Genomic DNA, 56,721 nt, shown 5'->3' with positions numbered 1-56,721 from the left:
GGACTGGAACAGCGAGCCCTGGTCGAGCTGCTCGCAGTAGCCGCCCGGACGCTTGTAGACCTCGGGGGCATCGGGAGCGCAGAGCGGATTGGTGCTCGAGTCGGCAAGCACCGGAGTGGCAGCGGGGAATGCTGCCGAGGTAGCGAGCAGCAGGGCAACGGCAAGAATCTTCTTCAAGTTCTCTCTCCTGAACGGATTTGCCAGCGGACTGGCAGGAGGCGGGCAAGTCGTCCGCCGATGTGGAGAGGCTTAGTGAGACCGGCGTGAATTGAAGCCGAACCCGGCATTCAACTTCGGTTCAGAATCATAATACGACTTATGACTTTTTGACTGGACTCGAGACAAGCGAAAAGGGCCCTTCCAGACGGACGGGCCCTTGATCTTGTCGCGCTTTCGAACGGGAGAAATCTGCAACCGTTCCTGAAAGCGCTCTATGCGGCAGCGATCTGGATAGTGATCTTGCAGGCATCGCGGGCGGGCTGCGCCGGCGCGGTGCGGCAGAGCAGTCGGGCGGGTTCGTCGCCGACGCTGCGGTAGGCGAACCAGGCTTTGGCGGGGATACGGACGAACGATCCGGCGCCGACATAGCCGGCCGCGCCATTGACCATCAGTTCCAGCATGCCCTCCTGCACCACGAGCACCGTCTCGGCCGCGTCGTGTTGATGCGGGCCAATCTGTGCCTGCGGCGGCAGCGTGTGCGACTGCGCCTGATACTGGAAACCGGCACCGCAGGGATTGGCGACGTGAACGACGCGATCACCGGCGATGAAGAATGCATGCCTCGACATAGCGAGTCCCCCCAAGGGACATGTGTCCGAAACGTGCTGCCACTACTAAGATAGGGCAGATGAATGGCATTTGAATAGGCGGAAAGAAGAAGCGGCCGCTGAGCCGCTCCTCCAGAGTGTTCAGGCTGCCGCAAGCGGCAGCATCGGCGGCTCGTTGCAGTACTCGGCGATGAGCACTGGCTTGGCCGAAGCGCCGAGGACGAAGCTGGTCGGAACATATGGCGCGCAGCCGTCTTCAAGTTCGATCAACGACTTGTTCTGGGTGATAGTGTCGCAGTAGCCGCCCGGGCGCTTGTAGCCTTCCGGGGCGTCGGGACCACACAGCGGGCTCTTGCTGGCGTCGAAGGCGAACGACGGGGTGGCGACCGGGAAGGCAACAATGGATGCAGCCAGCAGAGCCAGCGCGAAAGTCTTCTGCATTCTATTCTCCTGTCAGACGAGCATTCCACCCAAGGGCGGAACGTGAAGCGGAGCATGTCGTCCGCTTCGATGGCCGGTCTGATAGGAGGCAGGCTTTGAACGGATTCCGAACCTGTGGTTCAGGCGGGGTTCAGCGAATGACCGGGTCGCGGAACTGCACTCCGAGCTCCTTGACGGAGCGCCAGATGACGATGCAGGCCTGTGGGCGAACCTTCTCGACCACGAGGTCGAAGGTGCGTGGAATGCGGGTGACGGATGCCACCTCGAGCTTGGCGCCGGTCTCGGACAGGTTGCGGATGATGCAACGGATCCGGGTGCGGCCGCCATCGAAGACGATCGTCGCCTCGATCATGGTGTTGCGACGCGGCGAAAGCCGTTTCTCGAGACGGATATCCAAGCTCAAACCCCCAAAGCCCAGGCGGGACAATGCCGATGCGGTGTTGGAGAAATACTTACGGAATGGATAAAGTTGCGCTGCGACTTGCCTATTGCATTCCGGCCAGCTGCAGCCCTTGCAGATAGCGCGCCAGCAATGACGGATACATGAAGCGCAGTCCATCGCCGATCGAGGCGAGGCTGACATCCGGGTGTGCGCGCTGGAAACGCTCCAGTGCGTCGCGGGCCGCCGCCAGGTCGCCTTGATGTGCAAAGTACACTGCGAGATCGCGATGCGGCCAGGTGAGGCCGGGGCGCTCCGACATGGCGCGCTGCGCCCAGTCGATCGCCTGCTGCGGCCGGCCGGCGGCGAAATTGGCGAGCCCCATTCCCAGGTGCACGTTGAAGGCGAACGGATCCATCGGCGAGAGCCGCGCTGAGCGCTCGAAGGCCGCGAGGCCTTCCTCGGGGTTGCCGAGATAGACGTGGCCCCAGCCGCGGCGCATCCAGGCCCAGGCGTGGTTCGGGTCCAGCTCCAGTGCCCGATCGGCGAAAGTCGCCGCCTGCCGCACGTCGCCGCCGAGCATCATCATGGCGGAGGCGAGAGCCGTCAGCGCGGTTGGATCGTCAGCGACGTGCTGCGAGGCCGTTTCGACCAGGGCACCGGCGGTGCGGCGCTCGGCGGCGAAATCGGCTGTCCAGTTATAGGCGACCTGCTGGCCGTGCGCCCAGGCCGCCAGCGCGGCGGCAAGGCCGTAGTGCGGTTCGAGTGCCAGGGCCCGGGTCAGCAGGGCAATGGCCTCACGGTTGTCGTCGGGGCTGTGCGACCAGAGGTGGGGCAGGGAGCGCATCACCAGGTCATAGGCGGCAAGCGTCTCCGGCCGCTTCTTGCGCGCCCGCTCGACCTCGGCGCGACGAATGGAGGGTTGCATGGCGCTGGCAACTTCCGCGGCCATGCGATCCTGCAGGTCGAACAGGTCGGCGACGGCGCCGTCGACCTTGTTGGACCAGATGTGGCTGCCCGCCTCGGTCTCGACCAGCTGCGCCGTGATGCGGACTCGCTCGCCGACACGGCGCACCGAGCCTTCGACGACGTAGCGCACGCCGAGATCACGACCGATCTGGCGGATGTCGACGCCGGCGCGGCCCTTGTAGGTGAAGGCCGAGTTGCGGGCGATGACGAAGAAGTCCTTCACCCGGCTGAGCGTCGCGGTGATTTCCTCGACCACGGCGTCGGCGAAATAGCTTTGATCGGCCTCGCCCGAGAGGTTGTCGAACGGCAGGACGACCACCGAAGGCCGGTTGCTCGGCGGCGGCGGCGGGGGCGACTCGGGTTGTTGCGGGCGCGTCAGGCCGGAGGGATGCCAGGCGTAGATGCGGACGGTCTTGGAGATGTTCTTGAGCTCGGTCGGGCCCATGTCGACGAACGGCAACTCGATGGTGCCGTCGAGATACTGGTACATCCACTTGGTGATGCACATGCCGCCGGCGGGCGAGTGGCCCTGGACGCGCACCGCGAGATTGATGCCCGAGCCGTAGAGGTCGTTGCCAGCCACCAGCACGTCGGCGAGCACGATGCCGGCGCGCACCTGGAACATCTCGCCGCCGGGGGCATGGATCTTGCGCTCATGGATCTGCCGCTGCAGGTCGGCGGTCCATTGCACGGCGGCGACGACGCTGTTGAACTCGGCCAAGAGGCCATCGCCCATGGTCTTGAAGACCTTGCCGCCGGCGGCGCCGATGGTGCGCGAGATCAGCCGATCGTAGACCCGCTGCACGAGGCGCAGGGTTTGACGTTCACTGCGCTCGACAAGGCGGGAATATCCCACGATGTCCAGCGATACGATCGGGACCAATCGGCGGTCGGGTTGAGCCATGCTGTATGCTTCTGCTGCAAGCTCTCGCTCTATAGCACTGTGAAATGTAACGGAGATAGCGGGCGTGCGTTCTGCTTCAGAACAATTCGCGCATGGCAGTCTTGCTCAGGGCCAGACGTTCGCACTCTGCCCGCGTCAGGCAGCGGGTTGGCAGGCCGCGGCGCGATCGAGCAAAAGGATGCGCTCGCGCTCGTTGCGGGTGAGCCCTGCGGCACGTTCGAACTCCAGTCGGGCCTCCGCCAGCCGGCCGAGCTTGACCAGGAAGTCGCCGCGGACGCTGGGCAGCAGGTGGTAGCTCCTGAGCGCCAGGTCATCGGCAATGGTGTCGAGGATGGCGAGGCCGGCGGCGGGGCCGAAGGCCATGCTGTGGGCGACGGCGCGGTTGAGCTCGATCACCGGGCTCGGGGTCATCTCGGCCAGCATGTCGTAGAGCGCCGCAATACGCCGCCAGTCGGTCTCGTCCGCTTTGCGGGCACGGGCGTGGCAGGCGGCGATGGCGGCCTGCAGCACGTAGGGGCCGGCGCCGACCAGGCTCTCGGCCTTGTCGAGGGCGGCTAGGCCGCGGCGGATCAGCATCTGGTCCCACAAGGCGCGGTTCTGCTCGAGCAGCAGCACGGGCTCGCCATTGGCCCCGGTACGGGCGCGGAGGCGGGACGCCTGAATCTCCATCAGCGCGACGAGGCCATGGACCTCGGCGTCGTCGGGCGCGAGGCTGGCGAGGATGCGACCAAGCCGCATCGCCTCCTCGCAGAGCTGCGGGCGGGTCCAGTCGTCGCCGGCTGTGGCCGAATAGCCCTCGTTGAAGATCAGGTAGAGCACCTCGAGCACCGAGGCCATGCGCCCGGTGCGCTCCTCGGCCCTCGGGACCTCGAACGGCATGCCGGCCTCGGCGAGGCTCTTTTTGGCGCGCACGATACGCTGGGCGATGGTCGGCTCGGCGGCGAGAAAGGCGCGGGCGATCTCGTCGGTGGTGAGCCCGCCGAGGAGGCGCAGCGTCAGGGCCACGCGTGCTTCGGGCGAGAGCACCGGGTGGCAGGAGGTGAAGATCAGCTTGAGCAGGTCGTCGCCGACATCGTCGTCTAGTGGGGTGTCGAGATCGGGCGCAGTGGATTCGATCTCGCGGAGGTCGTAGCCGAGCTCGTCGAGCTTGCGCGCCGCCATCTTGTTGCGCCGGAAATAGTCGATGGCGCGGCGCTTAGCGGTCTGCATCAGCCAGGCGCCCGGGTTGCGCGGCACGCCGCTCTCCGGCCAGTGATTGAGCGCAACGATCAGCGAATCCTGCGCCAGTTCCTCGGCGAGGCCGACGTCGCGCACGATTCGGGTCAAACCAGCGATCAGCTTGGCCTGCTCGATGCGGAACACCGCCTCGATGGCGCGATGGGTTTCTCTTTCGGTCATGGCGGCGGATCAGACCAAATCCGATCCGCCGGAGCAAGGTGCTCATCCCCGGGGTGAGCCACTTGCTCATCCCGGGGTGAGCCACTTGCTCATCCCGGGGTGAGCCACTTGCTCATCCCCGACCGGCGCACGGCGCTTACTCAGGGCTGCGAAGCGCTGCGGGCCGCGTCCTTGCTGGCCATGGCTTCGGTGTAGGCCTCGCCGAAATCCTCTTCGGTGAAGAGCTGGCGGATCTCGATTTCGACATTGCCGTGGCCGTCGAGCCTGGGCCAGGTCTTGACCCACTCGATCGCCGCCTCGCGCGACGGCACTTCGATCAGGGTGTAGCCGGCGATCAGTTCCTTGGCCTCGGCGAAGGGGCCGTCGATAACGGTGGGCCTGCCGTTGTTGAACTTCACCTTGGCGCCGCGGGAGCTCGGCATCAGACCGGAGCCGGCGATGACGATGCCGGCCTTGGCCGCGTCCTCGTGGAACTGCGTCATATCGGCGATGAGGTCCGCCCCCGGCATCACTCCGGCCTCGGTCTCGGCGTCTGCCTTGCGGATGATCATGAACTTCATGTCGATATCCTCGTTCAGTTGGTGATGGGCTTCTGGGTGGCGTCGCGCCACGCCTGTTCCTTGGCGACGGCTTCTTGCGGCACGATCTCGGCGAAGTCGGCAGCCTCGAAGACGCGGCGGAGCTCGATGGTTTCACCATCCTCGAAGGGGATCCGCTTGACCCATTCGACGGCCTCGTCGCGCGATTTGACGCTGATGACCCAGAACCCAGCGATCAATTCCTTGGTCTCGGCAAAGGGACCGTCCTTGACCACGAGCGTACCGCTTTCCGAAGTGACGCGGGCGCCCTGGCTCGAGGGATGCAGGCCCTCGGCGGCCAGCAGCACGCCGGCGTTGATGAGCGCCTCGTTGAAGCGGCCCATCGCCTCGAAGCTCTCGGGCGGCGGCATGATGCCGGCTTCGCTGTCGGTGGTGGCTTTGACGATGATCATGAAGCGCATCTTCGGTCTCCTGGTGTCGGCGGACGTCGCGTTGGAAGGGCGCGAGTTCATCCTGCTGCATTGGCACGACGAGCGACCGATCGGGAGATCGACACGGGTTGTGAAGATTCTTCGAGATGGCCTCAATAGACCGCGGTGAGGACCTCGATCTCCTTGGCCGCGCCGGGCTGGACCTGGAACTCGCGGTTGTAGACCTGGTCGCCGCGCTTGGCGAAGACCAGGTAGTCGCCTTCACCCAGCACGGTCGAGGGGAAGGCGCCGATATTGGAGAAAACGGTCTGGCCGTCAGCGGTCTTTACCGTCCAATCGATATCGGCGATGGCCTCGCCGCCGGCCTCGCTGACCAGCTTGAACGAGATCTGCGCGGCGCGATGGTAGAGCGTGGCGTCGGTCAGTTGACCGGGCTCGACGCGGAGATCGGCGCGCACCACGGCATTCACGTCGCCGAAATACGAGACGATGTGATAGGTGCCGGCGTTGAGGGTGACGATGTCGTTAGGGCTGAGGTTCTGCGCCACCAGCGTCCGATCGGCCTCGGTGCTGCCGCTGGTATAGATATCGAAGCGGAGCAGGTTGATCGGGATCGCCACATCGCCCGTCACCGCTGCGTTGAGGCGCATGGCGCCGGCATCGAGGATCAGGGATTTCGAGTTCTGCCCCTCGGCGACGGTGAGCGTGTCGGTGGTCTGGGCCCGGCCATAGGCGACGTGCACGACATAGCTACCGGGCGGCAGTTCGAGGTGGGCGGTGGCATCGTCGGATTTCTGCGCCAGCACCAGGTCGCCCGAGGCATCGGTGCGGGTCTCGAAGACGCGCCAGGTGACGCCGTCGGGCAGCGAATTTCCGTCCTCGGTGATCTTGGCCATCAGCGTCACAGGTTGCGGCGTGGTGTCGGCCACCACCGCTTCGGCAGCGGCGGCAGCCGGCCCCGGATCGACGGCAGGGGTGTCCGCCGCCTCGGTGCTTGCCACCTCGGAGGGGGTGTTGGCCAGTTGCTCGACGGCTTGCTGTGGCATGCGGTCGGCACGACGGGGCAGGGGAACCGGCGGATCCTCGGCGATCGCCAGCATCGGCGCGAGCATCGCCGCGATCCCGAGAATGCCGAGCCAATACCTGAGCTTCACCTACGACCTCGCAAACGACGCCCCGCAGCGCCTCGCTTCAAAATGCCTCGCGTGCCTACGCTTGGATTGGGGAAAAGCTGTGTCATAAGGGCCGGACGCTCGCAAGGACCAGACCATGCCCATCAACGCTGCAGTGCGCGACTACCTCAAAACCCGCCGTTCCGTCGGTATCGGCTTCCTCAAGGATCCCGGCCCGACACCGGACGAGCTGCGTGAGATTCTGACCATCGGCACGCGCGTTCCCGACCACGGCAAGTTCGTGCCGTGGCGGCTGATTCTGATCGAGGGCGACGACCGCATCAAAGCCGGCGAGAAGCTTGCCGAGATCGCCAAGCGCAAGCGTCCCGAGCTCGACGAGGCTGGGCTCGATATCGAACGGCGACAGTTCCTGCCGGCTCCGGTGACCATCGGCGTGCTGCTGTCGCCCAAGCCCAACCCCAAGGCGCCGGAGATGGAGCAGCTGCTGTCGGCCGGCAATGTCTGCTTCAACCTCTCGCACGCAGCCTTTGCCATGGGCTTTGCCGCCAGCTGGACCAACCGCTGGTATGGTTTCGACACCGAGGCGCAGACCATGCTCGGGGCGCGCGGCGGCGAGCGTTTTGTCGGTTTCATCCATATCGGCACCCCGACCACGGTGATCGAAGACCGCGACCGGCCGAACCTCGATGAAGTGGTGACGAGGTGGCAGGGCTAACCATTCGTTAACCAGTCGCGGGCGATTGGTTAACCGAACGTTAGCAACGGACCCTTCGAGTCGATGGGCGTGAAGCCGATATCGGTGCCGCAGCCGCTTGCCTATGCCATGGACACGGCAGGGGCGAAGAGCGATGTCGACTTCGACTACCTGCTGCGGACGGCGATCCGCGAAAGCAGCCTCAATCCCGAAGCCAAGGCCCGGACGTCGAGTGCGACCGGGCTGTTCCAGTTCCTCGACAGCACCTGGCTGCAGGTGATGAAGGAGGAGGGGCCGCGGCTCGGCTACGGCCAGTACGCTGACGCCATCAAGGTCGACTCGGACGGCGATTACTACATCGCTGACAAGGCGCTGCGGCAGGAAGTTCTCAAACTGCGTGAGGATCCGCAAATCGCCTCGGACATGGCGGCGGCGTTCACCCGGAGCAATGGGGCGTATCTGTTCGAGAAGTTCGGCCGCATGCCGAGCCCGGGCGAACTCTACATCGCGCATTTCCTCGGCGCGCAGGGGGCGGAGAAGCTGTTCGACGCCGGCCTCAAGGATCCCGACCAGATCGCCGCCAAGCTGTTCCCCAAGCAGGCCAAGGCCAACCGGTCGATCTTCTACGAGGGCGGTGAGGCGCGGACGATTCGCGAGGTCTACCGGGCGCTGGTCGACAAGCACGACGGCGCGGTCGATCCGCGCTTCGCCGCGCAGCAGTTGGCCGTCGACCCAGCGGCGCCGGCGGGCAAATGGGAATCGGCCCCGATCCCATCGCGGTTCTCGCCGGATGACATGTCGTTCACCTCGCTGTTCTCCAGCGACGGTGAGGTACAGGCACGGACGCTGCTGAGCCCTGCGTCGGAAGCGCAGGGAAGCGCGCTGTTCACCCAGCTTTACGGGCAGGACGGCGCGCTGCCCAAGCCGCCGAAATTATGGTGAACCGTTCCTTAAGCCTTCCCCGATAGCGTCTTTCTCAGCGCCGAGAGCCGGATTGCGCTTCGTGGAATCGCACCCCAGCTCCGAGTCTTTGTTTTCTCGCGAGATCGAACCGGAAAAGTCTCAGACTTTTCCTGATCTCGCTCAGCGGAGAGCCTGATGGTTGCGTACCAGGATTTCGTCGCGCTGAGCCAATCGCGCGACAGTGAGGAGCGGGGGCAGGCGGCCCACCTCGCTGCCATGGCCTATCTCAACCACTATGGCCCTGCCGATGAACACGCCGCCCTCTATGCGGCGCTGATCGGCTTCCTTGACGATCCGTCGGTGCGGGTGCGCGGCGCGCTCGCCTATGGGCTGCTGCACGCGGTGGAAGCGCCGCGGCCGATCCTCTTGGCGCTGCTGCAGGATAGCCCGGTGATCGCGCGCGCGGTGGTGCAGTATTCGCCGGCGCTGGTCGATGCCGACCTGATGGCGCTGATCCGCGGCGCCGACGAGGCCATGCTGATGGCGACGGCGACGCGCGAGCGGCTCAGCCAGCGGGTCGCCGAGGCCTTGGTGGCCAGAGGCGGACGACCGTTACTGGCCAAGCTGCTGGATCGACCGGATGTGCCGTTCTCTCCAATGATGCTGCGCCAGGTGGCGGACCGCGAGGGCACCGACGACGCCGAGCTGCGTGGGTTGCTGCTGGCGCGCGATGACCTGCCGGCTGATGCGCGGCTCGTTCTCGTTCAGGCCGTCGCGGTGGCGCTGCGCAGCACACGCATGGTCAGCGGAGCGGTGGCGCCGCATCGGCTGGAGCGGCTGCTGCGCGATGCGACCGATACGGCGCTGACGGCGATCGGCGAGCAGGAAGCGGCGGCGGGCAGGGCCCCCTATGCGGCAGAGCTGGTGGAAGCGGAGTTCGTCTCTACCCGGGTGATGCTGCACGCCATCGTCCAGGGGCACGTGCTGTTCTTCGCCGACTGCGTGGCGCAGCTGTCGGAGACCCCGCGCGAGAAAGTGTTCACGCTGCTCGAGCATGGCAGCCGGTCGGCGCTCAACGCGCTGTTCTCACGCTGCGGCCTCGGTGAAGCGGTACGCAACATGCTGGCGCGGCTGATCTTTCACGCCCGTGCGGCCGACCTCGCGGACGACCTCGCGGCGCGGCATTTCGTGGTGACGGCGCTGACCGAAGAACTGATCGTCGAGCATGACGGGGTAATCCCTCCTGAGCTCGAGGAGGCGTTTGCCTATCTCAGCGAACAGAATGTCATCCTCGCCCGACGGGCGGCACGCGGGGTGATGTCGGCCTTCGCCGGAATGACGCAAGCCGAGATGGCGCTGCCGCAGCTCGAGGCAGAAGAGCGCCTGGCGCTGCCTGCGGCCTAGTAGCGGAACTGTTCGCTCAGCACGCGCTCGTCGAGACCGGTGCCCGGATCGAACAGCAGCGTTACCTTCTGGTTATGGTTCTCGCGCACCGTCACCTCGATCACCCGCTGGAATTCGACATTGTCGGCCACCGCGCTCACCGGCCGCTTTTCGGCCTCGCGCGTGCGGAAGGTAACAACCGCGCGGTTGTTGAGGATGGCGCCACGCCAGCGGCGCGGGCGGAAGGGCGAGATCGGCGTCAGCGCGAGGAGCGGCGAGTCGATCGGCAGGATCGGACCATGAGCCGAGAGGTTGTAGGCGGTCGAGCCGGCCGGCGTCGCCAGCAGCACGCCGTCGCAGATCAGTTCCTCGAGCCGCGGCTGGCCGTCGACGAGGATTTCGACCTTCACCGCCTGATAGGTCATGCGGAACAGCGACACTTCGTTGAGCGCCAGTGCCCGGTGCTCGGAGCCGTCGGCCAGCCGGACGTTCATTTCGAGCGGGTAGATGTGCGTCGGCTTGGCAGCGGCGAGGCGCGCAGCGAGGCCATCGGCGGAAAACTCGTTCATCAGGAAGCCGACCGAGCCGAAGTTCATGCCGTAGACCGGCACGTTCTTGCCCATCTTGCGATGCAACGTCTGCAGCATCAGACCATCGCCACCCAGGGCGACGACGGTGCTGGCGTTATCGAAGCCGCTATCGCCATAGCGCTCGCGCAGCAGGTCGGCAGCGCGATCCGCCTCCGGCGTGCCGCTCGAAACGAAGCTTACGCCTTCGATACGTTCCGTCACGGCTGGCCCCTCGCTTCTGAGCCCGCTGCCTAGCATGCACAGGTGAGGGGGGGAAGAACGGGTTGATTGGGCCCTTCGTCTCAACTACATGAGCGGCAACGGATTGAGGATAGAAATGCGCGCCGAAATCACCAAGGTCATCGCCGAAATCGAGCAGGTCGTAAGCCTGCTGAGGAGGCATCTTTGACTGGGATACAGCTGAAGCCCGCCTCGACGATCTGACCGCACGGACCGAGCATCCAGACTTCTGGGCCGACCCTGAGAAGGCCCGGCCGATCATGCAGCAGCGTGACGAGCTGGACGTGCAGGTGAAGGCGGTGAAGGCCTTCGAGGCCTCCATTCGCGACAACACCGAGCTCATAGAAATGGGCGAGGCCGAGAACGACGCCGATGTGGTCAAGGAGGCCGAGCAGGCGCTGCAGGAGACGCTGAAGGAAGCCCGTTCGGCGCAGGTCGAGACGCTGCTCTCCGGCGAGGCGGATGCCAACGACTGCTACCTCGAAATCCACTCCGGCGCCGGTGGCACCGAGAGCCAGGACTGGGCCAATATCCTGTTGCGCATGTACACGCGCTGGGCGGAGCGGCGGAAGTTCAAGGTCGAGACGATGGAAATCCACGACGGCGAAGAAGCCGGGATCAAATCGGCGACGATCAAGGTCACCGGCCACAATGCCTATGGCTGGCTGAAGACCGAGAGCGGCGTGCATCGCCTCGTCCGCATCTCGCCCTATGACAGCGCCGCGCGCCGGCACACCAGCTTTTCGAGCGCCTGGGTCTACCCGGTGGTCGACGACACCATCAACATCGAGATCAACGAAAGCGACCTCAAGGTCGATACCTATCGTTCGTCCGGCGCCGGTGGCCAGCACGTCAATACCACCGACTCGGCGATCCGCATCACGCACATCCCGTCAGGCATCATCGTCGCCTGCCAGCAGGAGCGCAGCCAGCACAAGAACCGCGCCACCGCCATGGCGATGCTGAAGGCGCGGCTCTACGAGGCCGAGTTGCAGAAGCGCGAGGAAGCGGCGAACGCGGAATCGGCGGCCAAGACCGATGTTGGCTGGGGGCACCAGATCCGCAGCTACGTGCTGCAGCCGTACCAGATGGTGAAGGACCTGCGCACCGGCCACGAAACCTCGAACACCTCAGCGGTGCTCGATGGCGATCTCGACGACTTCATGGAAGCCTCGCTGGCGGCGCGCGTCACCGGCTACGCCGACAAGGTCGCCGACGCCGATTAACGAAGTTGGCCGGCGGCATTGCCACCGGCCAACGACCATCCGAAGACCCGAAATCGAGATGAGCGCCCAGGGCCACCTTGGCGCAGGCATACTGTTACCGGTAACGTCTTGCGCACGCATGATGCATTTGAACTAATGCAATGTGCCGTGAGTTACGTCACTCAATAGGCATCTGCCTTGGGGAAGCCGCCGATGGAGGACGACGACCTGGTCGACAGGATTTACGAGGCCGGGGCTGTTCCCGACCTGTGGCCCAGCGTGCTCGAAAGACTGGGCGATCTCGCCAAGGTGGCGGGTACGGTGCTGTTCGCGATCCGCGGTGAGGCGGCGCACTGGACGGCTTCGCCGAGCTTGCACGAGATGTCGCGAGGCTACTTCGAAGGCGGCTACCCGGGGCATGACGATCGTACGGCGCGTCTCCTCGCCTACGATCATCCCGGCTTCGTCACCGACCTCGATGTGTTCAGCCGCGAGGAGTGGGAAGCCGATCCGATCCGCCGGGAGTTCTTCGTGCCGCGCGGCTTTGGCTGGGGTGTCGCGACCGGCATCAAGGTGCCGACCGGCGACCTGCTGATCTTTCACGGTGAACGCCGGCTCGAAGATGGACCGGTGGAACGCGAAGTGGTGGAGCGCCTCGACCTGCTGCGACCGCACCTGGCGCGGGCGGCGCTGATGTCGGCTCGTATCGCCTTTGAGCGCGCCCAGGGCGCCGTGGCGGCACTCGAGATGGTCGGGATTCCCGCGGCAGTTCTCGGCCCGCGTGGTGCGGCCATCGCCACCAACAGCCTGCTCGAAGCGCTGACGCCTTCGGTGGTGCAGTCGCGCCCGACGCGACTGGGCCTCACCAATCCGCGGGCCGACGAAATGCTGACGACGGCCCTTGAGGCTGCGGAGGCCGGGCTGCATACCGGGCCGGTGCGCTCGATCCCCGTTCCGGCTGCGGACGGCAGTGCGGCAATGGTGGCCCACATCCTGCCCATCCGTGCGTCGGCCCGCGAGGTGTTCACCGGGGCGGCGGCCGTATTGTTGATGACGCCGGTGACCCTGCGCGAATTGCCGGACGCCGCGGTGATCCAAGGGCTGTTCGACCTGACGCCGGCCGAGGCGAGGATCGCCCGCGCGCTCGGCGGCGGCATGACCATCGGCCAGATCGCCTCGAGCACCGGCGCCAGCGCCGCGACCGTGCGCAACCAGGTGCAGGCGGTGTTCGGCAAGACCGGAATGCACCGGCAGGCCGATCTGGTCGGCCTGCTGCAGGGGCTGGTGCCGACGGCTAGCGTCCCGGTCCCACCGTCGCGATTGCCGCCGCGTAAGTGATGCCGCCGCCGAAGGCGACGAGGCCGAGCCGGTCGCCGGGCTTGGTGGTCGGCAGGGCATCCATCAGCGCCAGCGGGATGGTCGAGGAACTGGTGTTGCCGAGGTTACGGATGATCGAGTGCGCCGGGCGGCCCGAGCGGCGGGCAATGGCGTCGATGATGCGCTGGTTGGCCTGGTGCGGCACCATCAGGTCGATGTCGTCCATGCTGATGCCTTCGGCGGCGCAGGCCGAGGTGAGCGTCGCCGACATGGCGCGGACGGCATCGGCGAACACCTCGCGGCCGTTCATCTTGATGTAGCCTTCGCCGGCGCGCGGCACGCTCAGCAACTCGCCGGATTCCGGAGCGCCGGCGATGGTCGGCTGGGCGAAGGTGAACAGCGTCGGCTGGTCGTGACCCGGACCCTGCACCAGCGAGGCGGTGGCAGCATCGGCGAACAGCACCGCGGTGTTGAAGTCGTTCTGGTCGAGCAGCGGCGACAGGACCTCCGAGGTCACCACCAGAACGCGGGCGCTTGGGTTGCTGGTGACATAGTCGCGAGCCTGCGCCAGGGCGTAGAGGTAGCCGGAGCAGGCGGCGTTGATGTCGTAGGCCGGCAGGCTGGCTCGACCAGCAGTGCTGACCGCGTCGGCGACGCGGCAGGCCAGCGACGGGGTGATCACGTCAGGCGTACCGGTGGCCGCGATCACCAGGTCGATGTCGCTGATTTCGAGCTGCTGCTCGTCGAGCAGTTTCTGCGTGGCGGAGACGGCGAGCGAAAACACCGTCTCGCCAGGCTGCACCCAGCGACGGCTCTCGATGCCGGTCAGCTTGACGATGTCGCCGGCGTCGCGGGTCTGCCAGTTGCCCTTGAGGTCGGCGTTGTGCACCTTGCGCCCGCCGGTCACGCCGGCAATGCCGGCAACGCCCACCGGAACGTCGGCGCGGCCTATGGCGGCAGGCGCGGCCTGCGGCGCACCACGGCGCTTCAGGATGGCTTTGTCGATGCGCTCGGCGGTGACGGTCGCCTGTTGCCGCGCCACCGAGGCGTCGGCCTCGACGAACATCAGCGGCGCGCCCACGGCGATCTTCTGCTTGGGTTCGACCGCGATCGACAGCACCTTGCCGGTGACGGTCGCCTGCACGTCGACAGCGGCCTTGGTGGCCTCGACGACCGCAACCAGATCGCCGGTCTTGATCATGTCGCCTGGCTTCACCAGGAGCTCCACGACCTCGACCTCGTCGTCGGCGGGGCCGGAACCGATGGCGGCGATCGCGGCCGGGCCCGTGTCTGCCTTGGGTGCTTCCCACGCGAGATCGAACTCGAGCAGCGCGGCGGCCGCTTCCATGATCCGGCGGTAGGAGGGCAGGGTGTCGATCTGCCGCTCGAACTGGAACGGCACATGGATGTCGTCGCGCGTGACGCGCCTGGCGCTGACCGGAATGCCGGCCTTTTCCATCACTGTCGCCATCACTTCGGCGCCGAAGCCGGCAGTGTGGTTGTCTTCGTGGACGACCAGCAGGCGCCTGGTGCGGCGTACCGAGCGGAGCACCGCGTCCTCGTCCCAGGGGGAGATCGAGCGCAGGTCGATGACGTCGAGCTCGGCGCCGGCGCCGGACAGGGTCTCGGCGGCGAGCAGCGACTGGGTCAGCGGGTTCCCCCAGGTAACCAGCGTCAGCTCGTTGCCTTGGCGCACGGCGCGCGCCTTGCCGGGCAGCACGAATTGCTTCGCGGTATCGTCGGAGGTGCGGCGGTCCGACAGGTTCAGGCCGCTCTTGGGATAGAGGAACACCGTCGGCCGCTTGCTCTGGAAGGCGGCGTTGAGCAGCCCGGCGGCGTCGCCGGCGCTCGACGGCATCACCACATCGATGCCGGGCACATGGGCGAGGATCGATTCAAACGTCTGGGCGTGGAACGGGCCGAGGCCGGCTTTGTAGCCACCACAGCTCACCATGAGGATCACTGGCGCCTGCCAACTGCCGTCGGTGCGCCAGTACATCGAGCCGAGCTCGGAGATGATCTGGTTGAAGCCAAGCGGCAGGAAGTCGGCAAACTGGATGAACGCCACCGGCCGCTGGCCGGTCAGGGCGCGGCCGATCGAGGTGCCGATGATGGTCGACTCGGAAAGCGGAGCGTTGCGAACCCGGCCCGGAAAGGCGGTCGACAGGCCCTTGGTGACGCCGAACACGTCGCCCTTCGGGTCTTCGATGTCCTGACCGAGCAGATGCACGTCGCGATTGGCGGCGAGCTGATCGCGCAGCACTCGGTTGAGGGCCTCGCGCATGGTCAGGTTCGACGCTTTGGCGTCGCCGCGATATTCCTTGGCGTGCGCAAATTCGGCCGGGTAGGGCGCCTTGGCCTCGCCGGCGGTCTGCGGCACGGCTTCGTCGCGCGCCTCGGCGACGGCAGCCGCCACTTCGGCGATCAGGCTGGTTTCGAGCTGCGCCAGGGCCGCGTCGCCCATCTGCGACTCGCGCAGCGACTGGCGGATGGCTTCGAGCGGATCGCGGCTCTTGCCGGATTTCAGCTCGTCGGCGGCGCGATAGAGCGCCTGGTCGTCGGCATTGGTGTGATCCGACAGCCGTTCGAGCTCCATCAGCAGCAGCGCGGGGCCGCGGGTGGCGCGGGTATGGGTCACCGCGGATTCGAAGGCGGTGCGGGTGGCGGCCAGATCGACGCCGTCGACGCGGCGGATCGGCAGGCCGAGGAAGCTGTCGGCGGGGCCGGTGGGCAGATCGAAGAAAGTCTGGCCTGGAGTCTTGGTCGAGATCGCCCAGTTATTGTTCTGGATGACGAACACCACCGGGGCGCCGGTGCGCACGGCTTCACCGACCGCCTCGAGGAACTCGCCCTGCTGAGTCGTGCCGTCGCCGACGCAGCAGATCACCACCGGAGAATCGGGGTGGAACTTCACTGCCTGGGCGTTACCCACGGCGTGCAGCGCGTTGTTGCCGACCGGCCCGACCATCGAGGCGACATTCAGCTCGCGGGCCGAATAATGCGCGCTCATCTGGCGGCCGGCGGAATGCGACGGGCCGGTCGCGAGCAGGCTGCGGAAGAATTCGACCAGCGGCAGGCCGCGCGCCAGAAGCAGCGCCTTGTCGCGATAGTGCAGGTGCAGCCAATCCTGCTGGCCGAGATAATCGGCAATCAGTGCGGTCGACTCGTGCCCGGCGCCCGAGACATGAAAATGTGCAAGACCCTGCTTGACCAGGTCTTGTTCCACGCGGTCGATCTCACGGGCGAGAAACATCGCCCGGTGCAGCCGCAGCATCGTTGGAATGTCTGAGGTCATCAGCATTGTGGCGGGAACCTAAACCCGTCCCCGGCGAAAAACCAGAGCAACTAGCTGGTCTTGGGCGAATGCATGGCTGATTTGCCGAACGCGTTGCGGCGTTGCAATTTCCTGAAGGCGCTCTACGCCCCGAGGAAGCGCGCCAGGCGCTTGCCGGCGGCGAGATACTTGCCGGGATCGACCGCCACATCCTTGCGGCGCACCTCGAAATGCAGGTGCGGACCGGTGGAGCGGCCGGTGGAACCGACCTTGGCGATCGGCGTGCCGGTGTTCACCACCTGGCCTTCCTTGACGAGGAAAGCGCTGAGATGGCCGTAGCGGGTGACGAGGCCGGTGAGGTGCGTGACCTCGACCAGATTGCCGTAGCCGGACTTCTCGCCGACGAAGGTGACCTTGCCGTAGCCGGCGCTGAGTACGGTGGTGCCTTTGGGAGCGGGGAAATCGAGGCCGGCATGGAAGGCGCGGCCGCCGGTGAAGGGGTCTTTGCGGTTGCCGAAGGTCGAGCTGATGCGGTTCAGCGAATCCATCGGCTTGTGGATCGGAGCCAGGTCGATGGCGCCGCGCGCTGCCTTGAAGCGGGCCAGGGCGAGGTAGACGTCGTTGGCGTCGTCGACAATGCCGCTGGCATCGCCGCCCTCGACCGGAGGCTGGTACGGGCCTCCGACGGCGTCGGTCAGCCCGTCCGGCATGTTCGGCTTGATCCCCAGGCCGCCGAGCACATCGAGGATGGTGTCGGTCGATTCGGTAGCCGAAACCGACAGCGCGGCCAGCGCCATGCGGCTGTCGTCCATCATCCGGGTCATCGAAGCGCCGACCTCGGCGAGATCGCCGGTTGCAGCGACCGGAGCGATCGCGGCCAGTGGGGTGGCATCGTCGTCGACCGGTTGGGTTGCCGCGGTTTCGATGCCGAGCTCGGCGGCCTTGGCGGCGAGCTGTTTCACCAGTTGATGCTGCTCGAGCAGCACTTCCTGCTGCTGGGTCAGTTCCTGCAACTGCAGGTTGATATCGCCGGCCTGAGCAAACTGCCGCGAATGCAGGCGATCCACCTCGACCCGCAACTGGGCGATGCGATCCTCATAGGCGGAAACGACCACATCGTTCTGGCCGTTGAGCAGCGCGGCGATGTCGGGGGCCATCAGGAAGCCGACGAGGGTCAGGACGTTGGTGCCGAACAGCGCCGCGAAAGCCAGGTAGAATAGGCCGGGCCGGATGCCGGGCTCCCGTTTCGCCTTGTGCGGGGGAGCGCCGAACACCTTGGAGACCGGCTGGGCGGCCGGCCGAACGCCACTCGATTTCGCACGCACCGCCAGAACTCCGGGACGCCACTTCACTGCTCCCGATCATGATCTGTTAGGGTTAACAAACGCGAAAAGCCCGGCTACGTGGGGCACTCAGGCCTTGCGCCTGGTTGGCGCACGCTTGGGTTTGGTGGGTGGGATGCCAGCCTCGGCGACCAGCGCGCGCGTCGCAGCGAGCACTTTTTCGGCATGCCCCTTGATGCGGGTGGCATGGAAGACTTCGGCGACGTTGCCATCGGGGCCGACCAGCACGGTAATGCGCTTCACCCCCATATACTCGACTCCCCAGAGCTTCTTGAGCTGCCAGATGCCATAGGCCTCGATGGCCTTGCGCTCGGGGTCGGCGGCGAGGATGACGCCGAGATTGTATTTGTCCCGGAAGGAGCAGTGCTTTTCGACCGTGTCGGGCGAAATGCCGACGACGAGGGCGCCGAGCCGCCGGAACTCGGGCATCTGGTCGGTGAACTCGATGTTTTCGAGGGTGCAGCCCTCGGTATCATCCTGCGGATAGAAGTAGAGCACCACCGGGTGTCCAAGATGATCCGACAGGCGGAACTTCTCGTAGCTGTCGGTGACAAGTTCGAAGTCTGGGGCAGGGGTGCCGGGAAGAGGAAGGGTCATGTGGTCCGGATCGGTAGACGGGAAAACGCCGGAAAAGCCGCGCATCCAATGGGTGTTAGTGCCATATTGCAGCCGGTATCATCTGGCAGTGAACCGCTGCTCGGTTTGATTCTAGGATAGGGCGGCAAAGCGAGCGGCCTCAAGTCGGAAAGCAGTGAAACCTACTCCAGCCCCTGGCTCCCAACTCCGCAAGCGCTCGGCATGGCGCATCCTGGGTAGGATCGCAGCGGCGGCAGTCGCTGCGCCTGTTGTTCTGCTCGTCGTCATGTACGCCGTGCTGCTGGTTACCCCGATCCCGCTGCCGTTCGTCAGTTCGCAGGTTCGCAACCTGGTGCTTGGTTCGATGCCGGCGGGCAGCAAGCTCGAGCTGGGCGACATGGCGCTGGCGCTCGAAGGCTTCGTCTGGCCGGTGATCCAGTTCAAGCCGGTCACCTTCACCGACGTGAAGACCGGCGGCACGGTGAGCATCGATGCGCTCGAGGTCGGCTTCTCGCCGCTGAGGGCGCTGGTCGGGCAGCCGGGCGCCACCGTGACCATCGTCGGTCCGCACCTGCAGGTGAACCAGGACCTGTTCGGGCCGCGCCTCGCCAAGTTCGAGTATGTGGATGAGCCCGATGGCGGCCGTACGGTGCGGATCATCGAGGGGCAGGATCAGTTCCCCGAAGTAAACCTGTCGCCCGGCGGCGTCGACGTGAAGGGCCAGGTGCCGGAGGCCAGCCTTGGCATCCGCTCCGACAACGACTGGCTCGTCTATAACCTCGAGGCTGCCGCCAAGGGCATTGCCGGCATCGTGCAGCAGGCCAAGCTGGGGAATTTCTCCCGGCTGGTGGTCAAGCGCGGCGCGCTCGACATGAATGACGCGCTCTATGGCGTGCTCAGACACTTCACCGAGATCAACATCGACATCGCGCCGAACGCCGATGGCAAGTCCGCCTCGGGCAACTTCTCCGCGGGTATCGGCGGATCGGTGATGAACGGCATCCTCGAGTGGGTCGAGACCGACGATGGCGGAGCTCGCCTCAAGGCCTCGATCACCAACCTCGACCCAGGCGCCTTTGCCCCCTTCGTGGGCGAACAGGAGACGGCGATCTCCGTGGTCGGCACGGCATCGGTGTCGATCGATGTCGGCTTTACCGACACGCAGAAGATCACCGACGGGCTGTTCCACGTCGACCTGACGGGCATGGACGTGCGGGTCAACGGTCAGTTCTTCCCGATCGCCACCTCGATCGCCGAGGTCGTGTGGGATCCCTCGATCGGCCAGTTCACCATGGGCGAGATGCAGGTGAGCATCGCCGGCAGCACGGGCTATGTCAGCGGCGTGTTCAAGCTCGGCCTCGACCCGCTTTATGGACCGATCGTTGGCATGAAGGTGGCGGCGCGCGACGTCGCCATCGCCAACGAACAGGGGACGCCGGAGGCGCCGTTCTCCGAGGTGAACTTCCAGGGCTGGTCGGCTCCGCTCTACGGCGCCACCGGCATTGACCAGTTCGAGGCCAAGAAGGCCGACGGCAGCAAGCTGGTTTCGACGGGGCGCATCGACATGGTGCGGCGCGGCACCGGCTTCGAGATGAACATCGCCGGCGACGGGCTGTCGGCCGACGACCTCAAGCGCTTGTGGCCCGCCTTCCTCGCCAGCGAGTCGCGCGACTGGTTCGTCAAGAACGTGGTCGGCGGTCGGATCAAGAAATCGACCATGCGCTACGACTTCCCGGTTGGCTCGCTCGGCGAGCCCGGGGAAAACAAGCCGATGCCCAAGAACGCCATGTCGATCGATATCGTCGGCGTCGGCGTCAAGATCAAAGCGCTCGATACGATGGATCCGATCACCATCGAAGGCGAGATGAAGCTGAGCCTCAAGGACGCCGACATCCAGATTTCCGGTGACGGTGCGACGATCCCGACGTCCAAGGGCAATATCTCGATTGCCAATGCCGGCTTCATCATCGGCTCGAACAGCGACACCGAGGCGGTGTACGAGATCTCCGGTGACTTGTCCGGCGGCATCCCGGCGCTGATCGACTGGGTGAAGACCAACCAGCCGCAGGCGCTGCAGCAGGCGGCGCTGCCGATCGATCTCGACATCCTCAAGGGCCAGGTTTCGCTGGGTCTGGTGGCGACCTTCGTCACGGACAAGAAGACCAACAAGCCGCGGACCATGGACTATGTGGTCAACGGCACACTGCAGGATCTCGAGACCGCCTCGCCGATCCAGGGGCATAGCGTCGGCAAGGGGCAGTTGCAGTTCCGCCTGACCCAGGCCGGGTTCAATGTAAGCGGTACGACCGAGCTCGACGGGGTGCCCGCCGCGATCTCCGCCATGGGGACGCTCGACCCCAAGAAGCCGGACGTAGTGCTGACAGCCAAGGTGGATTCCGACGCGTTCAAGAAGTTCGGCGTCGACACCTCGGCTTTCCTCAACGGGCCGCTGACCATTTCGGTGAAGCCGCTCAGCGATGGCAGCATGCAGCTTGCGGCGGACCTGCAGGACGCGAGCCTCAGCGTCAAGGACCTCGGCATCAGCAAGGCGGCGGGGGTCAAAGGAACGGCCGCGGCACAGATCAAGCTGGCGGGTGATGCTGTCACCATCAACGACCTCGACCTTGGTTTCGGCGATGTGAAACTTCAGGGTGGCCTGGATTTCGATCTAAAGGAGGGCCTGCAGTCGGCCGAGTTCACCTCGTTTGCGCTCAGTCCCGGCGACGAGGCGCAGATTTCGCTGACGCCGATCCGCAACGGCTACCAGGTGCGGCTGCGCGGCGATCAGCTCGACCTCAAGCCGATGCTGCAGCGCTTCTTCAGTCTCAGCGGCGATTCGACCGGGGGTCCGCAGGCGACGGCGGTCAACAACCAGACCATCGCGGTCGATCTCGAACTGAAGCGGGCGCTGGGTTTTTACAAGACTACGGCGTTCAACGTGAACCTCGACCTGGTGCTGCGCGGGGCGGACCTGCAGCGCGTCAATCTTCAGGCAAATCTCGGCGGCAACCGCAGCGTCTCGGTGACCACCAACCCGACGCCGGACGGCAAGGTGATGTCGGTGGCGTTCAACGACCTGGGCACGCTTTTGCGGCTGATGAACGTCTACCCCAATGTCGAGGGCGGCGCCGGCAGCCTGGTGGTCCAGACGGTCAATGACCAGAAGATCGATGTCGGGCAGTTCTCACTGCGCAACTTCGCTTTCGTCAACGAGGGCAACGTGGCGCAAATTCTCGGCAACCACTCTCAGTCCAAGCAGATGATCGCGCGCTCCAACAAGCTCGAGTTCAAGAGCGCCGAGGCGGAATTCGTGCGGCGCAGCGATCGGGTGGAGATCACCGACGCGGTGCTGGCCGGCGCCACGGTGGGTGGCACGGCGCGCGGTTTCATCTACACCGACAAGCGGCAGTACGACATTACCGGCACCTATGTGCCGCTGTTCGGGCTCAACAACGCGTTTTCGAAGCTGCTGGGGCCGTTGGCGGGGCGTGATGGTGAGGGCCTGTTCGGGGTAACCTTCGCGGTGCGCGGGCCACTGGACAAGCCGGATTTCAAGATCAACCCGATGTCGGCACTGGTCCCCGGGGCGTTCCGCCGGATGTTCGAATACCGGGCCAAGGAAATTCCGCGCGTCGAGTGATGCGGCGACAGATCGAGTGGCCGTCCGGGACAGGTTGATTTCGATCAAAGTATAGGTTGGCGCAACAGCTTACGATCTCCACATAATGGTTTGGAGGTACGTTAAATGTACGCACATATTCTCGTCGCTACGGATGGCTCGGAACTCGCTTCGCGCGCTTTGGACCATGCGCTCGGTCTCGCCAAGGCGCTCGGCTCGGCGGTGACCATCGTCACGGTCACTGAGCCCACGGCCGTGCTCGGTGGCGGCTACGCCACTGTGGCAGGAACGGCTTTCGATCCGATTCCGGAACTGCTCGAGGCGCAGGAAACGGCCGCCAAGGAACTGCTCAGCAAGGCTGAAAAAGCGGCCGCCGCTGCCGGCGTCACCGCCAAGACCGTGTACGTCAATGACAGCTTTCCGGCGGACGGCATCATCTCGACCGCCAACTCGGTGGGCGCCGACCTGATCGTGATGGGGTCGCATGGGCGCCGCGGGCTTGGCCGGCTGCTGCTCGGCAGCCAGACCAACAATGTGCTGGCGCACACCAGCATCCCGGTGCTGGTGACGCGCTGAGGCCCAGGCTTGGGTAGGGCATCCAAACTTACCTCACCCACCGGCAGTCACCCCAGCGAAAGCTGGACCCAGTTCACCGGTGGCTCGAGTTGCGAAATGGGTCCCAGCTTTCGCTGGGATGACACCGAGTGTTGGGCAATTGCCGTGGGTCGGCTCGAACGTCGTCGCAGCCGGGCGGACGTTGGCGCGCACAGCACCGTCCCACTCCCGGTGTCACCTCGGCGAAGGGGTGACACCGTGGAGGTGGAAAGGTCGGGGGCCAGTTAAGGCAGCGTTCAAACCGGCTTCAGCAGGGCGTGCTTCTTCTTGCCGACCGAAAGCTTGATCACGCCTTCCGGCAGCAAGGCGGCCGTACCCAGGGTGGCGCGGTCGTCGGTTGCCGGCTCGTCGTTGACGCGAACCGCGCCCGACTGGATATGCCGGCGCGCCTCGCCGTTGGACGCGGCAAGACCGGCCGTGACCAGCGCGGCAAGCAGCCCGATGCCGGCGCTCAAGTCGGACTTCGAGACCTCGGCGGTCGGCAGCGACAGGTCGAGCGCTCCGGCCTCGAAGGTGGCCGCAGCAGTCGACGCCGACTGCTCCGCCGCCTCGCGGCCATGGACGATCGCGGTGACTTCCGTCGCCAGCACCTTCTTGGCTTCGTTCAGTTCCGAGCCGCCGAGCGCCGCCAGCTTTTCGATCTCGGCGAGCGGCAGGCGGGTGAAGATCTTGAGGAACTTGCCGACGTCGGCGTCCTCGGTGTTCCGGAAATACTGCCAGAAATCGTAGGGGCTGAAGAGCTCGCCGTTGAGCCAGACGGCGCCGGAGGCCGACTTGCCCATCTTCTCGCCCGACGCCTTGGTGAGCAGGGGGGTAGTCAGCGCATAGAGCTGCGGGCCGCCCATGCGGTGGCTGAGGTCGACGCCGTTGATGATGTTGCCCCACTGGTCGGAGCCGCCCATCTGCAGCACCGTGCCGTAGCGCCGGTTGAGCTCGGTGAAATCGTAGCCCTGCATGATCATGTAGTTGAACTCGAGGAAGCTCAACGATTGGTCGCGATCGAGGCGCAGCTTCACCGAGTCGAAGCTCAGCATGCGGTTGACCGAAAAGTGGCGGCCGACATCGCGCAGGAATTCGACATAGTTGAGCTTCAGCAGCCAGTCGGCATTGTCCACCATGATGGCGTCGGTCGGGCCGTCGCCATAGCGCAGGATGCGCGAGTAGACCTTCTTGATGCTCTCGATATTGGTCTTGATCTTTTCGACGCTGAGCAGGCTCCGCTGATCGTCGCGGAAGCTCGGATCGCCCACCATCGAAGTGCCGCCGCCCATCAGGCTGATGGGGCGATGACCGGTTTCCTGCAGCCAGTAGAGCATCGTCACCGTGATCAGGTTGCCGATGTGGATGCTGGTCGCCGTGGCGTCGTAGCCGACGTAACCGGTGATGCGTTCCTTGGCCGCAAGGGCATCGAGGCCCTCGGGATCGGAGATCTGGTGGATGAAGCCTCGCTGATCGAGGACGTTCAGGAAATCGGACTTGAACTTGGCGGCCATCGGCTTGCCCTATGTAATCGACCGGCTCGTCATGGGGTACGTTACCCCCATGAGGACCTCATCCCGAGCCTTCCGAAGGAGGAGGTCCGGGGCGTATGGCTAGCGCCCCTTGCCCGCCGCGATTTCCGCGCGGCGCCGGTCAAGATAGTCGGCGCAGCGTTCGGTGAGTTCGTCGATCTTGCCTTCGTAGAAGTGGTTGGCGCCCTCGACCTGCTGCTGCTCGATGGTGATGCCCTTCTGGGTCTTCAGCTTGTCGACCAGCTTCTGCACCGATTGCGGCGGCGCCACGCGGTCCTTGTCACCGTGAATGATCAGGCCCGAAGACGGGCAGGGGGCGAGGAAGGAAAAGTCATAGAGGTTTTCCGGCGGGCTCACCGAGATGAAGCCCTCGACCTCGGGGCGGCGCATCAGCAACTGCATGCCGATCCAGGCGCCAAACGAGAAGCCGGCGATCCAGCAGCCGCGCGACTCGCGGTTGAGCGACTGCAGCCAGTCGAGCGCCGCGGCGGCGTCGGAGAGCTCACCGATGCCGTGATCGAACAGGCCCTGGCTGCGGCCGACGCCGCGCGAGTTGAAGCGCAGCACCGAAAAACCGCGCTGGGCGAACATGTAGAACAGGTTGTAGACGATTTGGTTGTTCATCGTGCCGCCGAACTGCGGATGCGGATGAAGCACGATCGCGATGGGAGCGTTCGGATCCTTGCCCTGCTGGTAGCGCCCCTCGAGGCGGCCTTCGGGTCCGTTGAAGATGACTTCTGGCATAAGGTCGTTTCCTTGACCGTTCTTGGCCCTGCCGAACCTCTATGCGCTGGGCTCATGCCTCGCGCGCGGGCCGGTCTCTCGGCTTGACGAATGCTGCGCCGCTGCCTAAAACATGGGCCGAAAACTCCAGTTTCGAATAATTCTAAACTGGGTTTTCGAAGGCGGCAATTGGTGGTCCAACCGCTTCCGGTTGCTGGTGAGCGCTCCTTGTAGAGAAAGTGAGCGCCCGATTTCAAGATTTGTTTCAGGCACGTGCGGCGCCCAGGCGTCGCAGGCGGCCTTTCGAAGCGGAAGAGGCAGGTCTCGGTTCTATGGCGCGACAGGCGATCTATCTCGATCACAATGCGTCGGCGCCGTTGCTGCCGGAGGCCCGCGCTGCCCATATCGGTGCGCTCGACCTCGTCGGCAACCCCTCGTCCGTTCATGCCCAGGGCAGGGCGCTGCGCGCCGTGATCGACAAGGCCCGCACCCAGGTGGCGCGGCTCGCCGGAGCCGAGCGCGACCAGGTGGTGTTCACCGGCTCGGCGACCGAGGCGATCACCCAGGCGATCGTCGGTGGCGCCAAGGCGTTCAATGTCGACGCCATCGTCGTGTCGGAAGGCGAGCACGCGGCGGTGCTCAAGGCCGCGGAGGCGACTGGGCTGCCGATCAAGAAGGTCGGCCTCGATACCGACGGGGTGATCAAGATCGAGGAGATCGCGTCGGCGCTGGCCGCGGCGGACCTCGTGGGGATGCGGCTGCTGGTGGCGGTGCATCTGGTCAACAACGAGACCGGCGTGATCCAGCCGGTCGATCGCATCGAAGTGCTGGTGGGCCCCAGCCCGCACTACCTTTTTGTCGATGCGGTGCAAGGCTTTGGCAAGGTGGGGCTCGAATTTGCCTCGCGCGCACCCGATATGATGGCGGTAAGCGGCCACAAGATCGGCGGTCCGGCCGGCATCGGCGCGTTGCTGATGAAGGGCCACGCCGACCAGGTTCGACTGATCCCCGGCGGGGGGCAGGAGAGCGGGCGGCGCGGCGGCACGGAGTCGGCGGCGGCGATTGCCGGGTTCGGTGCAGCAGCGGAGGTTTTCGCCGAGCGGTTCTACCAGGCCAATGTCAGCGAGCTGGTGCGGACGGCCGAAGACGGTATGCGGTTGATTGCGCCCGACCTCGTGGTCTTCGGCGAGCAGGTCGACCGGATCGGCAACGTGACCAATTTCGCGGTGCCGGGGCTGAAAAATGCGGTGGCGATGATGGGGCTGGATCTTGCCGGTCTCGCCGTTTCATCGGGTTCCGCCTGCTCGTCGGGCAAGGTTGGCCCGAGCCATGTGCTCGCCGCCATGGGTGTGCCGGCAGAGCTCGGCGAGTGTGCAATGCGTGTGAGCTTCGGCTGGTCCTCTTCAATCGAGGACGTCGAGGCTTATCTGAAGGGTTTTGGCGAAGTCGTCGGGCGTCATCGCGCTCGCCACGGCGTCGCAGCATAGGAAGAAGACGATGGCCCGTTACGACATCCCGACTTTGAAGGAAGAGATCGAGGACGATACCGTTGAGAAGGTACTCGCGCTCGATGTCGAGAAATACAAGTACGGGTTCGAAACTCAGCTCGAAGTCGACAAGGCTCCCAAGGGCCTGAACGAGGACACGATCCGCTTCATTTCGGCCAAGAAGGACGAGCCGGAGTGGATGCTGGAGTGGCGGCTGGATGCCTATAAGCGCTGGCTGACCATGGACGAGCCGACCTGGGCCAAGGTGCACTACCCCAAGATCGACTTCCAGGACATGTACTATTACGCGGCGCCCAGGAGCTCGAACCGGCCCAAGAGCCTCGACGAGATCGATCCGGCGCTGCTCGAAATGTACGAGAAGCTCGGCGTGCCGCTGAAGGAGCGCGAGCTGCTCGCCGGCATCGAGCAGCCCAAGGTTGCCGTGGACGCGGTGATCGATTCCGTCTCGGTCGGCACGACGTTCCGGGCCGAGCTCGAGAAGATGGGCATCATCTTCTGCTCGATCTCGGAAGCCATCCGTGAGTATCCGGACCTGGTCAAGCAGTACCTCGGCTCGGTGGTCCCGGTGTCCGACAACTACTATGCCACGCTGAACTCGGCAGTCTTCACCGACGGGTCGTTCTGCTACATCCCCAAGGGCGTCCGCTGCCCGATGGAGCTCTCGACCTATTTCCGTATCAACGAGGCCAAGACCGGCCAGTTCGAGCGCACGCTGCTGATCGCCGACGAAGGCGCCTACGTCTCGTACCTCGAGGGCTGCACGGCGCCGGCGCGCGCCGAGCATCAGCTGCATGCAGCGGTGGTCGAGCTCGTCGCCCTCAAGGACGCCGAGATCAAGTACTCGACGGTGCAGAACTGGTTCCCGGGCGACAAGGACGGCAAGGGCGGCGTCTACAACTTCGTCACCAAGCGTGGCGATTGCCGCGGCGACAATTCCAAGATCAGCTGGACCCAGGTCGAGACCGGTTCGGCGATCACCTGGAAGTACCCCTCGTGCATCCTCCGCGGTGACAACTCGTCGGGCGAGTTCTATTCGATCGCCATTTCGAACGGCTACCAGCAGGTCGATAGCGGCACCAAGATGCTGCACCTGGGCAAGAACACCACCTCCCGGATCATCTCCAAGGGCATCGCGGCGGGCTATTCGGACAACACTTATCGCGGGCAGGTCTCGGCGCACGCCAAGGCCAAGGGCGCCCGCAACTTCACCCAGTGCGACAGCCTGTTGATCGGCGACAAGTGCGGCGCGCATACCGTGCCCTATATCGAGAGCCGGAACGCCACGGCCGTGTTCGAGCACGAGGCGACGACCAGCAAGATCTCCGACGACCAGATGTTCTACTGCATGCAGCGCGGCCTCTCCGAAGAGGAAGCGGTGGCGCTGATCGTCAACGGGTTCGTCCGCGACGTGCTGCAGCACCTGCCGATGGAGTTCATGGTCGAAACGCAGAAGCTGATCTCGATCTCGCTCGAGGGCAGCGTCGGCTGATGACCAAGCGTACCGAACCTTGGGGAGTTTCTGAGGGCGCGACCAAGCGGTATTGGTTCGCGTACTTTCGGCAGCTGACATCCGAGGATTTCGGTATCAAACCATCGAAGATAGCGACACAGAATCTGGTCAGAGATCGCTTCCTTCCCGTCAGTTTCGCGTGGCGCTTCCGGCTGGCAAGGCCCGTGGCGCTCGAGGGGTGGCTGGTGATCCTTGGTGCGATTGTAGCTATGGCTGCTGGAGGGGTGGTTGCCGCCGTCGTCGGCAATACAGTGGAGGCCCCAGACTTGGCGCTGCTCGCGCTACTTGGATGGCTTGGTCTCGTCTGCATCGTGTTCTTTGTGGTGCTTGATCGCACCAGCGATCCCGACAAGGCCGCAGAAGACTACAAATCCGGGCAGGAGCACGGCGATTCCGTCGCACGCAAGGGCGAGGACGCGTGATGAGCGCACCCCACAACATCGTCAACGTTGCCGACCTTGAGCTGAACTGGCTCAAGGTGGGCAACCGCTTTGAGGTGGGGCTCAACGACATCGACGCGGCGATCGGTACCGATCAGATCGGCGCGACGCTGCATGTGGTGCCGGCCGGCAAGACCGCCTGGCCGTTCCACCGGCATCACGGCAATGACGAGTTGTTCTTCATCATCTCGGGCACCGGCACCTATCGCGTCGGCGAGCAGCGACTGCCGATCAAGGCGGGCGACTGCATCGGCGCTCCTGCCGGCGGCGAAGCGCACCAGATCATCAACAGCAGCGACGCGGAGCTGCGCTACATCGCCTTCGCCAATCACGGCCGGGCCGATGTGACTGAGTACCCCGACAGCGGACGGATCGCCGTCGACATCGCGCATGGCAACGACAAGCAGCCGATGTCGATCTTCAGCACCGCCGGCAAGCTGACGCCGTTCGGCTATTGGGACGGCGAAGACATCGGGGGCGATAAATGAGCCGCCCCATCGTCAATATCGCCGACCTTCAGCTCGAGAGCTGGAGCAAGGGCACGAAATACGCTTCGACCGATGCCTCGTTCGGCCGCCAGATCGGCATGACGGGCATGGGCATCAGCTACAACGAAGTGCCGCCCGGCAAGACCGGCTGCCCCTTTCATAACCACCACGTCGAGGACGAGTTGTTCATCGTGCTCGAGGGTGAGGGGACCTATCGGTTCGGCGCCGAGAGCTACCCGATCAAGGCCGGCGACGTGCTTGGCGCACCCGCGGGCGGTCGCGAGGTGGCGCACCAGATCATCAATACCGGGGCAGTGACGCTCCGCTACTACGGGGTTTCGACCAAGGCGCAGAGCGAAGTGGTCGAATACCCGGACTCGAACAAGTTTGCTGCTTTCAGCCGGCAGAGCGATGGGAAAAAGCCCTTCGACATTATCGGCCAGGCTGATGCCTCCCTCGACTACTGGGACGGCGAAGACATCGGAGAACACCAATGACCACCCCCATGCTCGAAATCCGCGACCTGCACGTGCGCATCGAGGAACGCGAAATCCTCAAAGGCGTGAACCTGATCGTCCCGAAAGGCGAGGTGCATGCGATCATGGGGCGCAACGGCTCGGGCAAATCGACGCTGAGCTATGTGCTGGCCGGCAAGGAAGATTACGAGATCACCGGCGGCGAAGTGCTGCTCGATGGCGTCAACATCCTCGAGATGGAGCCGTCGGAGCGCGCCACGGCGGGCCTGTTCCTCGCCTTCCAGTACCCGATCGAGATCCCCGGCGTCGCCACCATGACCTTCCTCAAGGCGGCGCTGAACGCCAAGCGCAAGGCCAACGGCGAGGGCGAGCTGTCGACGCCGGACTTCATGAAGGCGGTCAAGGAAGCCGGCAAGGCGCTGCATATCGACAGCGACATGCTGAAGCGCGCGCTCAACGTCGGGTTCTCCGGTGGCGAGAAGAAGCGTGCCGAAATCCTGCAGATGGCGCTCCTGAAGCCCAAGATGTGCATCCTCGACGAGACCGATTCAGGCCTCGACATCGATGCGCTGAAGGTGGTGTCGGAGGGCGTCAACGCGCTCCGCGATGCCGACCGCTCGATGCTGGTGATCACCCACTACCAGCGGCTGCTGAACCACATCGTGCCGGACGTGGTGCACGTGTTCTCGGACGGTCGCGTGGTCGAGAGCGGCGGCAAGGAGCTGGCGCTGGAACTGGAAGCCAAGGGCTATGCCGGCTTCGACGAAGCGGCGGCATAAGGACCGATGACCATGCATGTCCCCGTCCGGCTCGGGCCGGCTGAACTGAAGCTCATCGACCAGCTGACGGCCGCCGGTGCGGTTGCGGAAGCCGAGCGCCTGACCGGCGCCGGCCTGCCGACGCGGCGCGTCGAAGCGTACCACTACACCGACCTGAAGCAGCTGCTGCGGGCGGTTCCGGAACTGGCTGCTGCCGCGACCGAAGCCAGCGCTCCGGCGCTGCGCGTCGCCGGCGCCTACCAACTGATGATCGCCAATGGCGTGGTGCAGGAGACCGGCACGGCGCCGGCTGGCGTCATCGTCGGCAAGGCGGCAGGCGGCGTGCTCACGACACGTGACGATGTGGTTACGCGTCTCAACATGGCGCTGACCAAGGAGTGCCTGACGCTCGACCTCGACGGGTCGGTCGATCCGGTGATCCAGATCGATCGCCGCACCGAAGGCGCCGCCGGGCACTCGACCAGCGCGGCGAAGATCTTCGTCGCCGACGACAGCAGCGCGGTGATCGTCGAGACCTATTCGGGCAGCGAACAAGCGCACCTCGGCAACCACGCCACCTATCTGGCGCTCGGCAAGAACGCCAAGGTGACCCACATCACCGTGAACCTGGCTGCGGCCAAGGCGACGCATTTCGCCTCGAACGAGTACCATCTCGCCGAAGGTGCGCAGCTCAGGACTCTGATCATCAATGCCGGCGCGGCGTTGAGCCGGACGCAGCTGTTCCCGCGCTATGAAGGCGCCGGCGCCCATGCCGACATCACCGGGCTGAACCTCGTCTCCGAGGGCCAGCACGCCGACATCACCATGGATGCGCTGCACGCCGTGCCGCACACTTCGTCGAAGCCGCTGTTCAAGTCGATCGCCCGCGGACGGTCCAAGGCCGTGGTGCAGGGCCGGCTGGTGGTGGCGCGCGATGCGCAGAAGACCGACGCCAAGCTGATGAGCCAGGGGCTGATGCTCTCGGACGAAGCGGAAATCCTCTGCAAGCCCGAGCTCGAGATCTATGCCGACGACGTGGTCTGCGGCCACGGTTCGACCTGCGGCCAGCTGGACGAGGACTCGCTGTTCTACCTGACGAGCCGCGGCATCGCGAAGGCGGACGCCGAGACCATGCTGGTGCGCGCCTTTCTCGCCGAACTGATCGACCCGATCGAGGACGAGGCGCTGAACGAGGCGCTGACCGCAGTGATCGAGGGATGGCTGGCGGGCAAATGAGTTTCGATCTCGCCAAGATCCGCGCCGATTTCCCGATCCTCGAAGAGGAGATCCACGGCAACCGGCTGGTCTATCTGGATAGCGGCGCTTCGGCACAGAAGCCGAACCAGGTGCTCGACCGGATGGATTGGGCGCACCGGCACGCCTATGCCAACGTCCACCGCGGCCTCCACACGCTCGCCAACCGGGCGACCGAAGCCTACGAGGGTGGGCGCGAGGCGACGCGGCGGTTTCTCAACGCCAGCCGGCCGGAAGAGATCATCTTCACCCGCTCGGCCACCGAGGCGATCAACCTTGTCGCGGCGTCGTTCCTCGGTCCGCGGATCGGGGAGGGCGACGAGATTGTGCTTTCGATCATGGAGCACCACTCCAACGTCGTGCCGTGGCACTTCCATCGCGAGCGCAAGGGCGCGGTGCTGAAGTGGGTCGACGTGCGTGACGACGGCAGCTTCGACCTCGACGCGTTCGAGGCGGCCCTGTCGCCGAAGACGAGGATGGTGGCGATCACCCATATGTCCAACGTCCTGGGTACGGTGACGCCGATCAAACAGATCGTCGAGATCGCCCACGCTCGGAAGATACCGGTGCTGGTCGATGGCAGTCAGGGCGCCGTACACCTCAAGGTCGACGTGCAGGACCTCGGCGTCGATTTCTACGTTTTTACCGGCCATAAGCTCTATGGCCCGACCGGCATCGGCGTGCTGTACGGGCGCTATGACTTGCTCGCCGATATGCAGCCCTACCAGGGCGGCGGCGAGATGATCGATACCGTCACCCGCGACAGCGTCACCTACAATGAGCCGCCGCACCGCTTCGAAGCCGGGACGCCGCCGATCGTCCAGGCGATCGGGCTCGGCGCCGCCATCGATTATGTCGAGGGCATTGGCCGCGAGGCGGCGCAGGCGCACGAAGCGGAACTCACCGGTTACGCGATGGAGCGGCTGGGGCGGATCAATTCCTTGCGGTTGATCGGCACCGCACCGGGCAAGGGTGGCATCTTCTCGTTCGAGGTGAAGGGCGCGCATGCGCACGACGTTTCGACCATCCTCGACCGCTACGGCATCGCAGTACGTGCCGGCACGCACTGCGCCATGCCGCTGCTACAAAGGTTCGGCGTCACCTCTACCTGCCGGGCCTCCTTCGGCCTATATACCGGCAAGGATGATATCGACGCCCTGGTCGAGGGTATCGAAAAAGCGCGGAGTTTTTTTGCCTGAGGGCGCGAAGCGGGATCGCCTGGGGACGCGAAGCCGTTTCACTAAGGAAACAACATGACTGACGAAGTGAACGAGATTGCTCCTGAGGTCGAGGTCGCCGAGCCGAATGCCGGCGACGCGCCTCGTATCACGCCCAATGTCGGCGCGGCGATTCCCGCCGACGACGTGGAGCGGATCACCCGCGACCTGATCGGCGCGCTGAAGACGGTCTACGACCCGGAGATTCCGGTCGATATCTACGAGCTCGGCCTGATCTACAAGGTCGACCTCGATGACGACCGCAACCTGACCATCGATATGACGCTGACCGCGCCGGGCTGCCCGGTGGCCGGCGAAATGCCGGGCTGGGTGGAGAACGCGGCGCGCAATGTCGAGGGCATCCAGGACGTCACCGTCAACATGGTCTACGATCCGCCATGGGACGCTTCGCGCATGAGCGAAGAAGCCCAGGTGGCGCTGAACTGGTGGTAAGTTCCGCGCTTTAGGTCTATATATCGTCTTGTTACGATGAAGGTCCGCAACCGATGCCTTTGAAGATCATGAGCCTGACCGATGCCGCCGTCGAGCGCATCAACGAGATCATCGAGGATAGCGCCACGCCCGTGGTTGGCGTGCGCGTTGGTATCAAGGATGCCGGCTGCGCCGGCCAATCCTACACGCTCGCCTATGTCGGCGAGCCGGTGAAGGGCGACGACCACATCGAGGAAAAGGGCGTCCACGTCTATGTGGAGCCCAAGGCGACGCTGTTCCTGCTCGGCACGGTGATGGATTTCGAGGAAGACATCCTCAAATCCGGCTTCACCTTCAAGAACCCGAACCAGACCGGCGAATGCGGCTGCGGCGAGAGCGTGCAGTTGAAGCCGGCCGACCTCAAGGCGCTGGCCGAGGCCCGGGCGCACGCCTGATTTGAGGCTTTGCCTCCTGCATCTCCTCACACTCGGTGTCATCCCAGCGAAAGCTGGGACTTATCTCTATGTCTGCGCCAGAGGATAGTCGGGTCCCGGCTTTCGCTGGGATGACATCCAGTTTTGGGGCCAAGGCAGGGTCACAACGACGTACTTGGCAAAGGGTAGCGCAATCCGCTACATCCATCGGGCTTGCTTCAACCTCACCCCGGCGACGCCCGGGCCCAATCGACAGATCGATGTGTCCGGCCCTGCCGGAGTGAGTGCGGCCGTTGCGCCGCTGTGTGACGGAGTTCTCCATTGACCGCTGCCGCTTCCTCAAAGCTCGAGGCTTTGACGATCACGCCGCCCGATCATCCGCTGGTCGGCCGGGTCACGCCTCCCGGCTCGAAATCGATCACCAATCGTGCGTTGCTGCTGGCGGCGCTGGCGAAGGGCACGAGCCGGCTCAGCGGGGCGCTGAAGAGCAAGGACACGGCGCTGATGGCGAGGGCGCTGATCCAGATGGGTGTCAGCGTCGAGGAACCCGATGCGACGAGCTTCGTCGTCACCAGCGACGGTACGCTCAAGGCGCCGACCGAGCCGCTGGTCTTGGGCAATGCCGGCACGGCGACACGCTTTCTGACGGCCGCGGTGTCGCTGGTCGAGGGCAGGGTGGTGGTGGATGGCGACGAGGCGATGCGCAAGCGCCCGATCGAGCCGCTGCTGGTGGCGCTCCGCTCGCTCGGCATCGATGCGAGCAGCGAGACTGGCTGTCCCCCGGTGGTGATCAACGGCACCGGTTCGTTCGGCAGCGGCCGGGTCGAGATCGATGGCGGGCTCTCCAGCCAGTATGTCTCGGCGCTGCTGATGGCGGCGCCGTTCGGCGAAGGCCCGATCGAAGTGGCGCTGACCGGCAAGGACCTCGACGCCCGCGGCTACGTGAATCTAACGCTTGCCGCGATGCGGGCCTTCGGCGCCAGCGTCGAGCAGCTCGATGAGATGACCTGGCAGGTGCAGCCCACCGGCTACCAGGCGACCGACTTCCACATCGAGCCCGACGCCTCGGCGGCGACCTACCTCTGGGCGGCGGAAGCGCTGACCGGCGGCAGGATCGACCTTGGCGTGCCGATGGACGCGTTCACCCAGCCCGACGCCGAGGCGGCCAGGCTGATCCGCATGTTCCCGCGCATGCCCCAAGTGATCGACGGTTCGCAGATGCAGGACGCGGTACCGACGCTGGCGGTGCTCGCAGCCTTCAACGAGACGCCGGTGCGCTTCGTCGGCATCGCCAATTTGAGGGTCAAGGAATGCGACCGAATCTCGGCGCTCTCCACTGAGCTCAACCGCATCCGGCCAGGCCTTGCGCATGAGGAGGGCGACGATCTGGTGGTTTCGTCCGATCCGCGGCTCATCGAGCTCAAGCATCGCAACGAGCGAACCAGCATCGAAACCTATGAGGACCACCGCATCGCCATGAGCTTTGCGCTGGCGGCGCTGAAGATCGGCGGGATCACCATCCTCGATCCAGACTGCGTCGGGAAGACCTATCCGGGGTACTGGGACGCGCTGCGCTCGCTTGGGGTGGAGACGGTGGCGGCGTAGAAGCCGGATGGCCGAGGCACATCGTGCCCTCCAGGCCCCCTCTCTTGCAAAATCTAAGGCTTAGCCAAACGGCTAAACCTAAGATTTTGCTTTCTCCCCCGCCAAGGGGGAGATGATCCGTGCCTTCCACTTGCGCCGGAGTATCAGTCGGGACTCTCCCCCTTGGCGGGGGAGAAAGCGAAAACTTGGGCTTAGCGCAGCTAAGTCCTTAGTTTTCGCAAGAGAGGGGGGGCCACCTAGGCCATCCCTCCTCGGCCCATTCCCCAACAGAGCGTAGCCGCTAAGCCGCGACGATGTCGTCGTCCTTGAGGTCGGTCTCGCCGACCACCACGTTGCGGCCGCGGTGCTTGGCGGCATAGAGGCACCGGTCGGCGCGTTCGATCAGGCTCGAGGGGGTATCGCCTGTGCGGTACATGGCGACGCCAAACGACGCGGTGACGCGGCCGAGCTTCTCGTTGGTCGAGCGCTTCAGCAGTTCCTTGGCCTGGATGGCCTTGCGAATGTTGTCGGCAAGGATCACCGCGCCCTCGAGGTCGGTGTCGGGCAGCACCGCGGCGAATTCCTCGCCGCCATAGCGTGCCGCGATATCCCGGCCCTTGATGTTGGATTTGAGCGTCATCGCAACCAGGCGCAGCACCTGGTCGCCGGTCTGGTGGCCCCAGGTGTCGTTGAAGCGCTTGAAGTGGTCGATGTCGATCAGCATCAGGCACATATGGTCGCCATGCTCTTCGGCCCGTCCCACCGCCCGCCGCAGCCCGTCGTCGAAGGCCTTGCGGTTATAGACCTTGGTGAGCGGGTCGAGCAGCGCTTCGCGGCGGACGTCGTCGAGGTCGCGCTGCAGCGCTTCGATGTCGTCGCGCGAAGCTGCAAGGTTCATCTCGAGCTGATGGTTGGCATCCTGCATGCGGCGGGTTTCCGCCAGCAGTGCGTTGGCCAGCGTTCGCAGCCTGGTGGCATCCAGCTCGCCCGAACCGAGGTCGCCACTGGCGATCTGCAGCGACGCCGAATAGGCGCCGGCTGTGGTCATGGCTGTGTCGATGGCATCGTGGATGGCGACGATGCGGTTCGACATCCGCTGCGATACGCCGGAGATCCGCTCGTTGGCATCCTGAGCGCGAAGGAACTCGTTGTAGAGGCGCTCGGCGATCTCGGCGGTCGGGTGTCCGCCGCGGAAGATCTCGTTGACGCGGGCGTTCAGCGCGGGATTGATGCCGGTGGCGTAGGTGTAGAGCAGTTCATAGAACTGTGGGTACGGAGGAATCGTCGCCCGCTTCAGCAGGTCCAGCGCTGAATTCGCATAACCGAGGGCGCGTCTGAATTCCTGTTCTGACACCGTTCCCCCAAGCCCGGCTCCTGCCGGTCGTTCGGCCGGCATTGTCAGTTGTTCGGCATTAACGAGCCGTAAAAACACGACGATCTGTTAGCAATTCTACTGAGATCGTCGCGGGAATTCTGTAGATCGCGGCTATTTCCGCAGCAGGAATGCCGGGATCGGACCGTCAGAACCGAACGGCGAATCGGCGACGATGCCTTCGATGTGCTGAGGACGCGGCTCGCGGGCGGGTTTTTCGCCGCCATTGCCACGGTTGTTGTTGTCGTTGCGAGGCGCATCGTTGCGGGCAGGGCGACGAGGCCGCTCGCTCCGTTCCTCGCGCGGCTGCTGGATTTCCTGAGCTTCGACCTTCGCTGCAGTTTCCCGCGATCCGCGGCCACCACGCCGTCCGCGACCGTCACGCAGCGAGCGAAGTTCGCTGCGGTCCTCGGTGCGCGTCGCTTCGGTCCGCTCGACCGATCCACCGCCCAACTTCACCTCGGGAATGTCCTTGGCGATCAGCTTGGTGATGGCATCGACATACTTGCCGTCGGACGGGGTCGCCAGCGTAATGGCGACGCCGGAGCGGCCGGCACGACCAGTGCGGCCGATGCGGTGCACATAGTCCTCGGCGTGGGTCGGCACGTCGAAGTTGAACACGTGGCTCACCGCCGGGATGTCGAGGCCGCGGGCGGCCACATCGCTGGCGATCAGGAGCTGCAGCTTGTCGGTCTTGAAGCTGTCGAGCGTTTCCATGCGGCTCTTCTGGTCCATGTCGCCATGCAGCCCAGCGGCCGAAAAGCCATGGCGCTCCAGCGAGCGGGCAAGGGTGGCCACATCGCGCTTGCGATTGCAGAAGATGATCGCGTTCTTGAGGTTCTCTTCGCCGCGGATCAGGCGGCGCAGCGCGTCGCGCTTTTCTTCCGGCTTGCCGGAGACGCGGACGATCCGCTGCTCGATCGTCTCGGCGGTCGAGTTCTGGCGGGCGACCTCGAGTTTGATCGGGTCGCGCAGGAACCGGCTGGTCAACCGCTGGATTTCCGGCGGCATGGTGGCCGAGAAGAACAGCGTCTGCCGGCGCGGCGGCAACAGGCCACAGATGCGCTCGATATCGGGGATGAAGCCCATGTCGAGCATGCGATCGGCCTCGTCGATGACGAGGATGTCGACGCCGGTGAGCAGGATGCGGCCGCGTTCGAACTGGTCGAGCATGCGGCCGGGCGTGGCGATCAGCACGTCGGCGCCGCGATCGAGCACCTTGTTCTGGTCTTCGAAGCTGACGCCGCCGATCAGCAGCGCAACGTTGAGCTTGTGGTTCTTGCCGTACTTCTCGAAATTCTCGTGCACCTGCGCCGCGAGCTCGCGCGTCGGTTCGAGGATCAGCGTGCGCGGCATGCGGGCGCGGGCGCGGCCACTTTCGAGCAGCGTGAGCATGGGCAGCACGAACGACGCGGTCTTGCCGGTGCCGGTCTGTGCGATGCCGATAATGTCCCGCTTCTGCAGGACATGCGGGATCGCCTGCGCCTGGATATCGGTGGGCTTGGTGTAGCCGGATGCGGCAACCGCATCGATCACCTTGGCGCTGAGGCCCAACCCGGAAAAGTCATTTGCCAAATCAGTGGTCCGCTCAAGTAGGGAAGGCAGGTCGACGGGCAGCTACTTGAGGAGGTGCGGGTCGACGAAGAGGTCGCAAAGTACAAGCCGGATAATCAGGCTTCGCCTTGCAGCAACCGATCCGGACTCCGCCCTGTCCGGGGCTGCGCGCGACGCGCCCGGAACATAGTGGAAACCCCTTGCGAGTCAACGGGGTTTGGGGGCGGGTGATTAATGGAGGGGCGCGAATGGTGCGCGCCAGCGTATGCTACCGGCTAGAGGCACTCCGAATACAGCACGCGGCCGACGGCACCCTGCAACGCGCACAGGTTGTTCACGAATGTGCCGACCATCAGCGTACCTAGGGGGGCAACGCAAAGAAAAAGCATGAGAACGCGGACCCAGGCCCGTCGAAAGATCACCAGGACCGCGACAAGTGCCACAATCGGCATGATGCATATTGCAGAGTAAAACCAGAGTTCCGACCGCGTCGATATCGAAAGCTGCAGAGCCGCAATCGGTAGAATCCTGATCGCTGCCGCTCCGATCAGCAGACCGCAGGCCACTGGCGACCGGTCACCGTCCCTGCTCGGATTTCCCTGATCCATCTGATGGTTCCACCGTTTGAGAACGGTGTTCAATATCATCCGGCGTCTCTGTTGCACAGTGTTCAAAATACCGACTTCGACACCGACATGGAGCTAGTTGTGCGGATCAGGCCTTGCCGAGATCGAGTACGACGATTTCCGGCCAGCTACCGATCCGCACGGGAATGACGGAGCAACCAAGGCCGCGCGAGACGATCAGCTCGCGTCCTTCGACAGTGTAGTGGCCGGCAGGAAAGCGGCGCGAGCCGAGCGATGCGGCCCATGGCCGCCAGCCGAAGAGCGAAATCTGGCCGCCATGGGTGTGGCCGGACAGCGTGAGGCTGACGCGGTCGGGTACTCTGGGGAAGATATCGGGCTCGTGGGCGAGGAGCAGGGTCGGCTCGCCGTCGGGGATCTGGGCGAGTGTGCCATCGAGGTCGTCGAGGCCGCTGGTGTGCCGGCCGTCATGCGCGCCACCGGGCAGGATACCCATCTGGTCGCCGAGACCGGCAAGCCAGAAGGCGTGCCGGTCCTTCTCGAGGCGGATGGCCTGGTTGACATAGGTTGCGATACCGGCGTCATGCAAAGCCGTGCGTGCCAGCGGTGTTGCAGAATGATCGAGCTGGAAGGCACGGTCCTCCCAGTAGTCGTGGTTGCCGAGAACGGCATGCACACCGAGCGGGGCGGAGAGCTTGCCGAGCGCGCTCGCCCACTCGACATTGCCGACCTGACCGGTACGAAGCCGCATGCCGCTGACATAGTCCCCGAGCAGCAGGATGATATCGACGCCGAGGTCCTGCGTCTGTGCGCACAGCGCCTCGATGCGCTGCAGGTCCATCCAGGGTTCGCAGGCATGAAGGTCGGCAATGACGGCGGCGCGCAGTTTCAGGCCGGCCGGCCAGCCACGCGGCGTTAGGGCGTAGGTGGTGATGCGCGGGCGGGCAAGGGCCTCGATGAAGGGGTAGGCGGCCGTGGCGATCAGCCCAAGCACCCCTACGCCGAAAAGTTTCAGCACCCCACGCCTGGTGATCATGTTCGCCCCTGACCCTCAGGGACGCTCGTCCCTAGATATCCAGATCGGTGACGAATGCGGCGTTTTCCTGGATGAAGTCGAAGCGGGCTTCCGGACGGTTGCCCATCAGGCGGTCGACGGAGAGCCTGGTCTCTTCGAAGTCGTCGCGGATGCGGACCTGCAGCAGGGTGCGGGTCTTCTTGTCCATCGTGGTTTCGCGCAGGTGCACGTAGGGCATCTCGCCGAGGCCCTTGAAGCGGGTGATGTCCGGCTTCTTGCCCTTGAACTCGTCTGCCAGCAACTGGTCGCGATGCGCGTCGTTCATCGCATAGGCGACTTTGGGGCCGGAACTGATGCGGAACAGCGGGGGCATGGCCAGGTAGAGGTGGCCGCCCTCGATGAGTTTCGGCATCTCCTGGAAGAAGAACGTCATCAGCAGCGAAGCGATGTGGGCGCCATCGACGTCGGCGTCGGTCATCAGGATGATCTTGTCGTAGCGCAGCTCGTCTTCGCGATAGCGCTCGCGGGTGCCGCAGCCCAGCGCCTGGATCAGGTCGGCAATGGCCTGGCTCGCCTGCACCTTGTCGCGAGTGGCGCCGGCAACGTTGAGGATCTTGCCGCGCAGCGGCAGGATGGCCTGGCTCTTGCGGTCGCGCGCCTGCTTGGCGCTGCCACCGGCCGAGTCGCCCTCGACGATGAAAATCTCTGCGCCCTGGGCCGCCGATTGCGTGCAGTCTGCGAGCTTGCCGGGCAGGCGGAGTTTTCTGGTCGCCGACTGGCGGTCGACCTCCTTCTCCTTCTTGCGCCGCAGGCGCTCTTCGGCGCGCTCGATGGCCCAGTCGAGGAGCTTCGAGGCCTGGTTGGGCGAGGCAGCCAGCCAGTGATCGAATGGGTCGCGCAGCGCGGTATCGACGATGCGGGTGGCCTCGGGCGAGCTCAGCTTGTCCTTGGTCTGGCCGACGAATTCCGGCTCGCGCACGAACACCGAGAGCATGGCAGAGCACTGCACCAGCACGTCTTCGGCGGTCAACTGGGCGGCGCGCTTGTTGCCGCTCAGTTCGGCATAGTTGCGCAGGCCGCGGAGCAGGGCGGCGCGCAGGCCCTGTTCGTGCGTGCCGCCATCGCCGGTCGGCACGGTGTTGCAATAGGAATTGACGAAGCCATCGCCGAGGCACCAGGCCACAGCCCATTCGACGGCGCCATGCGTGCCCGGCTTGCCGATGGTGCCCGCGAAGATGTCCTCGGTGATACGCGGCTCGCCTTCGATGCGGTTGGCGAGGAAGTCGCGCAGGCCGCCCGGGAAATGGAAGGTGGCCTTGGCCGGCACGTCTGCCGTGGCGAGGCTCTCGTCGCAGGTCCAGCGGATCTCGACGCCACCGAACAGGTAGGCCTTCGAGCGGGTCATCTTGAACAGGCGGGCGGCGGAGAACTTGTGCTCGCCGAAGATCTCCGGATCGGGGTGGAAGCGCTGCGTGGTGCCGCGCCGGTTCTGCACCTTGCCCACGGTCTCCACGCCGCCCAGCGGTTTGCCGCGCGAGAACGCGATGCGGTAGAGCATCTGGTCGCGCGCCACTTCGGTGATGAGGCTGTCGGACAATGCGTTGACCACCGAGACGCCGACGCCGTGCAGGCCGCCCGAGGTCTCGTAGGCCTTGCCGTCGAACTTGCCGCCGGCGTGCAGGCGCGTCATGACGATCTCGAGCGTCGAGACGCCAGGGAATTTCGGATGGTTTTCGACCGGGATGCCGCGGCCGTTATCGGTGACGGTCAGGAACCCGTCCTCGCCGAAATGCACCTCGATGCGGCTCGCATGCCCGGCGATCGCCTCGTCCATCGAGTTGTCGATGACTTCGGCGAACAGATGATGCAGCGCATTGGCGTCGGTGCCGCCGATATACATGCCGGGGCGGCGGCGCACCGGCTCGAGGCCTTCGAGCACCTCGATGTCGGCGGCCGAATAGGAAGCAGCGTGGGCGACGCTGGAGGTGGGGGGCGCGGCCGGCGTTTTCGGCGTTGGCGTCGAAGGCGGACGCTGCGGGGCATCGTCGCCGTCAGGGCCGAAAAGGTCTTCGATCGCCGCCATGAAATCTCCGTCCGAGGCGCGAATCGAGCGCCTCACAAGCTCTAGCATACTTGCTGCTTTGGGTGGGTTAAGCGGGAGGTAGGGCCCGGCGCTCGACCTGTCAACCGGTCGTGAACGGCATGTGAATGCACGGTTCCGCGAGCGTTCAACGGCTGGGCATTATTTCACGGCTCGAGATTGCGGAGCGCCCAGCTGGGGCCGGTAGGCAGTGTCCGGGCTGGGCGTTCGGCAATCTCACATCGACTGCGCCTGATATCACTCGGAACTCCGCCGCTCACGTTGCCTCGCAACATGAACGGTGGATGAACGGGCGATACCGCATTGGTTAAGAATGCAACCTTTAGGGTCGTGGCACGCTAGTGGACCTGGCTCCAGTTGATCTTGAAGGAGACTATCATGACCTCAATCCTATCGTCCGTGATGAAGTCCGGCCGTGCCGCGATCGTTGCGGTGACGCTGGGTGCGGCAGCGTTCACTGCCATGCCGGTCCAGGCGCAGTCGTTCAACTTCGACTTCGGCATCCAGGGTGGTGGCAGCAGCTTCTCGTACGGCTTCGACAATGGCCGCAGGATGAAGCGCGACTGCCTGACCAACAACGAAGTCCGCCGGGGCCTGCGCCGCGCCGGCTTTGACGATATCCGCTTCGTCGATCGTCGCGGAGTCCGGGTGAAGGTGGTGGCCGACTATGGCCGTCGCACCTACGCCATGACCATCAACCGCTGCACCGGCCGCGTCTCGGATATCGAGCGGCTGCGTCGCCCGTATTCGCCGGGCTTCCAGTTCCAGTTCCGCTTCTAGTCCAGTTCCGGCGGGAGCCGGTTCCTCCCTCGCGCTCCCGCCAGATCCCGGCCCCTCAGGGCCGGGATTTTTTGTTTCGTGAGTTGCAAAGGAGAACGACATGAAAGCTACTACGCTCATCCGCGCCGCCGTGCTCGGGCTGGCGCTCGGCGCTTCGGCACTCCCCGTGCAGGCGCAGAGCATGCAGTTCCAGTTCGGCTTCGGCACCGACGGCTTCGGCTTTCGGCGGCCGCTGATCTGCATCGAGCTGACCGACCGGCAGATCCGCAACGCCGTGCGCCAGCAGGGATACACGAACATCTTTCTCAACGTGCGGAACGATCGGCGCATCCAGGTGCGCGCGACACGCGGGGATTGGGTCTATCTGCTTCGCGTCTCGACCTGCACCGGGGCGATCCTCAATCGTGAACGGCTGCGCCGCAGCTGATGAAATCGCCAGTGAATCCAATGCGTCCGGTTCCGTACAAAGGGCCGGGCGCATTGTTTTGGAGCACTTGATTCAGACTTCGTTTGCTTCTCGGAAGCACTTTCTTAAGCGCTCGCGGGTATGAATTTCACATACGGTTTTTGTTCGGAGTAGCCGTATGCGCGCCCAAGCCAAGAGCGGTCTCGCGTACTTTGAGACAGCGTTGAGGGCGCCACGCGACAGCGGATGGCAGCAGGCCGGATTTGATAGTTTTGCGTACCGGCTTGCCCATCTTGCTTTGCCCCGCCCGCTGACCCTCGTCGCCATTGCCACGCTGTTCTACCTGGTGTGACGTAGGGGGCTCGGAGGCCCATGGTGTCCCATGTGCCCCGGCGTCATCATCACGAAGCGGCGATCTCCGTTTGAGCCTGGAAGGCGCTGCAACTCACCCTTTCAGGTGGGCGGCTCGGTTCCCCCACCCACCGGGTTTGGGGGCAACCTGCTGCCAACCGACGCCCTCAGCTCTCGAACCGCCTGTCCTTGGGGCAGCCTGCAAACAGAGGTTCCCGCTTTCGCGGGAATAACCCGGTGGCTGGGGAGGGGTTAGCAGGCAGCCACTTGACCTCCAATCGCCCCCGGTGCTCTAAGCATTCCGTCCGCAATGCCAACCAAGGAGGGTCGCGTGGGCTATCGTCATGACCAGCACCGCAGTCGCGGCCCTGTTTCGGCCCTGCAGCTTTAGTTGCAGGGCTGGCCGAACGGGTCCGGACGTCCTCGTCGTCTCACACCATTCTGGTCTGCCCAAGCCGGCTCCGCTTCGTGCGTGAGCCATTGCCGGCACCGGTAGTCCCTGTTGGTCGCGTGATCGAACCGCAAAAGTTTGCAACTTTTTGCTGATCACGCTCCGAGCATGGACCGCCAGAAGACCAGAGAGACGAAAATGGGCTCGATCAGCCTCAAGCACCTTTCCATCACCGCCACCGATCCGCTGTTCCGCGACCTGAGCCTCGTCGTCGCCGATGGCGACCGCGTCGGGCTTGTTGCAGGCAATGGGCTCGGCAAGACCTCGCTGCTGCGCGTCATCGCCGGACTGGCGGAACCCACTGCCGGCGAAGTGGTCCGCTCGCGCGGGCTGCGCATTGGCTATGTCGAGCAGGACGTGCCGGCGGCGCTGATGCCGCTGACCATGCGCGACGCCGTGCTTGATGCCCTGCCGGCGGCAGACCGCGAGACCGATGCGTGGCGGGCCGATGTGGCGCTCGACGGGCTGGAGACGCCCTATGAGCTGCGCGACCGGCTGGTTTCGGCGCTGAGCGGCGGCTGGCAACGCTTGATGCTGATCGCGCGGGTATGGGTGACCGATCCTGATGCGCTGCTGATGGACGAGCCGACCAACCACCTGGACCTGTCAAAGCTGTTCCGGCTGGAGACCTGGCTCAACCGTGAGGCCCGCAACATTCCGCTGATCGTTGCCAGCCACGATCGCGACTTCCTCGACGCGGTGACCAACCGGACGCTGTTCCTGCGGCCGGGGACCTCACGCTACATGCCGCTCGGCTACTCGGCGGCCCGGCTCGAGATCGAACGCGAGGACGCATCTCAGGAAGCGCAGAACGAGCGCGACCTCAAGGAAGCGAGCAAACTGAGGAAACAGGCAGCCAAGCTCAACAATATCGGCATCAACTCGGGCAGCGACCTCTTGGTGGTCAAGACCAAGCAGTTGCGCGAACGGGCCGCGAGGATCGAGGAAGCGGTGCGGCCGACACACCGCGAGCGCTCGGGCGAGATCAGGCTCAGCAACCGCGGGACGCACGCCAAGCTTCTGGTCGGCATCGAGAACGTCACGGTGACGACGCCGGCAGGGCAGGCGCTGTTCAAGATCGACAAGCTCCACATCTTCCAGGGCGATCGCGTGGTGCTCCTGGGCAAGAACGGCGCCGGCAAGTCGCAGCTGGTCAAGCTGATCCACCGCGCCATGGTGGAGCCCGACAGCGTGCCCGGCATAAGAGTCACGCCGTCGCTGGTACTGGGCTACACCGACCAGGACATGTCGCAACTGCCAGTCAAGGAGACGCCCGAGAGCTTCATCTCGGTGACATTCAAGCAGCCGGACGCCCGGGTGCGGAGCCTGTTGGCGGCGACCGGATTTGTCATCGAGAAACAGTCCCGGCCGATCGGGCAATTGAGTTTCGGCCAGCGGGCCCGCCTGGGGCTCCTGGCGCTGCGGCTGACGGAGCCGAACTTCTACCTGATGGACGAGCCGACCAACCATGTCGACATCCCGGGCCGTGAAGCGCTGGAGAGTGAAATCCTCGCCCACGAAGCGACGGCCGTGCTGGTCTCGCATGACCGCAGCTTCGTGCGGAATGTCGGAACGCGGTACCTGGAGATCAGCGGCAAGCGACTCAAGGAGGTCGATGGACCGGAGCCGTTCTTCGAGGAGATGATGCTGGAGACTGATCAAGTCTAGATCGTTCGACTTAGTGTAAATGATCTAGGAGATCGCGCGGCGACAGATCTGGTGAGCAGGAATGGCTCTCGACAGGGCGGATGTCCTGTGTTGCCACGCCGAAATACTGCGCAGTTGGTTCGGCGGTAAGGTCTGAGTCATAGCCGGATAGGCAATCTTGCGCAGGATAGCGTGAGGTTGTTCGGCGATGGCGCAGATGATGCAGAATGGAAGGCCAGGCAGTGCCGGCGCGAACAGCCGCAAGGATGTTCGCTTCATCGGCGACGTGATGGGCAGCTACGTGCTGGCAGCGCGCGCGCACACACCGGGCGCCGTGCAGGTATTCGCCTGCCGTTCGCGCAGCGTCTCGGCCCATGAGGCGGTGGTAAACGCTCCGGTCAGCGGGGCGCCCGGCGATATGTTGACCATGACATTGCAGGGGCTGGGCATCATGCGCGGCAGGATCACCCGTATTCTGGAGGGCGGCTTTGTCGTGGCGTTCGATTGCAGCGAACAGGAGCGTGTCACGCTGGGTGCGAGGATCGACTGGCTGAAGCGCCGGACGCTGAAGACGGTCAGCGATCGGCGGGCGCACAAGCGCGTGTTGCCCCGGGAGACGCGGGCTAACCTGACACTGGACGACGGGCAACGCTTCGACTGCTTCATCATCGACATGTCGCAGTCGGGCGTCGCCGTCTCGGCCGATGTGCTGCCGCCGGTCGGCGCGCCGGCCGGGGTGGGCGCGATCCCCGGTCGGGTAGTGCGACACATCGAGGCCGGGTTTGCCGTGCAGTTCGCCGAGGTGCAGCAGATTGGCCAGCTCGAGGCGCTGCTGACTCTCAAGACCAGCGACCAGCGCATCCTCGCCGGGGAGCGGTTGAAGCTGAGCAAGTAGTGCGCACGCCGGCTATGGCAAACAAATCCTTGCCGGAGTGCCAAGGGATTTCCAGTAGGGCGCAACCGGCCGTTCAAGCTCGGCGCGCTGATGGGGCTCTACCTGCTCGCCAGCCGCAAGAACCGCAGCCATCGAGTGCAGGTGTTCGCCTGCCGGCTGCAATCGATCTCGCCGCAGCTGATGGTCGCGTCGGCGCCGGTGCTCGGCACGCCGGGCGAGGAGCTCTCCGCCAACTTCGAGCCGTTCGGTACCGTCAGGGGACGGGTCGAGCGGTTGATCGACGGCGGCTTCTCGATGGCCATCGAGACCAGTGCCGAGGAGCGCGACCTGCTGATCAAGCGCATCGGCTGGTACAAGAAGCGGGTCTTCCATGGGGTCGCCGACAAGCGGGCGCACCGCCGGGTGATGCCCAGGGATCCGCGCTCCACCATTCTGTTTGCCGACGGGAGCCGCCTGCCATGCCTGATCATCGATATGTCGCGCTCGGGCGCGGCGCTATCGGCTGATGTGCAGCCGGACCTCGGCACGCCACTGGCGGTCGGACGAGTGGTAGCGCGCGTCGTGCGCTGGCTCGACGTCGGCTTCGCGGTGCAATTCCTGATCGAACAGGAGCCGGAAAGCCTCGAGGACCGGCTCCACCTTGTCGACGCCTGACGGCTAGCGCTCGGTGAAGGCCAGTTTCGCCCCGAGCGCCACGAAGGCGGCGGCGAAGGTGCGGCGCATCCAGGTGAGGACGCGTGGGCGGGTGACCACGTGCTGGCGCACCGCAGCGGCAAATACACCGTAGACGGCGAAGATCACCAAGGTCATGGCCATGAACACCGCGCTCAGCTCCAGCATCTGGGGCAGGGCGGCGGCGCTGTCGGTCCTGACGAACTGCGGCAGGAAGGCAAAGAAGAAGATCGACAGTTTCGGGTTGAGGATGTTGATCAGGATGCCTGAGACCAGCACCTGGCGGACCGACTTCGGCGCCGCGTCGGTGTCGACGCTGAGCGCGCCTGTCTCGCGGAGCGTCGCCCGGGCCATGTAGAGCAGATAGGCGACGCCGAGATACTTGATGATCTCGAAGGCGAGCGCGCTGGTGTGGAGCAGGGCGGCGAGTCCAGTGATGGCGGCCGCCATGTGCGGGATGATTCCCAAGGTGCAGGCGAAAGCCGCGAGGATGCTGGCACGGGCGCCGCGGGTCAGCCCGGCGGCCAGCGTGTAGAGCACGCCGGTGCCCGGCGAGGCGACGATGACCAGCGTGGTGATGAGGAATTCGGGCGTCATGACGGGCTCCGGACCAGCGAGGGCTGGGCCAGCATAGTCATGCCGACAAAGAGCGCCAGAGAGTTGGCGCTGCAGGTGATTTGGTATCTTCGCAAGTCGCTGCTAGGCTTCGCCGCATGAAGCGCATCGTGCAAAGCCGGCCGATCGACTCGCCCTTCGTCGAGAGCATCAGCTCCGTTCGTTTCGACACGACCGGGACGACGCTGATGCAGCCCGATGGTTGCTGGGACATCGCCATCATCAAGCGCGGCGACGAGACCCTGGTGCTGCGCACCGGGCTCACCACGCAGGCGGTGGTCTATGAGCACGAAGCGGGCGATGAGCAGCTGGTGATCTCGTTCAAGCCGCACAGTTTCATGCCGCTGATGCCCGGCGATATCATGCGCGATGAGGGCGTGATGCTGGAGAAGTTCGGCAAGGGCGGGTTCTGGATCGGCACCGACGTGCGGGAGATCCCGACCTTCGAGAATGCCGACGTGTTCGTCGAGCGGCTGGTCCGCGACGGGATCATCGACGGCAACGAGCTGGTGGCCTCGGTGGTCGAGGGGCAGCCCAAGGCGATGACCGAGCGTACCCTGCAGCGGCATTTCCTCAGGACCACCGGGCTCACCTATAAGCACTTCACGCTGGTACAGCGGGCGCAGAAGGCAGTCGCCATGCTGCAGATGGGCCGGCCGGCGGTGGATGTGGCGCTGGCGCTGGGCTTTTCCGACCAGGCGCACATGATCAACTCGCTGAGGGCGATCATGGGCCAGACGCCGAGAGAGATCGTTCGCGCCGCCACTGATGAGGTTGTCGGAAACTTCCAATAATCCCGAGTGGGGGTTGGGTACGAAAGGGGTGTCTTCAACGATCACCCCGAAACGGAGTACCCGAAATGGCCACCATCACCCCCTTCAAGATCGACGTTTCCGCCGCTCAGCTGCAGGACCTCCAGGACCGTCTGGCACGCACCGTGATGCCGAGCGAAGTCGATGGCAGCTGGGCCGCCGGCCCGACCAATGCCTATGTCCGTGGCGCCGTCGACCGGCTGCTGGGTGGCTTTGACTGGCGCAAGGCCGAGGCCGAGATCAACGAGCTGCCGCAGTTCACCACCGAGATCGATGGCCAGAACGTCCACTTCATCCATGTGAAGTCGGCCGAAAAGAACGCCACGCCGCTGCTGCTGATCCATGGCTGGCCCGGCTCGATCGTCGAGTTCCTCGACGTGATCGGGCCGCTGACCAACCCGGTGGCGCATGGCGGCAAGGCCGAGGATGCATTCGACGTCGTGGTGCCGTCGCTGCCCGGCTTCGGCTTTTCCGGTCCGACCCGCGAGGCTGGCTGGAACAATGTGCGGATCGGCAAGGCCTTCATCGAATTGATGAGCCGGCTCGGCTACCAGCGCTTCGGCGTACAGGGCGGTGATGCCGGCGCCATCATCGGGCCCGAGATCGGCCGGCTGGCGCCGGAGCGGGTGATCGGCGTGCACCTCAACGCCGCGACCATGGGCTTCATCCCGTTCGGCCCGGTGTCGCCGGAGGAGATCGCGACCTTGACCGACAGTGAGAAGGTGCGGCTGCAGCGGGTGCAGCGCTTCATGGCGGAGCATTTCGGCTTCAACGTCATGCAGTCGAGCCGCCCGCAGACGCTGGCCTACGGCATCTCGGACTCGCCGGCGGGGCTGCTGGCCTGGATCAGCGAGCTGTTCACCAGCTTCGGCGATCGCGTCGACGCCGTGCCGATGGATCGGTTCCTCACCAACTTCATGATCTACTGGTTCACCGGCACCGCCGCCTCTTCGATCCGGCTCTACTACGAGAATGCACATGATCCGGAGGCCTGGTCGCCCAAGGCGAACTCGGGCGTCCCGACCGGCGTCGCGGTATTCGGCTTCGACGAAGTGCCGATCCGCCGCTACGGCGAGACCAGCAACACCATCGTGCGCTGGAACGAGTTCGATGTCGGCGGGCACTATGCGGTGCTGGAAGTCCCCGATGTGTGGGTCGGCGACGTGCGCGGGTTCTTCGGCCAGATCGGCTGAGCCGCGACCTTTGCGAGAAGGAAAAGGGCCCGTCCGGGCCCTTTTCTGGTTTCGGTCAGGCGGCCGGCTGGCGGCGGAACAGGCTACGGATCGCCTTCCAGGCCGGACCGATGACTTTGCCGGCCACCGGGATCAGCAGCAGGCCGAGGGCGAGGCCGAGAACCAGGTCGGCGAGGATCGTCGCGAGCCCTTCGACGAAGCCGCCGAGCGCCGGCAGCATTGCTTCGGCGCCATGGGCAATGCCTTCGATCAGGTGCTCGATCTGGTCGAGGCCGAAGCCGGCGAGGCCGTGGACGACGATGCCGCCGCCGACCCAGATCATCGCCGCCGTGCCGACAATGCTGAGGGTCTGCATCACCCACGGCATGGCGATGAGGATGCCACGGCCGGTAGCGCGGCCGAGGCCGGTGCGGCCCTTGCTGGCGAGCGCCAGGCCGAAATCATCGGCCTTCACGATCAGCGCCACCGCGCCGTAGACCGCCGCGGTTATGCCGAAGGCGACGACCACCAGCACCAGCGCCTGCTCCCAGAACGGCAGGTCGGGCAGGGCGGCGAGCGCGATGGTCATGATCTCGGCCGACAGGATGAAATCGGTCTGGATGGCGCCGGCGACGCGCTCCTCCTCAAGCTTCCTGGGATCGGCGGCAACCGGCGCGGCGGCTTCGGCCTCGTGCGCGTGCGCCTCGTGCGGGAACACGGCCTCGAACACCTTCTCGGCGCCCTCGTAGCAGAGATAGGCGCCGCCGATCATGAGCAGCGGCGTGATCAGCCAGGGCGCAAAAAAACTCAGCGCCAGCGCCGCGGGCAGGAGGATCAGCAGCTTGTTGCGGATCGAGCCTACGGCGATGCGCCAGACGATCGGCAACTCGCGGTCGGCGGAGAACCCGGTGACGTAGTTCGGCGTCACCGCGGTATCGTCGATCACTGCGCCGGCCGCCTTCAGCCCGGCCTTGGTTGCTTGCCCCGCGACGTCGTCGATCGAGGCGGCGGCAACCTTGGCGAGAGCGGTCACGTCATCGAGAAGGCCTAGTAGTCCAACGCTCATTGAGAAGTACCATCGTTGCGGGCGTCGAGCGCCTCAATATCGAGAAGTGTCGGCAGGAATTCCGGGTGAGCCGCCGCTACGGCCGAACGGAGCCAGAGACCAGCCGCGTCGTCAAGGCGCGGCACGTATCGCGTGAGATCGGATATGTCCTTGTCGCGCGGCTGTTTGCATTTGTAGAGCAACTGGATCTCGGGCGCGATGACCGGCAGGCCCGACCGGGTGGGAATGAAGACGGTCCCCATGTCGTGGCGGACCGACAGTTCCCGGCGATAGGCCCACTGGCCATCCAACTGCGCCTCCGCGACGATCTCGAAATCCCACAAGGTCTCGCCATGGCGGCGGAGCCACAGGCTGAACGGCGGGGCAGGGAGCACGGTTCCAGTCTCATAAGGCGTCAGCTGCTTGTTGCGGGCGACGGCGATCTCGAAACCGTCGAAGGTTGGCAGCAAGGCAGGCAGGTCGGCAAGAAAGCAGCTTATCTCGATATCGGAATGCGGGCGGCTGACGCCGCCCTGCCACAGGTCGATCGCCCAGCCGCCTGCGATGCCCCACGGCACGATGGCCTCCGCGAGCCAGCCGGCAAGCTCATCGGGCGATGTCTGGCGCCAGCGGCTCGACATCAGAGGGCAGACAGGCGGGCTGCCTGCAGCTTGCCTTGGGCGAAGCCGGCGCGGGCCGAGGGGGCGCGGATCGCAGGGTCCATCTGGTTGACGTCCATGGCAGCGCGGGATTCCGAATGAGCAGTGTTCCGCCTGTGGCAGGTCCTGTCCATCGAAAAGCAGAAGGGCCCGTTGCCGGGCCCTTCCATATTCCTTCGATCGATCCAGCGCTTAGGCCGAGTAGTACATCTCGTACTCGACCGGGTGCGGCGTGTGCTCGAACTTGATGACTTCCGTCATCTTCAGCTCGATGTAGCTGTCGATCTGGTCGTCGTCGAACACGCCGCCGGCCTTGAGGAAGTCGCGGTCCTTGTCGAGGGACTCGAGGGCTTCACGCAGCGAACCGCAAACGGTCGGGATCTGCTTCAGCTCTTCCTTGGGCAGCTCGTACAGATCCTTGTCCATCGGATCGCCCGGGTGGATCTTGTTCTTGATGCCGTCGAGGCCGGCCATCAGCAGCGCGGCAAAGCCGAGATACGGGTTCGCCAGCGGATCGGGGAAGCGGACTTCGACGCGCTTCGACTTCGGCGACTGGCCGAAGGGGATGCGGCACGAAGCCGAGCGGTTGCGCGCCGAGTAGGCGAGCAGCACCGGAGCTTCGAAGCCCGGAACCAGACGCTTGTAGGAGTTGGTGGTCGGGTTGGTGAAGGCGTTGATCGCCTTGGCGTGCTTGATCACGCCGCCGATGTAGTACAGCGCTTCCATGGAGAGGCCGGCATACTGGTCACCGGCGAAGAGCGGCTTGCCGTCCTTCCAGATCGACTGGTGGCAGTGCATGCCCGAGCCATTGTCGCCATAGACGGGCTTGGGCATGAAGGTCACGGTCTTGCCGTAGGCCTGGGCGACCTGCTGGATGACGTACTTGTAGATCTGCACGTCGTCGGCCGACTTGATCAGCGGAGCGAACTTGATACCCAGTTCGTGCTGCGCCGAAGCCACTTCGTGGTGGTGCTTTTCGACGGTGACGCCCATCGATGCCATGGCGGCGAGCATTTCACCGCGCATGTCCTGCGCGCTGTCCAGCGGCGGAACCGGGAAGTAGCCCTTCTTGAGGCCGATGTGGTGGCCGGTGTTACCCGACTCGTACTCGGTGTCGTTGTTGATCGGCAGTTCCGAGTGATCGACCGAGAAGCCCACCTTGTAGGTGGTGTTCGAATAACGGACGTCGTCGAAGATGAAGAATTCGGGCTCGGGGCCGAACACCACGGTGTCGCCGATGCCGAGTTCCTTGACGTAGGCCTCGGCCTTTTTGGCCGTGGTACGCGGGTCGCGGTTGTACGGCTGGTAGGTCAGCGGCTCGAGAATGTCGCAGTTGATGGCAAGGGTAGGGGCGCCGAAGAACGGGTCGAGATAGGCCGAGTTCGGATCGGGCATCAGCACCATGTCGGACTCGTTGATGGCCTTCCAACCAGCGATCGAGGAACCGTCGAACATGGTCCCTTCCTCGAAGAGATCCTCATCGACGACCGTCACATCCATGGTGACGTGCTGCAGCTTGCCGCGCGGGTCGGTGAAGCGGAGGTCGACGTACTTGATGTCCTCGTCCTTGATCTTCTTGAGGATGTCGCTTCCAGTGGTCATTAGGTTCCCCTGTGTAAGTCTGGAGTTGATGCTAGGCGGGAGAGACGCGCGAAGAGGTGCCCCTTAGAGCGCGTCGTCGCCGAATTCGCCGGTGCGGATGCGGATAGCCTGTTCGATCGAATAGACGAAGATCTTTCCGTCGCCGATGCGGCCGGTTTGCGCGGCCGTGCGGATCGCTTCGATCGCCTTCTCGGCGAGGTCGTCGGGGCACACCACCTCGACCTTCACCTTGGGCAGGAAGTCGACGACATATTCCGCGCCCCGGTAGAGCTCGGTATGTCCCTTCTGACGGCCGAAGCCCTTGGCTTCGGTGACGGTGATGCCCTGCAGACCGACTTCCTGCAGCGCTTCCTTCACTTCGTCGAGCTTGAACGGCTTTACGATAGCCTCGATCTTCTTCATTCAGGCCTCCAACAGGCACCGGTCGGGTGCCGCTCGGTTGTATGCAGGGTCCGTGCCAGCTCACCAGCGCGGGAGAAAACCTTGCCAAAATAAGCGCCTAGGACGAACATCTGATCCGCCGCGCTAGGCAGGTTGGCAGGTGCTTGCACAAAGAATGCGCATGACGCTGCAGATTTGTTCATTTCGATGGGGCGAAACGCGCAAACGGACAATGGCAAAGATCGGTTTGCAGCGAAAGTGGGCAAATGCTCGGACGTATGGCGGCGCCTTGCCAGCGGCCGCGCGGTTCTTCGGAAGGAGAAGAGGGACCGAGCACTGATTTCGCGCATTGCAGATGTCTCCCCGCAAACGGGAAGCTTCTTGAAGCTGCCGGCGCGCTGATCTGAGTGAAGTGAGATCATTCGAAGGGCAGCGAGGGATAAGCTGTCGAAGGTGATTGACGGGGAGCACGCCTGAGGCGTTCATATCCACCTTATCTTTCTGTCCTACTATCCAATCAAAGTATTTCGAGAATGTACCTGCGAGCCATTTGGTCACTCCTGGCATCGGTAGCGAGTTGTGCCGCTCTTTCGTTGGCGGCATTCGGTCAGGACCGCCTTGGCGATGATCGCCACAGGTACGAAGCTCCTCCCTTGGTCGCTTGTTCCGATGCGGGCGACTTAACCGGTGTATTCATCGGCCAGGAACAGTGCATCCTTGTGTCAGGGGAAGCACGCTTGGCAGTAGGTTATGACAGTTCGGCCGGGCTCCTCGCGTGGCACTCCGAGATTGGCCGAGTCATGGGAGTTCTTGGGAGCGATCTCGGTCCGGTCTTTGGCGTGTTGGCACTACGGAATGAGGGAGCCCTGCCACCAAACGAGTTCTCCGCAACCCGCGACGGGTTGTCGCTGTACGAGGCATATGTTGCAGTGGGAGAGGACGTAAGAGTGGCTGTTGGTAAGGCGCCAAGCATCATCAAGACGGACGACGGCAGACCTCTGGACTGGTTAGGAAGCGACAACTCGTACAGCGTCTTCTTCCCAATCGAGAATAATGGTTCGGTGCCGCTGACCGCAAACTCAGTCCAGGTATCCGGTCGACTATCGGAGGACCTCCAGATCGGGTTGGCTTGGGAAGATGGGATGGTGGGTAATTTCTGGTATCACGAAGTCAGCCAACCTCGTGTTGTAGCGACGGCGCGCTACGACGACGGACAGACGCAAGCAAATGTTCTGGTGGCGCGTTTCGGTGCACCGTCCGAGGCGAGCAGCGGCTCCTACGTAATGGCCGACAGCTTTTCCGGCAGAGTCACCGTGAATTCCCTGCTCACAGAAACCTTTCGAGTGCTGTTGGCTGGGTCGTTCGGCAGCGACCAGTCGGTTGGAGGAATGATATCTGCGCAGGCCCAGATTGGGGCTGTCGAGTTGGCGGGGAGTTATCAGAAGGTGGGTGGATATGCATGGTCAGATCAACCCACCTTTCTAAGTGGTTCGCTTACGGCCGAGATTTCGTCCGACCTCGCCATTCGAGTGGGAGTTCTCGCCGCGCGCCGCGAATACGAGGAATCGGAGCAGATCGGCATAGGGAGCATCTTTGAGGTGTGGGAGAACGCCGCCCTTGAGCTCGAGATTGGGAGGTATCAGGACGATTGGTCATCTCTCAACTACGCGCGAGGAAGCCTCGACTGGCACATCAACGAGTCGGTCAAGGCGAAGGCAACCGCCGTGGTCACCAGCGACGGGGGCTATAAGATCGAGTCGGAAGTCGTCACTTCCTTCCGCTAGTCGCGCCCCACCTCTCCCTTTGACCTTCCCCAATTCTTCACATATATGCACGCGACCCGGCCGACGGGGCACCTTGCGGGTGTGGCGGAACTGGTAGACGCACTGGATTTAGGTTCCAGCGCCGCAAGGCGTGGAGGTTCGAGCCCTCTCACCCGCACCAGAGCTCGCCGCGATACTGCCAGCGACTTCGGCCAAACGAGTTTTGAAGAGACAACGGGATACCCCAATGCAGGTCACAGAAACCCTCAACGAGGGCCTCAAGCGCAAACTTTCCCTGGTCATCCCCAAGAAGGATCTCAGCGACCGGCTGGATGCGCGGCTCGATGAGCTCAAGGGCACCGCGAACATCAAGGGTTTCCGCCCCGGCAAGGTGCCGACTGCGCACCTGAAGAAGGTCTACGGCCGCTCCGCGATGTCGGAAGTCCTGTCGGATGCGATCAACTCGACCGTGTCGAAGACCCTCGACGACCGCTCCGAGCGCGCCGCGACGCAGCCGAAGGTCGACCTGCCGGAAGACCAGGGCGTGATCAACCAGGTGCTGGACGGCGAAGCCGATCTCAACTTCGAGGTCAGCTACGAAGTGCTGCCGCCGGTCACCCTGATGGACTTCAAGTCGCTCGCCGTCGACAAGCCGGTGGTCGAGCTCGACGAGAAGGACGTGGATGCCGAAGTGCAGCGCGTCTTCGCGCAGCAGCGTGGCTACGAGGAAAAGGGTGAGGACGGCGTCGTCGAGAACGGCGATCGTCTCGGCCTCAGCTTCAAGGGCACGATCAAGGGCGAGGCTTTCGCCGGCGGCTCGGCCGACCATGCGCACCTGACCGTGGGTTCGGGCGAGTTCATCCCGGGCTTCGAAGAGCAGCTCGTGGGCATGAAGAAGAACGAGACTAAGACCGTCAAGGTCACGTTCCCCAAGGACTATGCGCAGGACGAACTGGCCGGCAAGAAGGCCGACTTCGAAGTCACCATCCTCCATATCGATGGCCCGAAGGCCGGTGAGCTCAACGATGAGTTCGCCAAGAACCTCGGTCTCGAGAGCGTTGCCGCGCTCCGCGACGCGGTGAAGGACCAGATGAAGGCGGCGCTCGATTCGATGGGTCGCCAGGCGATCAAGCGGCAGATCCTCGACCAGCTCGACGAAGGTCACAAGTTTGCCGTTCCAGAGCAGCTGGTGGAAGCCGAGTTCAACACCATCTGGCAGCGCGTCGTGCACGAAGTCGAGCACCACGGCCGGTCCTTCGAAGACGAGGGCACGACCGAGGAAGCGGCCAAGGAGCAGTACCAGAAGATCGCCGAGCGCCGCGTGCGCCTGGGTCTGGTGGTCGCCGAGATCGGCAACCAGAACAAGGTCGAAGTGACCGAAGAAGAGCACCAGCAGGCGCTGATCGCCGAAGTGCGCCGCTTCCCGGGCCAGGAACAGCAGGTCTACGACTACTACCGCAAGAACCCGCAGGCTCTCGCTGGCCTCCGTGCTCCGGTGTTCGAGAACAAGGTGGTGGATTTCGTCACCGAGCTCGCCAAGAAGACCGACAAGCCGATGACCCGCGCCGAGCTCTCCAAGATCATCGCCGCGGACGAGGACGAGGTTCCGGAGGAGCACCACCACTAAGCTGGTGCGTTCCAATCCCAAGTTCAGGGCCGCCCTTCGGGGCGGCCTTTTTGTTTGGACGAGATCTCTCGTCATCTCCCCCCTTGCGGGGGAGAATGGAATTTCATGGGCTTAGCTGTTTGGCTAAGCCTTAGAAATCGCAAGAGAGGGGATGAGGAGCCACTGTGCCTCCCCACGCCCCCC

At 64.6% G+C, this 56,721-nt stretch carries 52 protein-coding genes and 1 tRNA gene (1 of these 53 only partly in view); 29 read left to right on the top strand and 24 right to left on the bottom strand.

Going from position 1 to position 56,721, the window contains the following annotated elements:
• The 9 genes from AC1ROK_RS13045 to AC1ROK_RS13005 all read right to left on the bottom strand — a co-directional run.
• Positions 1 to 177: the 5' portion of a hypothetical protein gene (locus AC1ROK_RS13045; RefSeq protein WP_492847501.1), read on the bottom strand. Its footprint begins 108 nt before the window's first position; the window shows 177 of its 285 coding nt (coding positions 1-177); the start codon lies at positions 175 to 177; the stop codon falls past the left edge of the window.
• A gap of 254 nt (positions 178 to 431) precedes the next feature.
• Positions 432 to 788 (bottom strand): cupin domain-containing protein, encoded by a 357-nt coding sequence (locus AC1ROK_RS13040; protein ID WP_492847500.1) that lies wholly within the window; start codon positions 786 to 788, stop codon positions 432 to 434.
• Between the two features lie 120 nt (positions 789 to 908).
• Positions 909 to 1,208 carry a hypothetical protein gene (locus AC1ROK_RS13035; RefSeq protein WP_492847498.1) on the bottom strand — a complete coding sequence of 100 codons (300 nt, stop codon included), beginning with the start codon at positions 1,206 to 1,208 and terminating at the stop codon, positions 909 to 911.
• 130 nt (positions 1,209 to 1,338) lie between these two features.
• The gene (locus AC1ROK_RS13030) at positions 1,339 to 1,605 is read right to left on the bottom strand and encodes a PilZ domain-containing protein (protein ID WP_492847496.1); all 267 of its coding nucleotides are present in this window, start codon (positions 1,603 to 1,605) and stop codon (positions 1,339 to 1,341) included.
• Positions 1,606 to 1,693: 88 nt separating this feature from the next.
• Entirely contained in the window at positions 1,694 to 3,460 is a 1,767-nt protein-coding gene (locus AC1ROK_RS13025) for a tetratricopeptide repeat protein (RefSeq protein ID WP_492847494.1), read from the bottom strand.
• A 135-nt stretch (positions 3,461 to 3,595) separates the two neighbouring features.
• Positions 3,596 to 4,858, bottom strand: coding sequence for an RNA polymerase sigma factor (locus AC1ROK_RS13020; protein ID WP_492847492.1), 1,263 nt, complete (start codon positions 4,856 to 4,858; stop codon positions 3,596 to 3,598).
• Between the two features lie 140 nt (positions 4,859 to 4,998).
• On the bottom strand, positions 4,999 to 5,418 hold the full coding sequence (locus AC1ROK_RS13015) for a YciI family protein (protein WP_492847490.1): 420 nt from the start codon (positions 5,416 to 5,418) through the stop codon (positions 4,999 to 5,001).
• Between the two features lie 14 nt (positions 5,419 to 5,432).
• Positions 5,433 to 5,858, bottom strand: a complete 426-nt coding sequence (locus AC1ROK_RS13010; RefSeq protein ID WP_492847488.1) for a YciI family protein — start codon at positions 5,856 to 5,858, stop codon at positions 5,433 to 5,435.
• Positions 5,859 to 5,980: 122 nt separating this feature from the next.
• Entirely contained in the window at positions 5,981 to 6,982 is a 1,002-nt protein-coding gene (locus AC1ROK_RS13005; protein WP_492847486.1) for an RgsD C-terminal domain-containing protein, read from the bottom strand.
• 115 nt (positions 6,983 to 7,097) lie between these two features.
• Between AC1ROK_RS13005 and AC1ROK_RS13000 the strand changes: the two genes are divergently transcribed.
• The 3 genes from AC1ROK_RS13000 (at position 7,098) to AC1ROK_RS12990 (ending at position 9,962) form a co-directional block, all read left to right on the top strand.
• Positions 7,098 to 7,676 (top strand): nitroreductase family protein, encoded by a 579-nt coding sequence (locus tag AC1ROK_RS13000; protein WP_492847484.1) that lies wholly within the window; start codon positions 7,098 to 7,100, stop codon positions 7,674 to 7,676.
• A gap of 69 nt (positions 7,677 to 7,745) precedes the next feature.
• Positions 7,746 to 8,597, top strand: a complete 852-nt coding sequence (locus tag AC1ROK_RS12995) for a lytic transglycosylase domain-containing protein (RefSeq protein ID WP_492847482.1) — start codon at positions 7,746 to 7,748, stop codon at positions 8,595 to 8,597.
• A 156-nt stretch (positions 8,598 to 8,753) separates the two neighbouring features.
• Complete coding sequence (locus AC1ROK_RS12990) at positions 8,754 to 9,962, top strand: DUF2336 domain-containing protein (protein ID WP_492847480.1); 1,209 nt, start codon at positions 8,754 to 8,756, stop codon at positions 9,960 to 9,962.
• Here AC1ROK_RS12990 and AC1ROK_RS12985 read toward each other — a convergent pair.
• Complete coding sequence (locus tag AC1ROK_RS12985; protein WP_492847478.1) at positions 9,959 to 10,732, bottom strand: NAD kinase; 774 nt, start codon at positions 10,730 to 10,732, stop codon at positions 9,959 to 9,961. The genes AC1ROK_RS12990 and AC1ROK_RS12985 overlap by 4 nt on opposite strands.
• A 115-nt stretch (positions 10,733 to 10,847) precedes the next feature.
• Between AC1ROK_RS12985 and prfB the strand changes: the two genes are divergently transcribed.
• Together prfB and AC1ROK_RS12975 are read left to right on the top strand one after the other, a co-directional pair.
• Positions 10,848 to 11,976 (top strand): peptide chain release factor 2 gene (prfB, locus tag AC1ROK_RS12980; protein ID WP_492847476.1). Its coding sequence is split into 2 segments (ribosomal slippage): positions 10,848 to 10,916 and positions 10,918 to 11,976, totalling 1,128 coding nucleotides; the frame shifts between segments, so codons are not numbered across the junction.
• 192 nt (positions 11,977 to 12,168) lie between these two features.
• Positions 12,169 to 13,293: a helix-turn-helix transcriptional regulator gene (locus AC1ROK_RS12975; protein ID WP_492847474.1), complete on the top strand. Its 1,125-nt coding sequence runs from the start codon at positions 12,169 to 12,171 to the stop codon at positions 13,291 to 13,293.
• Here AC1ROK_RS12975 and AC1ROK_RS12970 read toward each other — a convergent pair.
• The 3 genes from AC1ROK_RS12970 to AC1ROK_RS12960 form a co-directional block, all read right to left on the bottom strand.
• On the bottom strand, positions 13,250 to 16,573 hold the full coding sequence (locus AC1ROK_RS12970; RefSeq protein ID WP_492847472.1) for a beta-ketoacyl-ACP synthase 3: 3,324 nt from the start codon (positions 16,571 to 16,573) through the stop codon (positions 13,250 to 13,252). The genes AC1ROK_RS12975 and AC1ROK_RS12970 overlap by 44 nt on opposite strands.
• A 116-nt stretch (positions 16,574 to 16,689) precedes the next feature.
• Complete coding sequence (locus tag AC1ROK_RS12965) at positions 16,690 to 17,871, bottom strand: M23 family metallopeptidase (protein WP_492847470.1); 1,182 nt, start codon at positions 17,869 to 17,871, stop codon at positions 16,690 to 16,692.
• A gap of 87 nt (positions 17,872 to 17,958) precedes the next feature.
• Complete coding sequence (locus AC1ROK_RS12960) at positions 17,959 to 18,486, bottom strand: peroxiredoxin (RefSeq protein ID WP_492847468.1); 528 nt, start codon at positions 18,484 to 18,486, stop codon at positions 17,959 to 17,961.
• A 265-nt stretch (positions 18,487 to 18,751) separates the two neighbouring features.
• Here AC1ROK_RS12960 and AC1ROK_RS12955 point away from each other — a divergent pair, with 265 nt between their 5' ends.
• Positions 18,752 to 22,105 carry a hypothetical protein gene (locus tag AC1ROK_RS12955; RefSeq protein WP_492847466.1) on the top strand — a complete coding sequence of 1,118 codons (3,354 nt, stop codon included), beginning with the start codon at positions 18,752 to 18,754 and terminating at the stop codon, positions 22,103 to 22,105.
• A gap of 105 nt (positions 22,106 to 22,210) precedes the next feature.
• The gene (locus tag AC1ROK_RS12950; RefSeq protein WP_492847464.1) at positions 22,211 to 22,660 is read left to right on the top strand and encodes a universal stress protein; all 450 of its coding nucleotides are present in this window, start codon (positions 22,211 to 22,213) and stop codon (positions 22,658 to 22,660) included.
• A gap of 275 nt (positions 22,661 to 22,935) precedes the next feature.
• On the opposite strand, the gene tyrS is transcribed toward AC1ROK_RS12950, so the two are convergent.
• Together tyrS and AC1ROK_RS12940 are read right to left on the bottom strand one after the other, a co-directional pair.
• Positions 22,936 to 24,192 (bottom strand): tyrosine--tRNA ligase, encoded by a 1,257-nt coding sequence (gene tyrS / locus AC1ROK_RS12945; protein WP_492847462.1) that lies wholly within the window; start codon positions 24,190 to 24,192, stop codon positions 22,936 to 22,938.
• Between the two features lie 99 nt (positions 24,193 to 24,291).
• Positions 24,292 to 24,954 carry an alpha/beta hydrolase gene (locus tag AC1ROK_RS12940; RefSeq protein ID WP_055049272.1) on the bottom strand — a complete coding sequence of 221 codons (663 nt, stop codon included), beginning with the start codon at positions 24,952 to 24,954 and terminating at the stop codon, positions 24,292 to 24,294.
• A 311-nt stretch (positions 24,955 to 25,265) separates the two neighbouring features.
• On the opposite strand from AC1ROK_RS12940, the gene AC1ROK_RS12935 reads away from it, so the two are divergent.
• The 11 genes from AC1ROK_RS12935 to aroA all read left to right on the top strand — a co-directional run bounded on the left by AC1ROK_RS12935 (position 25,266) and on the right by aroA (position 35,055).
• Positions 25,266 to 26,420: a cysteine desulfurase family protein gene (locus tag AC1ROK_RS12935; protein ID WP_492847460.1), complete on the top strand. Its 1,155-nt coding sequence runs from the start codon at positions 25,266 to 25,268 to the stop codon at positions 26,418 to 26,420.
• Between the two features lie 10 nt (positions 26,421 to 26,430).
• Positions 26,431 to 27,930: a Fe-S cluster assembly protein SufB gene (gene sufB, locus AC1ROK_RS12930; protein WP_492847458.1), complete on the top strand. Its 1,500-nt coding sequence runs from the start codon at positions 26,431 to 26,433 to the stop codon at positions 27,928 to 27,930.
• On the top strand, positions 27,930 to 28,373 hold the full coding sequence (locus tag AC1ROK_RS12925; protein WP_492847456.1) for a hypothetical protein: 444 nt from the start codon (positions 27,930 to 27,932) through the stop codon (positions 28,371 to 28,373). Before sufB ends, AC1ROK_RS12925 begins: the two co-directional genes overlap by 1 nt.
• Positions 28,373 to 28,879: a cupin domain-containing protein gene (locus tag AC1ROK_RS12920; protein WP_492847454.1), complete on the top strand. Its 507-nt coding sequence runs from the start codon at positions 28,373 to 28,375 to the stop codon at positions 28,877 to 28,879. The genes AC1ROK_RS12925 and AC1ROK_RS12920 overlap by 1 nt, the downstream gene beginning before the upstream one ends.
• On the top strand, positions 28,876 to 29,376 hold the full coding sequence (locus tag AC1ROK_RS12915) for a cupin domain-containing protein (RefSeq protein ID WP_492847452.1): 501 nt from the start codon (positions 28,876 to 28,878) through the stop codon (positions 29,374 to 29,376). The genes AC1ROK_RS12920 and AC1ROK_RS12915 overlap by 4 nt, the downstream gene beginning before the upstream one ends.
• An 8-nt stretch (positions 29,377 to 29,384) precedes the next feature.
• A complete protein-coding gene (gene sufC, locus AC1ROK_RS12910; protein ID WP_492848365.1) occupies positions 29,385 to 30,134 on the top strand; it encodes a Fe-S cluster assembly ATPase SufC in 750 nt (249 codons plus the stop codon).
• Positions 30,135 to 30,146: 12 nt separating this feature from the next.
• Positions 30,147 to 31,349, top strand: a complete 1,203-nt coding sequence (gene sufD / locus AC1ROK_RS12905; protein ID WP_492847450.1) for a Fe-S cluster assembly protein SufD — start codon at positions 30,147 to 30,149, stop codon at positions 31,347 to 31,349.
• Positions 31,346 to 32,566: a cysteine desulfurase gene (locus tag AC1ROK_RS12900; RefSeq protein WP_492847448.1), complete on the top strand. Its 1,221-nt coding sequence runs from the start codon at positions 31,346 to 31,348 to the stop codon at positions 32,564 to 32,566. Before sufD ends, AC1ROK_RS12900 begins: the two co-directional genes overlap by 4 nt.
• A 54-nt stretch (positions 32,567 to 32,620) precedes the next feature.
• Complete coding sequence (locus AC1ROK_RS12895) at positions 32,621 to 33,037, top strand: SUF system Fe-S cluster assembly protein (RefSeq protein ID WP_492847446.1); 417 nt, start codon at positions 32,621 to 32,623, stop codon at positions 33,035 to 33,037.
• 53 nt (positions 33,038 to 33,090) lie between these two features.
• A complete protein-coding gene (locus AC1ROK_RS12890; protein WP_056000106.1) occupies positions 33,091 to 33,471 on the top strand; it encodes a HesB/IscA family protein in 381 nt (126 codons plus the stop codon).
• Between the two features lie 300 nt (positions 33,472 to 33,771).
• Positions 33,772 to 35,055 carry a 3-phosphoshikimate 1-carboxyvinyltransferase gene (aroA, locus tag AC1ROK_RS12885; RefSeq protein WP_492847444.1) on the top strand — a complete coding sequence of 428 codons (1,284 nt, stop codon included), beginning with the start codon at positions 33,772 to 33,774 and terminating at the stop codon, positions 35,053 to 35,055.
• A 280-nt stretch (positions 35,056 to 35,335) separates the two neighbouring features.
• Here the strand turns inward: aroA and AC1ROK_RS12880 are convergent, their stop codons facing one another.
• The 4 genes from AC1ROK_RS12880 to parE form a co-directional block, all read right to left on the bottom strand.
• On the bottom strand, positions 35,336 to 36,388 hold the full coding sequence (locus tag AC1ROK_RS12880) for a GGDEF domain-containing protein (protein WP_492847442.1): 1,053 nt from the start codon (positions 36,386 to 36,388) through the stop codon (positions 35,336 to 35,338).
• A gap of 132 nt (positions 36,389 to 36,520) precedes the next feature.
• Positions 36,521 to 37,981 (bottom strand): DEAD/DEAH box helicase, encoded by a 1,461-nt coding sequence (locus tag AC1ROK_RS12875; RefSeq protein WP_492847440.1) that lies wholly within the window; start codon positions 37,979 to 37,981, stop codon positions 36,521 to 36,523.
• Between the two features lie 693 nt (positions 37,982 to 38,674).
• Positions 38,675 to 39,580, bottom strand: coding sequence for a metallophosphoesterase (locus AC1ROK_RS12870; protein ID WP_492847438.1), 906 nt, complete (start codon positions 39,578 to 39,580; stop codon positions 38,675 to 38,677).
• A 31-nt stretch (positions 39,581 to 39,611) separates the two neighbouring features.
• A complete protein-coding gene (gene parE / locus AC1ROK_RS12865; protein WP_492847436.1) occupies positions 39,612 to 41,642 on the bottom strand; it encodes a DNA topoisomerase IV subunit B in 2,031 nt (676 codons plus the stop codon).
• A gap of 396 nt (positions 41,643 to 42,038) precedes the next feature.
• Between parE and AC1ROK_RS12860 the strand changes: the two genes are divergently transcribed.
• The 6 genes from AC1ROK_RS12860 (at position 42,039) to AC1ROK_RS12835 (ending at position 46,844) form a co-directional block, all read left to right on the top strand.
• Positions 42,039 to 42,440, top strand: coding sequence for a hypothetical protein (locus AC1ROK_RS12860; protein ID WP_492847434.1), 402 nt, complete (start codon positions 42,039 to 42,041; stop codon positions 42,438 to 42,440).
• 100 nt (positions 42,441 to 42,540) lie between these two features.
• The gene (locus AC1ROK_RS12855) at positions 42,541 to 42,867 is read left to right on the top strand and encodes a hypothetical protein (RefSeq protein WP_492847432.1); all 327 of its coding nucleotides are present in this window, start codon (positions 42,541 to 42,543) and stop codon (positions 42,865 to 42,867) included.
• Positions 42,868 to 43,024: 157 nt separating this feature from the next.
• Positions 43,025 to 43,198 (top strand): hypothetical protein, encoded by a 174-nt coding sequence (locus AC1ROK_RS12850; RefSeq protein ID WP_492847431.1) that lies wholly within the window; start codon positions 43,025 to 43,027, stop codon positions 43,196 to 43,198.
• Between the two features lie 588 nt (positions 43,199 to 43,786).
• Positions 43,787 to 45,316 (top strand): ABC-F family ATP-binding cassette domain-containing protein, encoded by a 1,530-nt coding sequence (locus AC1ROK_RS12845; protein WP_492847429.1) that lies wholly within the window; start codon positions 43,787 to 43,789, stop codon positions 45,314 to 45,316.
• A 187-nt stretch (positions 45,317 to 45,503) separates the two neighbouring features.
• Entirely contained in the window at positions 45,504 to 46,190 is a 687-nt protein-coding gene (locus AC1ROK_RS12840) for a PilZ domain-containing protein (protein ID WP_492847427.1), read from the top strand.
• A 90-nt stretch (positions 46,191 to 46,280) separates the two neighbouring features.
• Positions 46,281 to 46,844 (top strand): PilZ domain-containing protein, encoded by a 564-nt coding sequence (locus AC1ROK_RS12835; protein WP_492847425.1) that lies wholly within the window; start codon positions 46,281 to 46,283, stop codon positions 46,842 to 46,844.
• A gap of 3 nt (positions 46,845 to 46,847) precedes the next feature.
• Here AC1ROK_RS12835 and AC1ROK_RS12830 read toward each other — a convergent pair whose 3' ends face one another.
• Positions 46,848 to 47,459 (bottom strand): LysE family translocator, encoded by a 612-nt coding sequence (locus AC1ROK_RS12830; RefSeq protein WP_492847423.1) that lies wholly within the window; start codon positions 47,457 to 47,459, stop codon positions 46,848 to 46,850.
• A gap of 116 nt (positions 47,460 to 47,575) precedes the next feature.
• Between AC1ROK_RS12830 and AC1ROK_RS12825 the strand changes: the two genes are divergently transcribed.
• Together AC1ROK_RS12825 and AC1ROK_RS12820 are read left to right on the top strand one after the other, a co-directional pair.
• Positions 47,576 to 48,271, top strand: coding sequence for a helix-turn-helix domain-containing protein (locus AC1ROK_RS12825; protein WP_492847421.1), 696 nt, complete (start codon positions 47,576 to 47,578; stop codon positions 48,269 to 48,271).
• A gap of 65 nt (positions 48,272 to 48,336) precedes the next feature.
• On the top strand, positions 48,337 to 49,482 hold the full coding sequence (locus AC1ROK_RS12820) for an epoxide hydrolase family protein (RefSeq protein ID WP_492847419.1): 1,146 nt from the start codon (positions 48,337 to 48,339) through the stop codon (positions 49,480 to 49,482).
• Between the two features lie 55 nt (positions 49,483 to 49,537).
• Here the strand turns inward: AC1ROK_RS12820 and AC1ROK_RS12815 are convergent, their stop codons facing one another.
• The 4 genes from AC1ROK_RS12815 to AC1ROK_RS12800 form a co-directional block, all read right to left on the bottom strand.
• Positions 49,538 to 50,527 (bottom strand): DUF808 domain-containing protein, encoded by a 990-nt coding sequence (locus tag AC1ROK_RS12815; RefSeq protein ID WP_492847417.1) that lies wholly within the window; start codon positions 50,525 to 50,527, stop codon positions 49,538 to 49,540.
• Positions 50,524 to 51,147, bottom strand: a complete 624-nt coding sequence (locus AC1ROK_RS12810; RefSeq protein WP_492847416.1) for a nucleotidyltransferase domain-containing protein — start codon at positions 51,145 to 51,147, stop codon at positions 50,524 to 50,526. Before AC1ROK_RS12810 ends, AC1ROK_RS12815 begins: the two co-directional genes overlap by 4 nt.
• 210 nt (positions 51,148 to 51,357) lie before the next feature.
• On the bottom strand, positions 51,358 to 52,767 hold the full coding sequence (gene glnA, locus AC1ROK_RS12805) for a type I glutamate--ammonia ligase (protein ID WP_055881882.1): 1,410 nt from the start codon (positions 52,765 to 52,767) through the stop codon (positions 51,358 to 51,360).
• Between the two features lie 63 nt (positions 52,768 to 52,830).
• Complete coding sequence (locus AC1ROK_RS12800) at positions 52,831 to 53,169, bottom strand: P-II family nitrogen regulator (RefSeq protein WP_046105125.1); 339 nt, start codon at positions 53,167 to 53,169, stop codon at positions 52,831 to 52,833.
• A 716-nt stretch (positions 53,170 to 53,885) separates the two neighbouring features.
• On the opposite strand from AC1ROK_RS12800, the gene AC1ROK_RS12795 reads away from it, so the two are divergent.
• The 3 genes from AC1ROK_RS12795 (at position 53,886) to tig (ending at position 56,538) form a co-directional block, all read left to right on the top strand.
• Entirely contained in the window at positions 53,886 to 54,932 is a 1,047-nt protein-coding gene (locus AC1ROK_RS12795; protein WP_492847415.1) for a hypothetical protein, read from the top strand.
• Positions 54,933 to 55,007: 75 nt separating this feature from the next.
• Positions 55,008 to 55,092, top strand: a tRNA-Leu gene (locus AC1ROK_RS12790).
• A 66-nt stretch (positions 55,093 to 55,158) separates the two neighbouring features.
• Entirely contained in the window at positions 55,159 to 56,538 is a 1,380-nt protein-coding gene (tig, locus tag AC1ROK_RS12785) for a trigger factor (RefSeq protein WP_492847414.1), read from the top strand.
• Positions 56,539 to 56,721 lie beyond the last annotated feature (183 nt).

Source organism: Devosia sp. GW821-FHT12F11, from assembly GCF_058806655.1.
Note: the sequence above shows the minus strand (reverse complement) of the source record. Positions and strands in the feature narration are given on the sequence as shown.

Bases quoted from the DNA above. Each gene is read 5' to 3' on its own strand.
- AC1ROK_RS12950 (WP_492847464.1), top strand. From the start codon at position 22,211: ATGTACGCACATATTCTCGTCGCTACGGATGGCTCGGAACTCGCTTCG.
- sufC (WP_492848365.1), top strand. From the start codon at position 29,385: ATGCTCGAAATCCGCGACCTGCACGTGCGCATCGAGGAACGCGAAATC.
- AC1ROK_RS12840 (WP_492847427.1), top strand. From the start codon at position 45,504: ATGGCGCAGATGATGCAGAATGGAAGGCCAGGCAGTGCCGGCGCGAAC.
- AC1ROK_RS13040 (WP_492847500.1), bottom strand. From the start codon at position 788: ATGTCGAGGCATGCATTCTTCATCGCCGGTGATCGCGTCGTTCACGTC.
- AC1ROK_RS13000 (WP_492847484.1), top strand. From the start codon at position 7,098: ATGCCCATCAACGCTGCAGTGCGCGACTACCTCAAAACCCGCCGTTCC.
- AC1ROK_RS13035 (WP_492847498.1), bottom strand. From the start codon at position 1,208: ATGCAGAAGACTTTCGCGCTGGCTCTGCTGGCTGCATCCATTGTTGCC.
- AC1ROK_RS12860 (WP_492847434.1), top strand. From the start codon at position 42,039: ATGACCTCAATCCTATCGTCCGTGATGAAGTCCGGCCGTGCCGCGATC.
- AC1ROK_RS12850 (WP_492847431.1), top strand. From the start codon at position 43,025: ATGCGCGCCCAAGCCAAGAGCGGTCTCGCGTACTTTGAGACAGCGTTG.
- AC1ROK_RS13020 (WP_492847492.1), bottom strand. From the start codon at position 4,858: ATGACCGAAAGAGAAACCCATCGCGCCATCGAGGCGGTGTTCCGCATC.
- AC1ROK_RS12940 (WP_055049272.1), bottom strand. From the start codon at position 24,954: ATGCCAGAAGTCATCTTCAACGGACCCGAAGGCCGCCTCGAGGGGCGC.
- AC1ROK_RS12800 (WP_046105125.1), bottom strand. From the start codon at position 53,169: ATGAAGAAGATCGAGGCTATCGTAAAGCCGTTCAAGCTCGACGAAGTG.
- AC1ROK_RS12920 (WP_492847454.1), top strand. From the start codon at position 28,373: ATGAGCGCACCCCACAACATCGTCAACGTTGCCGACCTTGAGCTGAAC.
- AC1ROK_RS12925 (WP_492847456.1), top strand. From the start codon at position 27,930: ATGACCAAGCGTACCGAACCTTGGGGAGTTTCTGAGGGCGCGACCAAG.
- AC1ROK_RS12955 (WP_492847466.1), top strand. From the start codon at position 18,752: ATGTACGCCGTGCTGCTGGTTACCCCGATCCCGCTGCCGTTCGTCAGT.
- AC1ROK_RS13025 (WP_492847494.1), bottom strand. From the start codon at position 3,460: ATGGCTCAACCCGACCGCCGATTGGTCCCGATCGTATCGCTGGACATC.
- AC1ROK_RS12815 (WP_492847417.1), bottom strand. From the start codon at position 50,527: ATGAGCGTTGGACTACTAGGCCTTCTCGATGACGTGACCGCTCTCGCC.
- AC1ROK_RS12970 (WP_492847472.1), bottom strand. From the start codon at position 16,573: ATGCTGATGACCTCAGACATTCCAACGATGCTGCGGCTGCACCGGGCG.
- AC1ROK_RS12895 (WP_492847446.1), top strand. From the start codon at position 32,621: ATGACTGACGAAGTGAACGAGATTGCTCCTGAGGTCGAGGTCGCCGAG.
- AC1ROK_RS12960 (WP_492847468.1), bottom strand. From the start codon at position 18,486: ATGACCCTTCCTCTTCCCGGCACCCCTGCCCCAGACTTCGAACTTGTC.
- AC1ROK_RS12915 (WP_492847452.1), top strand. From the start codon at position 28,876: ATGAGCCGCCCCATCGTCAATATCGCCGACCTTCAGCTCGAGAGCTGG.
- parE (WP_492847436.1), bottom strand. From the start codon at position 41,642: ATGGCGGCGATCGAAGACCTTTTCGGCCCTGACGGCGACGATGCCCCG.
- AC1ROK_RS12845 (WP_492847429.1), top strand. From the start codon at position 43,787: ATGGGCTCGATCAGCCTCAAGCACCTTTCCATCACCGCCACCGATCCG.
- AC1ROK_RS12900 (WP_492847448.1), top strand. From the start codon at position 31,346: ATGAGTTTCGATCTCGCCAAGATCCGCGCCGATTTCCCGATCCTCGAA.
- AC1ROK_RS12890 (WP_056000106.1), top strand. From the start codon at position 33,091: ATGCCTTTGAAGATCATGAGCCTGACCGATGCCGCCGTCGAGCGCATC.
- AC1ROK_RS12855 (WP_492847432.1), top strand. From the start codon at position 42,541: ATGAAAGCTACTACGCTCATCCGCGCCGCCGTGCTCGGGCTGGCGCTC.
- tig (WP_492847414.1), top strand. From the start codon at position 55,159: ATGCAGGTCACAGAAACCCTCAACGAGGGCCTCAAGCGCAAACTTTCC.
- AC1ROK_RS12870 (WP_492847438.1), bottom strand. From the start codon at position 39,580: ATGATCACCAGGCGTGGGGTGCTGAAACTTTTCGGCGTAGGGGTGCTT.
- AC1ROK_RS12825 (WP_492847421.1), top strand. From the start codon at position 47,576: ATGAAGCGCATCGTGCAAAGCCGGCCGATCGACTCGCCCTTCGTCGAG.
- AC1ROK_RS12990 (WP_492847480.1), top strand. From the start codon at position 8,754: ATGGTTGCGTACCAGGATTTCGTCGCGCTGAGCCAATCGCGCGACAGT.
- tyrS (WP_492847462.1), bottom strand. From the start codon at position 24,192: ATGGCCGCCAAGTTCAAGTCCGATTTCCTGAACGTCCTCGATCAGCGA.
- AC1ROK_RS12935 (WP_492847460.1), top strand. From the start codon at position 25,266: ATGGCGCGACAGGCGATCTATCTCGATCACAATGCGTCGGCGCCGTTG.
- AC1ROK_RS12835 (WP_492847425.1), top strand. From the start codon at position 46,281: ATGGGGCTCTACCTGCTCGCCAGCCGCAAGAACCGCAGCCATCGAGTG.
- sufB (WP_492847458.1), top strand. From the start codon at position 26,431: ATGGCCCGTTACGACATCCCGACTTTGAAGGAAGAGATCGAGGACGAT.
- AC1ROK_RS12820 (WP_492847419.1), top strand. From the start codon at position 48,337: ATGGCCACCATCACCCCCTTCAAGATCGACGTTTCCGCCGCTCAGCTG.
- AC1ROK_RS12975 (WP_492847474.1), top strand. From the start codon at position 12,169: ATGGAGGACGACGACCTGGTCGACAGGATTTACGAGGCCGGGGCTGTT.
- AC1ROK_RS13015 (WP_492847490.1), bottom strand. From the start codon at position 5,418: ATGAAGTTCATGATCATCCGCAAGGCAGACGCCGAGACCGAGGCCGGA.
- AC1ROK_RS13010 (WP_492847488.1), bottom strand. From the start codon at position 5,858: ATGCGCTTCATGATCATCGTCAAAGCCACCACCGACAGCGAAGCCGGC.
- glnA (WP_055881882.1), bottom strand. From the start codon at position 52,767: ATGACCACTGGAAGCGACATCCTCAAGAAGATCAAGGACGAGGACATC.
- AC1ROK_RS12810 (WP_492847416.1), bottom strand. From the start codon at position 51,147: ATGTCGAGCCGCTGGCGCCAGACATCGCCCGATGAGCTTGCCGGCTGG.
- AC1ROK_RS12830 (WP_492847423.1), bottom strand. From the start codon at position 47,459: ATGACGCCCGAATTCCTCATCACCACGCTGGTCATCGTCGCCTCGCCG.
- sufD (WP_492847450.1), top strand. From the start codon at position 30,147: ATGCATGTCCCCGTCCGGCTCGGGCCGGCTGAACTGAAGCTCATCGAC.